Source organism: Candidatus Palauibacter sp. (assembly GCF_965222475.1).
In the GTDB taxonomy this organism is placed as follows: Bacteria; Gemmatimonadota; Gemmatimonadetes; order Palauibacterales; family Palauibacteraceae; genus Palauibacter.
This window is the reverse complement of sequence record NZ_CBDCUB010000007.1, coordinates 343,945-401,615: the sequence shown is the minus strand read 5'-3', so window position 1 is coordinate 401,615 and position 57,671 is coordinate 343,945. Positions and strand designations below refer to the sequence as shown.

The 57,671-nt window shown below is 68.6% G+C and carries 46 protein-coding genes and 4 pseudogenes (2 of these 50 only partly in view); 25 read left to right on the top strand and 25 right to left on the bottom strand.

Translation table 11 applies throughout. The features are described 5' to 3' along the window. Positions 1-2,796 carry the 5' portion of an Ig-like domain-containing protein gene (locus tag ACOQPP_RS13730; protein ID WP_420636742.1) on the bottom strand. The gene continues 2,337 nt to the left of window position 1, outside the view, so 2,796 of the gene's 5,133 nt are visible here — the first part of the coding sequence; its start codon is at positions 2,794-2,796; its stop codon lies off the left edge, out of view. 806 nt (positions 2,797-3,602) lie between these two features. On the opposite strand from ACOQPP_RS13730, the pseudogene ACOQPP_RS13725 reads away from it, so the two are divergent. After that, positions 3,603-4,613, top strand: a pseudogene (locus tag ACOQPP_RS13725) (reverse transcriptase domain-containing protein); the annotation flags it as partial. 157 nt (positions 4,614-4,770) lie between these two features. On the opposite strand, the gene ACOQPP_RS13720 reads toward ACOQPP_RS13725, so the two are convergent. Continuing rightward, positions 4,771-5,022 carry a transposase gene (locus ACOQPP_RS13720; protein WP_420636741.1) on the bottom strand — a complete coding sequence of 84 codons (252 nt, stop codon included), beginning with the start codon at positions 5,020-5,022 and terminating at the stop codon, positions 4,771-4,773. Positions 5,023-5,174: 152 nt separating this feature from the next. Between ACOQPP_RS13720 and ACOQPP_RS13715 the strand changes: the two genes are divergently transcribed. Beyond that, positions 5,175-6,530, top strand: a complete 1,356-nt coding sequence (locus ACOQPP_RS13715) for an ISNCY family transposase (protein WP_420636740.1) — start codon at positions 5,175-5,177, stop codon at positions 6,528-6,530. Between the two features lie 156 nt (positions 6,531-6,686). Here ACOQPP_RS13715 and ACOQPP_RS13710 read toward each other — a convergent pair whose 3' ends face one another. The 3 genes and pseudogenes from ACOQPP_RS13710 to ACOQPP_RS13700 all read right to left on the bottom strand — a co-directional run bounded on the left by ACOQPP_RS13710 (position 6,687) and on the right by ACOQPP_RS13700 (position 9,152). Beyond that, positions 6,687-7,127: an Ig-like domain-containing protein gene (locus ACOQPP_RS13710; RefSeq protein ID WP_419165949.1), complete on the bottom strand. Its 441-nt coding sequence runs from the start codon at positions 7,125-7,127 to the stop codon at positions 6,687-6,689. A 100-nt stretch (positions 7,128-7,227) separates the two neighbouring features. Beyond that, positions 7,228-7,596: pseudogene (locus ACOQPP_RS13705) on the bottom strand (Ig-like domain-containing protein); the annotation flags it as partial. 86 nt (positions 7,597-7,682) lie between these two features. Beyond that, positions 7,683-9,152, bottom strand: a complete 1,470-nt coding sequence (locus ACOQPP_RS13700; protein WP_420636739.1) for a dihydrolipoyl dehydrogenase family protein — start codon at positions 9,150-9,152, stop codon at positions 7,683-7,685. Positions 9,153-9,448: 296 nt separating this feature from the next. Here ACOQPP_RS13700 and ACOQPP_RS13695 point away from each other — a divergent pair, with 296 nt between their 5' ends. The 9 genes from ACOQPP_RS13695 (at position 9,449) to ACOQPP_RS13655 (ending at position 20,304) form a co-directional block, all read left to right on the top strand. Next, positions 9,449-10,594 (top strand): aminotransferase class I/II-fold pyridoxal phosphate-dependent enzyme, encoded by a 1,146-nt coding sequence (locus ACOQPP_RS13695; protein WP_419165952.1) that lies wholly within the window; start codon positions 9,449-9,451, stop codon positions 10,592-10,594. A gap of 67 nt (positions 10,595-10,661) precedes the next feature. Beyond that, on the top strand, positions 10,662-11,792 hold the full coding sequence (locus ACOQPP_RS13690; RefSeq protein WP_419165953.1) for an N-acetyltransferase: 1,131 nt from the start codon (positions 10,662-10,664) through the stop codon (positions 11,790-11,792). Between the two features lie 23 nt (positions 11,793-11,815). Next, complete coding sequence (locus ACOQPP_RS13685; RefSeq protein ID WP_419165954.1) at positions 11,816-12,781, top strand: NAD-dependent epimerase/dehydratase family protein; 966 nt, start codon at positions 11,816-11,818, stop codon at positions 12,779-12,781. After that, on the top strand, positions 12,778-13,689 hold the full coding sequence (locus ACOQPP_RS13680; protein ID WP_419165955.1) for a phosphatase PAP2 family protein: 912 nt from the start codon (positions 12,778-12,780) through the stop codon (positions 13,687-13,689). Before ACOQPP_RS13685 ends, ACOQPP_RS13680 begins: the two co-directional genes overlap by 4 nt. A 1-nt stretch (position 13,690) precedes the next feature. Next, entirely contained in the window at positions 13,691-14,248 is a 558-nt protein-coding gene (locus ACOQPP_RS13675; RefSeq protein ID WP_419165956.1) for an RNA polymerase sigma factor, read from the top strand. Between the two features lie 31 nt (positions 14,249-14,279). After that, a complete protein-coding gene (locus ACOQPP_RS13670; protein ID WP_419165957.1) occupies positions 14,280-14,975 on the top strand; it encodes a hypothetical protein in 696 nt (231 codons plus the stop codon). Beyond that, a complete protein-coding gene (locus ACOQPP_RS13665; protein WP_419165958.1) occupies positions 14,969-16,063 on the top strand; it encodes a PDZ domain-containing protein in 1,095 nt (364 codons plus the stop codon). Before ACOQPP_RS13670 ends, ACOQPP_RS13665 begins: the two co-directional genes overlap by 7 nt. A gap of 204 nt (positions 16,064-16,267) precedes the next feature. Further along, on the top strand, positions 16,268-17,521 hold the full coding sequence (gene icd, locus ACOQPP_RS13660) for an NADP-dependent isocitrate dehydrogenase (protein WP_419165959.1): 1,254 nt from the start codon (positions 16,268-16,270) through the stop codon (positions 17,519-17,521). A gap of 17 nt (positions 17,522-17,538) precedes the next feature. Beyond that, complete coding sequence (locus tag ACOQPP_RS13655; protein ID WP_420636738.1) at positions 17,539-20,304, top strand: M16 family metallopeptidase; 2,766 nt, start codon at positions 17,539-17,541, stop codon at positions 20,302-20,304. A gap of 36 nt (positions 20,305-20,340) precedes the next feature. On the opposite strand, the gene ACOQPP_RS13650 is transcribed toward ACOQPP_RS13655, so the two are convergent. The 5 genes from ACOQPP_RS13650 to ACOQPP_RS13630 all read right to left on the bottom strand — a co-directional run bounded on the left by ACOQPP_RS13650 (position 20,341) and on the right by ACOQPP_RS13630 (position 26,899). Continuing rightward, entirely contained in the window at positions 20,341-22,917 is a 2,577-nt protein-coding gene (locus tag ACOQPP_RS13650) for a DPP IV N-terminal domain-containing protein (RefSeq protein WP_419165961.1), read from the bottom strand. A gap of 188 nt (positions 22,918-23,105) precedes the next feature. Then, the gene (locus ACOQPP_RS13645; RefSeq protein WP_419165962.1) at positions 23,106-23,513 is read right to left on the bottom strand and encodes a hypothetical protein; all 408 of its coding nucleotides are present in this window, start codon (positions 23,511-23,513) and stop codon (positions 23,106-23,108) included. Positions 23,514-23,667: 154 nt separating this feature from the next. Continuing rightward, positions 23,668-25,158 carry an amidohydrolase gene (locus ACOQPP_RS13640; protein ID WP_420636737.1) on the bottom strand — a complete coding sequence of 497 codons (1,491 nt, stop codon included), beginning with the start codon at positions 25,156-25,158 and terminating at the stop codon, positions 23,668-23,670. 19 nt (positions 25,159-25,177) lie between these two features. Further along, a complete protein-coding gene (locus ACOQPP_RS13635) occupies positions 25,178-26,503 on the bottom strand; it encodes a hypothetical protein (protein ID WP_419165964.1) in 1,326 nt (441 codons plus the stop codon). A 21-nt stretch (positions 26,504-26,524) separates the two neighbouring features. Further along, positions 26,525-26,899, bottom strand: a complete 375-nt coding sequence (locus ACOQPP_RS13630; RefSeq protein ID WP_419165965.1) for a VOC family protein — start codon at positions 26,897-26,899, stop codon at positions 26,525-26,527. Positions 26,900-27,019: 120 nt separating this feature from the next. On the opposite strand from ACOQPP_RS13630, the gene ACOQPP_RS13625 reads away from it, so the two are divergent. Beyond that, complete coding sequence (locus ACOQPP_RS13625) at positions 27,020-28,159, top strand: diaminopropionate ammonia-lyase (protein ID WP_419165966.1); 1,140 nt, start codon at positions 27,020-27,022, stop codon at positions 28,157-28,159. A 120-nt stretch (positions 28,160-28,279) separates the two neighbouring features. Continuing rightward, positions 28,280-29,653, top strand: coding sequence for a dipeptidase (locus tag ACOQPP_RS13620; RefSeq protein WP_419165967.1), 1,374 nt, complete (start codon positions 28,280-28,282; stop codon positions 29,651-29,653). Between the two features lie 9 nt (positions 29,654-29,662). Here the strand turns inward: ACOQPP_RS13620 and ACOQPP_RS13615 are convergent, their stop codons facing one another. The 10 genes from ACOQPP_RS13615 to sufC all read right to left on the bottom strand — a co-directional run bounded on the left by ACOQPP_RS13615 (position 29,663) and on the right by sufC (position 37,568). Further along, positions 29,663-29,935, bottom strand: coding sequence for an OsmC family protein (locus ACOQPP_RS13615; RefSeq protein WP_419166165.1), 273 nt, complete (start codon positions 29,933-29,935; stop codon positions 29,663-29,665). Beyond that, positions 29,936-30,130 carry a hypothetical protein gene (locus ACOQPP_RS13610; RefSeq protein ID WP_419165968.1) on the bottom strand — a complete coding sequence of 65 codons (195 nt, stop codon included), beginning with the start codon at positions 30,128-30,130 and terminating at the stop codon, positions 29,936-29,938. Further along, entirely contained in the window at positions 30,127-30,732 is a 606-nt protein-coding gene (locus ACOQPP_RS13605; RefSeq protein WP_419165969.1) for an NUDIX hydrolase, read from the bottom strand. Before ACOQPP_RS13605 ends, ACOQPP_RS13610 begins: the two co-directional genes overlap by 4 nt. Further along, on the bottom strand, positions 30,732-31,706 hold the full coding sequence (gene rsgA, locus ACOQPP_RS13600; RefSeq protein ID WP_419165970.1) for a ribosome small subunit-dependent GTPase A: 975 nt from the start codon (positions 31,704-31,706) through the stop codon (positions 30,732-30,734). The genes ACOQPP_RS13605 and rsgA overlap by 1 nt, the downstream gene beginning before the upstream one ends. Positions 31,707-31,740: 34 nt before the next feature. Continuing rightward, positions 31,741-32,238 (bottom strand): Fe-S cluster assembly sulfur transfer protein SufU, encoded by a 498-nt coding sequence (gene sufU, locus ACOQPP_RS13595; protein WP_420636736.1) that lies wholly within the window; start codon positions 32,236-32,238, stop codon positions 31,741-31,743. Positions 32,239-32,243: 5 nt separating this feature from the next. Continuing rightward, positions 32,244-33,452 carry a SufS family cysteine desulfurase gene (locus tag ACOQPP_RS13590; protein ID WP_419166166.1) on the bottom strand — a complete coding sequence of 403 codons (1,209 nt, stop codon included), beginning with the start codon at positions 33,450-33,452 and terminating at the stop codon, positions 32,244-32,246. 160 nt (positions 33,453-33,612) lie between these two features. Continuing rightward, positions 33,613-33,924: a Rieske (2Fe-2S) protein gene (locus ACOQPP_RS13585; protein WP_419165972.1), complete on the bottom strand. Its 312-nt coding sequence runs from the start codon at positions 33,922-33,924 to the stop codon at positions 33,613-33,615. After that, positions 33,921-35,252, bottom strand: a complete 1,332-nt coding sequence (sufD, locus tag ACOQPP_RS13580) for a Fe-S cluster assembly protein SufD (protein WP_419165973.1) — start codon at positions 35,250-35,252, stop codon at positions 33,921-33,923. The genes ACOQPP_RS13585 and sufD overlap by 4 nt, the downstream gene beginning before the upstream one ends. A gap of 55 nt (positions 35,253-35,307) precedes the next feature. Further along, complete coding sequence (gene sufB / locus ACOQPP_RS13575; RefSeq protein ID WP_419165974.1) at positions 35,308-36,723, bottom strand: Fe-S cluster assembly protein SufB; 1,416 nt, start codon at positions 36,721-36,723, stop codon at positions 35,308-35,310. A gap of 71 nt (positions 36,724-36,794) precedes the next feature. Next, entirely contained in the window at positions 36,795-37,568 is a 774-nt protein-coding gene (gene sufC / locus ACOQPP_RS13570; RefSeq protein WP_419165975.1) for a Fe-S cluster assembly ATPase SufC, read from the bottom strand. 214 nt (positions 37,569-37,782) lie between these two features. On the opposite strand from sufC, the gene ACOQPP_RS13565 reads away from it, so the two are divergent. The 5 genes from ACOQPP_RS13565 to ACOQPP_RS13545 all read left to right on the top strand — a co-directional run bounded on the left by ACOQPP_RS13565 (position 37,783) and on the right by ACOQPP_RS13545 (position 42,597). Beyond that, the gene (locus ACOQPP_RS13565) at positions 37,783-38,817 is read left to right on the top strand and encodes a zinc-binding dehydrogenase (protein WP_419165976.1); all 1,035 of its coding nucleotides are present in this window, start codon (positions 37,783-37,785) and stop codon (positions 38,815-38,817) included. Between the two features lie 22 nt (positions 38,818-38,839). After that, positions 38,840-40,558: a glycerol-3-phosphate dehydrogenase gene (glpD, locus tag ACOQPP_RS13560; protein WP_419165977.1), complete on the top strand. Its 1,719-nt coding sequence runs from the start codon at positions 38,840-38,842 to the stop codon at positions 40,556-40,558. Then, a complete protein-coding gene (locus ACOQPP_RS13555; protein WP_419165978.1) occupies positions 40,555-41,058 on the top strand; it encodes a hypothetical protein in 504 nt (167 codons plus the stop codon). Before glpD ends, ACOQPP_RS13555 begins: the two co-directional genes overlap by 4 nt. Positions 41,059-41,141: 83 nt before the next feature. Continuing rightward, a complete protein-coding gene (locus ACOQPP_RS13550; protein ID WP_419165979.1) occupies positions 41,142-41,291 on the top strand; it encodes a hypothetical protein in 150 nt (49 codons plus the stop codon). Positions 41,292-41,379: 88 nt separating this feature from the next. Next, a complete protein-coding gene (locus ACOQPP_RS13545; protein ID WP_419165980.1) occupies positions 41,380-42,597 on the top strand; it encodes a DUF3179 domain-containing (seleno)protein in 1,218 nt (405 codons plus the stop codon). Between the two features lies 1 nt (position 42,598). Here ACOQPP_RS13545 and ACOQPP_RS13540 read toward each other — a convergent pair whose 3' ends face one another. The 4 genes from ACOQPP_RS13540 to ACOQPP_RS13525 all read right to left on the bottom strand — a co-directional run bounded on the left by ACOQPP_RS13540 (position 42,599) and on the right by ACOQPP_RS13525 (position 48,127). Next, positions 42,599-43,804, bottom strand: a complete 1,206-nt coding sequence (locus ACOQPP_RS13540) for a hypothetical protein (protein WP_419165981.1) — start codon at positions 43,802-43,804, stop codon at positions 42,599-42,601. Further along, positions 43,801-44,037, bottom strand: a complete 237-nt coding sequence (locus tag ACOQPP_RS13535; protein ID WP_419165982.1) for a hypothetical protein — start codon at positions 44,035-44,037, stop codon at positions 43,801-43,803. Before ACOQPP_RS13535 ends, ACOQPP_RS13540 begins: the two co-directional genes overlap by 4 nt. 161 nt (positions 44,038-44,198) lie before the next feature. Then, complete coding sequence (locus tag ACOQPP_RS13530; protein ID WP_419165983.1) at positions 44,199-46,916, bottom strand: DUF5916 domain-containing protein; 2,718 nt, start codon at positions 46,914-46,916, stop codon at positions 44,199-44,201. A gap of 218 nt (positions 46,917-47,134) precedes the next feature. Continuing rightward, complete coding sequence (locus ACOQPP_RS13525; protein WP_419165984.1) at positions 47,135-48,127, bottom strand: hypothetical protein; 993 nt, start codon at positions 48,125-48,127, stop codon at positions 47,135-47,137. A gap of 174 nt (positions 48,128-48,301) precedes the next feature. On the opposite strand from ACOQPP_RS13525, the gene ACOQPP_RS13520 reads away from it, so the two are divergent. Continuing rightward, the gene (locus tag ACOQPP_RS13520; RefSeq protein ID WP_419165985.1) at positions 48,302-48,610 is read left to right on the top strand and encodes a DUF4342 domain-containing protein; all 309 of its coding nucleotides are present in this window, start codon (positions 48,302-48,304) and stop codon (positions 48,608-48,610) included. Here ACOQPP_RS13520 and ACOQPP_RS13515 read toward each other — a convergent pair. Further along, positions 48,597-49,628 (bottom strand): 3-oxoacyl-ACP synthase III family protein, encoded by a 1,032-nt coding sequence (locus tag ACOQPP_RS13515; RefSeq protein ID WP_419165986.1) that lies wholly within the window; start codon positions 49,626-49,628, stop codon positions 48,597-48,599. The genes ACOQPP_RS13520 and ACOQPP_RS13515 overlap by 14 nt on opposite strands. A gap of 109 nt (positions 49,629-49,737) precedes the next feature. Between ACOQPP_RS13515 and ACOQPP_RS13510 the strand changes: the two genes are divergently transcribed. From ACOQPP_RS13510 to ACOQPP_RS13485, 6 genes and pseudogenes are all read left to right on the top strand, one after another. Continuing rightward, entirely contained in the window at positions 49,738-52,650 is a 2,913-nt protein-coding gene (locus ACOQPP_RS13510; protein WP_419165987.1) for a M16 family metallopeptidase, read from the top strand. A gap of 55 nt (positions 52,651-52,705) precedes the next feature. Continuing rightward, on the top strand, positions 52,706-54,334 hold the full coding sequence (locus ACOQPP_RS13505; protein WP_419166167.1) for a M28 family metallopeptidase: 1,629 nt from the start codon (positions 52,706-52,708) through the stop codon (positions 54,332-54,334). A gap of 35 nt (positions 54,335-54,369) precedes the next feature. Next, on the top strand, positions 54,370-54,834 hold the full coding sequence (locus ACOQPP_RS13500) for a hypothetical protein (RefSeq protein WP_419165988.1): 465 nt from the start codon (positions 54,370-54,372) through the stop codon (positions 54,832-54,834). 23 nt (positions 54,835-54,857) lie between these two features. Beyond that, positions 54,858-56,984 carry a TonB-dependent receptor gene (locus ACOQPP_RS13495; protein WP_419165989.1) on the top strand — a complete coding sequence of 709 codons (2,127 nt, stop codon included), beginning with the start codon at positions 54,858-54,860 and terminating at the stop codon, positions 56,982-56,984. Between the two features lie 18 nt (positions 56,985-57,002). Further along, positions 57,003-57,626 (top strand): annotated as a pseudogene (locus ACOQPP_RS13490) (PQQ-binding-like beta-propeller repeat protein); the annotation flags it as partial. A gap of 23 nt (positions 57,627-57,649) precedes the next feature. After that, positions 57,650-57,671: pseudogene (locus tag ACOQPP_RS13485) on the top strand (hypothetical protein); its annotated part runs 35 nt beyond the window's last position; the annotation flags it as partial.

Sequence of the window (57,671 nt, the reverse complement as noted above, 5' to 3'; positions counted from 1 at the left end):
CTGGTTGTGGTCGAGCCACAGAAAACTCAGACTGGCGAGGTTGCCGAGTTCCACCGGTATCGAACCGACCAGTTGGTTACGGCCGAGAATCAGGTAGGTCAGCGACGAGAGCCTGCCGAGTTCCGCCGGGATTTCCCCGGCGAGGTCGTTGTCGGCCAGGCCCAGGCCCCGCACCCCGCCCGCGGCATTTGCCTCCACCCCGTACCAAGTTCCCAGCGGTTCGTCCGTCAGCCAGTTGTGGCTTTGCTTCCAGTTCGGGCCATCGGTGGCGTGGTAGAGCGTCTCCAGAATCTCCCGATCCGTAAGGGAGCACTGCAGGCCGGAGCCATCGTGCGACGCAAGGGCCGTCAACCAGTCACGGAACCGTTCATCGTCCGGGACGCACAGGTCGGTGTCGGCGTAATGGAACTCGCGCAGCGGCAGTTTCTCGAGCGCAACGGGAAGCGGCCCCGTCAGGGCGTTGCCGCCGATCCGGAGTTCCGTGAGCCGGGTCAACCGCCCGATGGAGCCGGGGAGGGGTCCCGCGAGTCCGTTCCCGGCCAGGTCGAGGGCCACGGCGCGGCCCAGGGAGTCGGCACGCACGCCTTGCCAGGTCTCGAGCACGACGCCCTCGCCCCAGCCGCCGGAACGATGCCAGTTCTCGCCGCCGGTGGTCCGATACAGCCCGGTCAGCACCGCTACGTCCTTCCGGTTGCAGTACTCCTCGAATTCGGCGATTCGGATGTCCTCCACCCAGCGCGCGAAGGCTGTCGTACCGGGGACACAGATGGATGTCCGCAACGTGGCCACTTCCTTCAAGCGTTCGAGGCGCAGAAACGCCTGAGGGACAGGGCCCGTGATGTCGGTCCAGTAGACGACGAACCTCTCCAGGCGCGCGAGATTCGCGAACTCGCCCGGGATGCGGCCGCTTAGCGAGGTCCTGTAGACGTGGAGTTCCCTGAGATTGGAGAGCTTCCCGAGTTCCGGGGGGAGGGGGCCGGTCAACCGGTTTATCCCGAGGCCCAGAACCTCGAGGTGTTCCAGCGTGGCGAGTTCGGGCGGGATCGCGCCACGCAGGGCGTTGCGGATCAGGTTCAAGTCTCCGAGGTGCCGGAGCCGGCTCAGCTCCGGCGGTATCGGACCCACGACGTTGTTGGCCTCGAGATCCAGTTCCGAGACTCGCCCTTCCTCGTTGACACCCACGCCGTGCCACTCCGCGAGCGGCCGGTCGGTCAGCCAGTTCTCGTCATGGATCCAGCCCGGTCCGTTGGTGGCCTCGTACAAGGCGGTCAGGATCATGCGCTCCTCGTCGAATACCTCGACGGTAACTTCCGCCGAGGTCACACCCGCTGTCGCGGTGATCATCGCGGTGCCAACGCCGATGGCGCGTACGAGCCCCGCCGCGTCCACGGTTGCCACGGACGGATCGCCGCTCTCCCACGTCACCGACGCCCCGGTTACGACCTGCCCGCGCCGGTCCAGCACTTCGGCGACGAGCCGAGCGGTGTCACCGAGCGCCTCGAGCCGCAGGGAGTCGGGCGACACGTCGAGGGTGCCGACGACCTGATTCACGGTCACCGCGGCGGTGTCCGACGCGGCTCCCGCGCTGGCGGTGATGGAGACCGTGCCGTTGCCGGCCGCGGTGACGAGGCCCGCCGCGTCCACGGTCGCCACGGACGGATCGCCGCTCTCCCAGGCCACCGAGGCGCCGGTTATGACTCGCCCGCGCCGGTCCAGCACTGCGGCGACGAGCCGAGCGGTGTCACCGAGCGCCTCGAGCCGCAGGGAGTCGGGCGACACGTCGAGGGTGCCGACGACCTGATTCACGGTCACCGCGGCGGTGTCGGAGGCGGCTCCCGCGCCGGCGGTGATGGAGACCGTGCCGTTGCCGGCCGCGGTGACGAGGCCCGCCGCGTCCACGGTCGCCACGGACGGATCGCCGCTCTCCCAGGCCACCGAGGCGCCGGTTATGACTCGCCCGCGCCGGTCCAGCACTGCGGCGACGAGCCGAGCGGTGTCACCGAGCGCCTCGAGCCGCAGGGAGTCGGGCGACACGTCGAGGGTGCCGACGACCTGATTCACGGTCACCGCGGCGGTGTCGGAGGCGGCTTCCGCGCCGGCGGTGATGGAGACCGTGCCGTTGCCGGCCGCGGTGACGAGGCCCGCCGCGTCCACGGTTGCCACGGACGGATCGCCGCTCTCCCACGTCACCGACGCCCCGGTTACGACCTGCCCGCGCCGGTCCAGCACTTCGGCGACGAGTCGAGCGGTGTCACCGAGCGCCTCGAGCCGCAGGGAGTCGGGCGACACGTCGAGGGTGCCGACGACCTGATTCACGGTCACCGCGGCGGTGTCGGAGGCGGCTTCCGCGCCGGCGGTGATGGAGACCGTCCCGTTGCCGGTCGCGGTGACGAGGCCCGCCGCGTCCACGGTCGCCACGGACGGATCGCCGCTCTCCCACGTCACCGACGCCCCGGTTATGACTCGCCCGCGTTGGTCCAGCACTTCGGCGACGAGTCGAGCGGTGTCACCGAGCGCCTCGAGCCGCAGGGAGTCGGGCGACACGTCGAGGGTGCCGACGACCTGATTCACGGTCACCGCGGCGGTGTCGGAGGCGGCTTCCGCGCTGGCGGTGATGGAGACCGTGCCGTTGCCGGCCGCGGTGACGAGGCCCGTCGCGTCCACGGTCGCCACGGACGGATCGCCGCTCTCCCAGCTCACCGACGCCCCGGTTACGACCTGCCCGCGCCGGTCCAGCACTTCGGCGACGAGTCGAGCGGTGTCACCGAGCGCCTCGAACTGCAGCGTGGACGGCATGATCGCCAGCGACGCGGGACGGCTGGGCTCTGGAGGAGGCGGTGGTGGAAGTGGGGCGGTCGTGTCTTCTCCGCAGGACAGCACGGCGATCATCGAGGCGAGCACCGTCCCGGTGCAAGCGTGCCGAGCCCTCTGTCGCCTGGCTCGCGGGCTAGACGGTCCTTCTGTGCTGGAGAAAGATATTTTACCCCCTCGCCGAAGTTCACCTCCCTCTCTGCTATATCGCGACACAGGTAATATATCGCGGTCCGATCTATGATGTTGCGCTGCGCATTCCGACGAAGCCGACCACCGGTTCCGACAAGCCGATCGGTGATTCCGATTCATGCCGATCGCCTTGGAGGAGCGGAGGTCCATAGCCCGGATATCTCAGTGCGCCGTGGGAAGGCGCGCTTTCCTGGTGGGTGCGAATCCCACCCAGCATCTGTCGCTCCGGCTGGTAGCGGCCAGGGCGGTCCATGGAGGTAACGACATGGATTGAAGCACTCTGGAGAGAAGGGCCGCCTTGGGCGGCTCAGCGACCATGCGGGCCGGAACGCGAGTGAACGCCGAGCAGGCCTCGAGACGGGCGTCGCGGAAGCCGACCCTCCTGAGTTAAGGGGAAGGCCGCTGGCCAGCGGGAAGAGAGCGACGAGAGCACCGGCTGGTTTCCGCCGGGGTAGTGGCGTCGGCGTGCATGGAAGATGGAAGGCGCGGCAACGCGGGAAGCCCCGCCGGTGCCGTGCACGCGGCAACCGGAACCCCGCGAGGGACAGGCCGGGCCGGCGGGGTGGCGGATGGGCCCGTAGTACCGGGGACGCGGGGTAATGCCCGCCGAGGGAAGGGGCCCTGAGTCGGGAGCGGTACGGAAAGGGGGCAGGGACATGACCACTGGCGCGAGTCTAACAGGGTCGGCAAGCGTTCGGAAACTCCAGACCGTGCTACATGCGAAAGCGAAGGAAGAACCCGGACGGCGCTTTCACGCCCTTGTCGACGAGGTATGGCGGGAGGACTTCCTGCTGGCGGCATGGGGGATGGTCCGGCGCAACGGCGGAGCGGCCGGAGTGGATGGCGAGACGGTCGCGGATGTCGGGGCGCACGGAGTGGAGCGCTGGGTCGGGGAACTGTCGCGGGACCTGAGGGAGGGCACCTACGAGCCGAGTCCGGTGCGACGGGTGCTCATTCCGAAGAAGCAGCCGGGGAAGTTCCGTCCCCTGGGCATCCCATGCCTGAGGGACCGGGTTGCGCAGACGTCGGGGATGCTGGTGCTGTCGCCGATCTTCGAGGCGGACCTGGAGCCGGAGCAGTACGGATACCGGCCGGGACGAAGCGCCAAGGACGCGGTCAGGCGGATCCACCGCCTGCTGCGCGGGGGCCGCAACGAAGTGGTCGATGCGGACCTCTCGAACTACTTTGGCGAGATACCGCACGCCGAGTTGATGAAGAGCATCGCGCGGCGCGTTAGCGACGGACGGATGCTTGGACTCGTCAAGGCGTGGCTGGAGATGCCGGTGGTGGAGGAGGACGGTAAGGGCGGCAGCCGCCGCACGAACCGGGCGCGGAAGGAACGAAAGGGGACGCCGCAAGGCGCTCCGATCTCGCCGCTGTTGAGCAACATCTACATGCGGCGGTTCATCCTTGGCTGGAAGGCGCTGGGCCATGCCCGGCGCTTCGGTGCGGAGATCGTGAACTACGCGGACGACTTCCGTGTGCTCGGGAAGGCCCCGGCGGCGGAGATGCCGGCGGCGGTCAACCGGCTCATGGAACGACTGAAGCTACCGGTCAACGCGCGGAAGACCCGATGCCTCCGATGCCCCGAGGAGCCTCTCGAGTTCCTCGGATATCGCATCGGCTGGAACTATCGCCCGAAGGACGGAAGCCGGTACATCGGCACTCGGCCGAGCAAGGCGAGCGTTCAGAGCATCTGCCGCGGGATCAGCGAGCAAACGGGCCGGCGCTGCGTGGGCCGGTCCACGGAGGAGGTCGTGGAGCGCCTCAACCGGATGATGTGCCCACGACGGGGTCGTGGCGCAGCTGGTCGTGGTCGTTCAGATCCTCATGGCCCAGGGCGAGGCCGACGATGCGCTGGGCCACCAGCGTGGGAAGGGCATGTTCGGTGAAGCGCGGATCCCGGTGGTCTGTGAAGCAGGCGGCGACGCGCTCGAACAGGCAGGTGGATCGTCCGATCCGGCCGAGCAGGAGCGCCCCGGCGTTGGAGGTGATCGCGCCGCCGTTGAATGAAGCCACGACTCTGCGGCCCCGGCAGTGTCGTAGCGCAGTAGAAATGTCCTCCCTTAGCGCAGTAGAAATGTCCTCTTACGGTCCATGTTCGGTTTGGGGGCTTCGAACATGGTCCGGGAGAGGATCTGATGGAGTTGAGTCTGAGGGAGAGGGACCGCGTGTCGGTGCTTAGACAGGTGAGCGAAGGCGTGCTGGCGGGAGCGGCCGGGGCGGCGCGGCTCGGGGTGACGCCTCGTCACTTCCGGCGTCTGCTTCGGCGGTTCGAGGCGGAGGGTGACGCCGCGGCGGTGCACGGCCTCAGGGGGCGGCCATCGAACCGGTCGCTACCCGCGGCGGTGCGGGAGCTTGCGCTGTCGGTGGCGGCCGATCCGCTGTACGCGGACTTCGGCCCGACGCTGCTGGCCGAGCACCTCTGGCGGCGTTTCGGCGTCGTCGTGAGCGCGGACACGCTCAGACGGTGGATGCTGGAGGCCGGGCGGTGGGAGCGGCGCCGGCGGCGCGCGCGGCACCGCAGCCGGCGGCCCAGGCGGGCGGCGCTGGGCGAACTGGGGCAGTGGGACAGCTCCGCGCACCCGTGGCTGGAGGAGAGATCGCCGGGAAGCCAGACGCTGATCTCGATCCACGACGACGCGACGAGCCGTCTGCTCATGGCCCGCTTCGTGGCGCGCGACAACGGGGCGGAGAACCGGCGGGCGATCATCGAGTATCTGGGGCGCCACGGCCGGCCCGTGGCGGTCTACACCGACCACGCGGGGCACTTCGGGCAGTGGCTGTCGAAGCGGGAGGAGCGCACGGACACGATCATTTCGCGCGCGCTGGGCGAGCTGGGCGTCGAGGTGATTCTGGCCGGCTCTCCCCAGGCCAAGGGACGGGTCGAGCGGAGCTTCGGCACCGCGCAGGACCGGCTGGTCAAGGAGATGCGGCTGGAGGGGATCGCCACGCTGGAGGCGGCCAACCGCTTTCTGGAGGACTACTGGGTCCCGTTCTGGAACGAGCGCTTCACCGTCGAGCCCGCCGATACCCGCGACGCGCACCGTCCGCTCCCGGCCGGCGCGGACCTCGAGGCGCTCTTCGCCGAGACCGATACCCGCGTCGTGGCCCGCGACTTCACGATCCGGTTCCGGAAGCGGCGCTGGCAGATCCCGGAGCGGGAGGCCGGCGGCATCGTCCCGTCCGCCGAGGTCATCGTCGAGCGCCGCCTCGACGGCGAGGTCCGCTTCCGCTTCGGCGAGCGCTACCTGGAGGTCGAACCCGTATGCCAAGCCCCCGCCGCGTCCCCCAACGACGCGCCCGCCAAGCCGGCAAAGCCGCGGCCCGCACCTCCCAAGCCAGCTCCGGACCACCCCTGGCGCAAGCACTTCCAAGCCAGTGCCCAACAGGCCATCGCGCGCCGGAACCTCCGCCGCGAGAGAGAAGGGATATCCAACAAGAACGAACCGCCCCGCATCCCCGAAGCGACCGGAGCCGGGGCCAAAACCGGAACCCCCGGGGAGGACATTTCTATTGCGCCCTAACCCCGGACATTTCTATTGCGGTTTGACACTCTGCGGCCCCGGCAGCCTTGAAAGGCGAACGAGACGGGTTTACGCTGTGTCGGCACCGGTCCTCCTCTTGAGTAGACGTCATGTTCTTGGGCAAGAACAATTTAGCGACTACTTGGAGGCCGGTGCCTACTTCATCCTGTGAGAAATCCGGGTTAGCCCGTTGCGGATCAGGTTCAACTCTCTAAGGTGCGCGAGGCGGCTCAGTTCGGCCGGTAGCGGACCGACGAGGTTGTTGGCCTCGAGGTCCAGTTCCGAGACGCGTCCTTCCTCGTCAACGCCGACGCCGTACCAGTCCGCGAGCGGGAGGTCAGTCAACCAGTTCTCGTCGTGGATCCAGCCCGCTCCGTCCGTGACCTCGTACAGCAGAGTGAGGACGAGTCGATCCGCATCCGCGCCGGACAGCACCTCCACGCCCGCATCGCCCGAGGCCGCCCCGGACGTCGCGCGGATCGTCGCCATCCCGATGCCGACGCCGATGACGAGCCCCGTGGCGTCCACGGTCGCGATTCGATTCGTCGGTGCTACGCCAGGCCAGGCCAGGATCGGTGACCGGATGGCCGTTGGCATCCGAGGCCTCCACCGCCAGACTGAGTGAGTCGTCGAGCGCCAGCCGGACCGTGGACGGCGACACCTCGAGGGCGGCCACGACCTGAGCCACCGTCACCCTGGCGGCGCCCGAAGCCGTCGCCGCCGTGGCAGTGATGGAGACCGTGCCGTTAGCGACGGCCGTCGCAAGATCCGTGGCGTCCACCGTTGCCCCGGCCGGATCGCCGCTCTCCCACGTCACGGCAGCGCCGCTTACGACCTGACCGTTCCGGTCCCGCACCTCGGCGACGAGACGAGCCGTGTCCCCAAGCGCCTCGAACCGCAGGTCGGACGGGCTGATCGAGAGCGACGCGGGCCGAACCGGCTCCGGCGGTGGAGGCGGCGGAGGTGGGGCGGTGGTGTCCTCCCCGCACGACAGCGCAGCGAAGATCGAGATGAAGACCGCCACGATACGGGCACGGCGGCTTCCAACTCGACATCGAACGCGCATCTGCCTGCCCTGCAAAAGCTTATTCCCGTGAGTGCCGACGATCCCGGGCAACATGCCCGAAAGACGCTTGATCCACGAGCGAAGCCTCATGGCGGCAGCGTTCTCCCCACCTTCAGCGCGAGATCCACCGCGGACTTCCGCCAGCCCGTCAGCGTCGATCTGCGGTAGGCGTCGGCGGTACGCTTCACACCCTCACTCATCGTCGGGTAGGGATGGACCAGCGACGCGAGCGTCCCCAGCTTGACTCCCGCCTTCATCGCGAGCGCGATCTCCGCGATCATCGTTCCCGCGCCCGGTGCCAGGATGTGCCCGCCGAGAATCGAACCGCCCTTCCCGACGACGATCTTCACCCGCCCGACGGCGGCACGCTCGGCGATGGCGCGGTCCAGGTTCCCGATGTCGTAGACGTGCGCCGACACCGCGGATCCGTGGCGATCCCGCGCCTCGGCTTCGGTGAGGCCGACATGCGCGAGTTCGGGCTCGGTGTAGGTGCACCACGGGATCACGCCGTAGTCGATGTTCGCCCGTACCGGGAAGAGCGCGTTCTGGACGACCGTGCGCGCCTCGTGGTCGGCGACATGCGTGAACAGGAAGCCGCCGGTCACGTCGCCGGCGGCGAAGATGTGTCTCCGTGAAGTCCGCAGCTTCGGGTCGACCGTCACCCAACCCTTCGAGGTCGCCACGCCCGCCTCGTCCAGTCCCAGCCCCTCCGTGTTCGGCGTCCGCCCGGCAGCGACCAGGACCTCATCCACTTCCAACGTCTCGGGTGCGGCCGCCGCGCCGTTGTCCGCCGCGCCCCCGGCCGGGGCGATCGTGACGCGCCTGCGCTCTCCCACCCGGTCGACGCGCGTCACGATGCGCCCGGTCCGGATCCGGATCCCCTCGTCGAGAAGCCTGTTCGTCAGCAACTCCGCGAGCTCCGGCTCCTCGCGCACCATGAGCCGGTCGAGCAATTCGACGACCGTGACATCGACTCCCAGGCGCCGGAACGCCTGCGCGAGTTCGACCCCGATCGGCCCGCCGCCCACGACGGCCAGCGAACCGGGGATCGTGTCCCGGTCGAAGGCCTCCGCGTGCGTGAAATAGCCTGCCTCTTCGAGGCCGGGAATCGGGGGCACCGCGGCCCGCGAACCCGTCGCGATCACGAAACGGCGCGCGCGCAGACGGCGACCGTTCACCTCGACCTCGTGCGGCGATATGAAGCGCGCCGAACCTTCCACGACATCGACGCCCATGGCGCGAAAGCGCTCCGGGTCGTCGTGCGGCTCGATCCGGGCCCGAACGTCACGGACGCTGGCGAGCACGTCCGCGCCTTCGATCTCCGGCTGGACGGCCCGCAGGCCGTGCGCGGCGGCGTCACGGAAGTGATGCGCGACACGCGCCGAGCTGATGAGGGCCTTGGAAGGCACGCAGCCCGTCCACAGGCAGTCGCCGCCGAGGCGGTCGCGTTCGATCAGGGCGACACGCGCCCCCAACCCCGCGCTCCCGGCAGCCGTCACCAGACCCGCCGTGCCCCCTCCTATGGCCACGATGTCGAGAATGTCGTCCCGAGCCACGATCCCTCCCCGTTCGATGGGTCACCCGATCCGCACGCCGGCGACGCGCGGCGAGACTCGCCCGCGGCAGGTCGCCGTGAGCGGAACTACACCACCCCCCACCCCACGTTCACGCGCGACCGAAATCCGTCACCGGGCAAAGGCCCTCATTTTGCTTGCCCGGGGTCCCGATTCGCGATTAGCTTCGCGTTGTGTCGAATTCCACATTTCAAGCTGCGGTGTCACGGTCCGGGGGCTCGACCAGGGCCCATTCGGAGCCGCCTCCGATCCTTGCCAAGTGTCGTGAGTTAGCGACGGTGCACGGCCTGCGCGAGAAGGGTCTCTATCCGTACTTCATGCCCATCGAGGCCTCGCACGACACCTGGGTCGTGATCAAGGGCGCCCGCAAGATCATGGTGGGCTCCAACAACTACATGGGGCTTACCCACGATCCGCGCATCCTCGAGGCGGCGCGCGAGGCGCTCGAAAAGTTCGGAAGCGGCAACACCGGCAGCCGCTTCCTCAACGGGAACCTCGATCTTCACGAGCGCCTCGAAGCCGAACTGGCGGATTTCGTGGGGATGGAGGCGGCGCTCGTATTCTCCACCGGGTATCAGACCAATCTGGGCACGCTCGGTGCGCTGATCGGGCGCGCGGATACGGTCTTCATCGACAAGCTCGACCACGCCAGCCTCCAGGACGGCGCGCGCCTCGGGCTCGGCCGCACGCGACGGTTCAACCACAACGACTTCACCACGCTGAGCCGTATGCTCGAGGCCGAGAAACCCGCGCGCGGGAAGCTGATCGCGGTCGACGGCGTCTACAGCATGGAAGGCGACATCGCCGACCTGCCCGCCCTCGTCGAGCTGAGGCGTGAGTACGGCGCGGCGATCCTCGTGGATGACGCGCACGCCGTGGGCGTATTGGGCGAGACCGGCGCGGGCACCGCCGAACACTGGGGGCTCACGCACGAAGTGGACCTCATTCTCGGCACCTTCTCCAAGTCGTTCGCCTCCATCGGCGGATTCTGCGCAGGTACCGCGGAGGTCATCGATTACCTCCAGCACAACGCCCGCGCCCTCATCTTCAGCGCGAGCATGCCGCCCGCCTCGGCGGCCACCGTGCTGAAGGCGCTCGAGATCATCCGCAGCGAACCGGAGCGCCGGCAGCGACTGTGGGAGAACACCCGCAAGATGATGGAGGGGTTCAGGTCGATCGGGTTCGATATCGGTCCGACCGAGACCCCGATCGTGCCCATCCTCATCGGTCCGATGGAGAAGACCTTCCAGTTCTGGCGAGCCCTGTTCGAAGCGGGAGTCTTCACCAACCCGGTCGTTCCGCCGGCCGTGCCCGAGGGCAGTTGCCGCCTGCGAACGAGCTACATGGCCACGCACACCGACGACGAACTCGATTTCGTGCTCGAGCAGGTGGAGCGCGTCGGGAAGAAGCTCGGCGTCGTCTGAACCGGCCGCCATCGGATACAGGCCCGCCCGAAAGGCACCGACACCAACCGCAACCAAGTCGCGACCCATGACGAACCCAGCTTCCTCGCTCGTCGTCGTGCCGGTGGAGAGCCGCGCCGATCTCGGGCGCTTCATCGAGTTCCCGTGGTCCATCTACCGTGATGATCCCGACTGGGTCCCGCCGCTGAAGAGGGACGTGCGGGCCGCTTTCGACCCGGCGAAGCACCCTTTCCACCTTCACTCCGAGGTTCAGCCCTATCTGGCGCTCCGCGATGGCGGAGTGGTCGGGCGGATCTGCGCGATCCGGAACCGGAATCACGAGCGGTTACACGAAGAAGCGGTCGGCTTCTTCGGCTGGTTCGAGTCCATCGACGACCCGGAAGTGGCCGAAGCCCTGCTCGACGCCGTGAGGGCGTGGCTCCGCGAGCGCGGCCTCGAGGCGATGCGAGGCCCCACCAGCTTCTCGACGAACGAGATCTGCGGCCTTCTGATCGATGGTGATCCGGGCCCTCCCGTGATCCTGATGGCTCACAACCCGGCATATTACCCCGCCCTGCTCGAGGGCGCCGGTTTGCGCAAGGCCAAGGACCTGTACGCCTGGCACATGACCGAGGGCTCCTGGCCCAAGCACATGTTCCGCGCCGAGAAACTCGTCACCCGTCGCTACGGAACCCGCGTGCGATCGCTGAACATGTCGAAGTTCGAGGACGAACTCGCCCTCGTGCGGCGCCTCTACAACGCCGCGTGGGAGAAGAACTGGGGTTTCGTCCCCATGACGGATGCCGAGATGGACCACATGGCCGCCGAACTCAAGCCGGTTCTCAATCCCGACCTGGCGCTGTTTGCGGAGACCCCCGACGGAGAGATGATCGGATTCGCGCTAGCGATTCCGGACTTCAACCAGGTCCTGAAGAAGATGAACGGCAGGCTGACGCCGGTCGGACTCCTGAGGGCGCTCCTTCACAAGCGAAAGATCACCTCCATGCGCGTCCTGATCCTCGGATTGCTGGAGGAATGGCGCGGCAAGGGCATCGATGTCCTCCTTTACCTTTACCTTTTCCGAAACGGAACCGCCGCTGGCATGACGGAGGCCGAGCAGTCCTGGATCCTGGAGGACAACGACAAGATGAACGCCGCCATCGAACGGCTGGGAGGCCGGGTCTACCGCACGTACCGACTCTACGAAGCGCCTCTCTAGCTCCTTTACTTGATTCCTTTACCATGACATCTATCTTCCTGACGGGGGGCACGGGCTTTCTGGGCAGCCATATCGCCGACGCCCTCGTCGAGGCGCGTCACCGCGTCACGGCCAGCGTCCGCCGTACGAGCGATACGCGCCGAATCGACAGGGCCGGGATCGACAGAGTCGAACTGGATCTCGGAAAGAAGTCCGTCGCCGGACGCGAACCCGGGGCGGCGGACGCCCTCGCGGGGTACGATGCGGTCGTGCATTGCGGTGCGTTGACTCGAGCCCGGGACGAGTCGGAGTTCATGGCGGTGAATGCGGCGGGAACCCGGAGGTTGGCACGGGCCGCGGCCGACGTCGGCGTCCGCCGCTTCGTCTTCATCAGTAGCCTGGCGGCTCGCGGTCCGGACGGCGCGGACGGACCCGTCAGTCCGTACGGTCGTTCGAAGGCCTCGGCGGAGGCGGCGCTGGCCACCATCGGCGGCCCGATGGAGGTCGTGGTCCTGAGACCCGGGGGTGTCTACGGGCCGCGCGATTCCGATCTCCTGCCCCTGTTCCGCATGGCGGCTCGCGGCTTGACCGTGATTCCACGCAGTGCCGCCCCGCTCCAACCGGTCTTCGTGGCCGACGTCGTCTCGGCCGTTCTCGCCGCGCTGGAGGCGGCTCCGGCGCCGGAACCGCTCCACATCGCGGCAGCCTCATCCTGCTCGTGGGGCGAGGTGGCGAACGCGCTGATCGCCGGCGTCGAGCGCCCGGGCCGCGTCATCCGGGTGCCACCGGCCGTCTTCCTGACTGCCGGACTACTTTCGGAATGGGCCGCGCGTTTCACGGGAACGGCGCCCGCGATCGACCGGAGACGCGCCCGGGACCTCTCCATCCACGCCTGGACCTGCGACATCGAGCCGAGTCGAGCGTCGCTCGATCCGTGGCGTCCGCGCGTCAATATCGAGGAGGGACTGGCCCGCACCGCCGCCTGGTACCGCCGCGAGGGCCGGCTGTGACCCCCACGAGAGGCCTCCTCGCCCTCGACCGTCTTTCCATCGTCTATTTCGGGGCCTCCGGCCTCGTGGCCGTCGCTCTCGGCGGCCTTGCGGGTGCGGGGATCGCCGGCGCGCACGCGCTGATCGTCTTCGGGATCACCCGATTGGCAGCGTGGCACCCGCGAAGCGGCCTCGGAGGGGTTGCCCGCGCCGCCTACCCGGTCCTGCTCACGCCGCTGCTGTACGCGGAACTCGCCGTGCTGAACCGCTTCTTCACCGAGCGCTACTTCGACGCGACGGTGCAGCGCTGGGACGCAGCGATCTTCGGCGCGCAGCCGAGCATCGAGTTGAGCACGCTCCTCCCCTGGCTTCCGTTCTCCGAGGTCCTGCACCTGGGCTACTTCTTCTACTACGCGATCGTCCCCATCGCCCTGATCGGCGTATACCGGACGCGCGGATTCGACGCCCTGCACCGCGCCGCTTTCGCCGTGTCCGCCGCCTTCTTCGTCTCGTATCTCATCTTCATCTTCTTCCCGGTGACGGGCCCCAGATACGAGTTCGCCCTGATCGGCGGGGAAATCGGCGACGGCACGCTGTACCGGCTCGTTCACGGGATTCTCGAGACCGGCTCCTCGAAGGGGACGGCGTTTCCGAGTTCCCACATCGCGGCCTCGCTGGCCGCGGTCGTCGCCGCCGGTCGCGAGGACGCGCGCTGGTTCTGGCTCCTCATCGCCCCCGAGGTCGCGTTGACTCTCGGGACCGTGTACGGTCGCTTTCACTATGCGACGGACGCCCTGGGCGGAATCATCGTCGCATTGGCGGTCTGCGCGGCCGCCCGTCGGCTCGGCGCCGCGGCCGCGCGGGCAACCCGGGGCCGGGCCGAAGGCATCAATACAGGTGGTTCCGAGGACGACCCTCGCGAGGGATAGAGTGGAAGAACGCGATCTGATCGCCTCCGCCAAGGCCGGAGAGCGGTGGGCGATGGGGGAGTTGTACCAGCTGCACGCCCATCGCGTGTACACGGTCATCCGGCGCCTGGTGGGCGACGACCACCTGGCGGAGGACCTCTCGCAGGAGGCGTGGATTCGCGCGTTCGAGAAGCTCCACCTCTTCCGGGGCGACGCGGCCCTGGGCACGTGGCTCTACCGCCTGGCCACGAACGTGGCGCTCAATCGGCTGCGTCGGTCCGCGAGACGGCGCCCGGTGGAATCGGCCGCCGAGCTTCCGCGCGTGTCGCGGGCGCAGGACGACGTGATCGTCACCCGCCAGGTGTTGAGCCAGGCGCTCGACCAGCTCCCGCCGGGATACCGCAAGGTCCTCGTGTTGCACGATGTGGAGGGTTGGACGCACCGCGATATCGCGGAGTCTCTCGGCTGTTCGACGGGCACCTCGAAATCGCAGTTGCACAAGGCGCGCGCCCGGATGCGCCAGCTGATCGCGCCCGCGGAGTCGGGAAGCGGCGGGGCGCGGGACAAGGCGCGCCTCTGATGGAAACATTGATGACGAGAAATCGGACAGGATGAATATGATCGCCGGACACCTCGAGGCCGAACGCATTTCGGCGCTGCTCGACGAGCCCTGGGCGGACCGCGACGGCCAGGCTCATCTGGAAACGTGCGGGGACTGCCAAGCGGAGTTCGAGAGACTGAGCCGCATGCGCATGGCCCTGTCGGCGCTCCCCGAGGAGAGGCCGCCGAGGGGCGAGTGGGCATCGATCGAGGCCGCCCTGGATGCGCGCGAGTCCGGAATGGGCGGCCGCTGGGTCGGGCGCCGCTTCGCGGGTCGACTGCTCGTCCCGGGACCGCTCCAGGCGGCCGCCGGGCTCATGCTGTTCGCGGGCGGAGTCATCGCGGGCCTGCAGTTCACGCGAGGTGGGGCAGGGGAGACCACGGCCGATCTCCCGAGGGTCGTGTCGCCGGCCGATGATCGGACACTGCTCGAGGGGCTCAACCGCCTCGAGTCGCTGCGAACGCCGCTCCGGCAAGTGGGAGAGGGCGCGGTCTCCCCGGGCTCCGCGTCGGGGGACCGGGAGAGCGATCCGATCGAGATCGCACAGTCGCTCGTACGGCTGGACGGTTCGATTCGGGCGCTGCGTGATCAGCTCGAGACCGACCCCGGCGACTTCTTTGCGAGCGCGTATCTGTTGGAGCTCGTGGAGTTGCGCGACCGTCTGACCGATGAACTCGGCCGCGCGAGCGCGGTGCGCACATGGTGACCGAGGCCCGGCGGTTCGTCCTCGCCCTCGGCCTGTGTTCGGCGCTGGCCCCCGCGGCCGCCGCGGGACAGGAACCTGCGGCCGCCGAGACTCGTGGCTGGCTCGGGGTACGGGTCGAGGAACGCTACCACTGCGGCTGGGAAACCGCGGAGGATTGGAAGAACTGCGACCTTGAGACCCGCATTCGCGAGTTGCAGGAAGACGGGCCGGCGGCCCGGGCCGGCCTTCTCGTGGGAGACCGCGTTGTGGCGATCGACGGGCGCGAGATCACCGTCGGCAGCCTGCCCGGGGCGCTCATCGCGATCCGACCGGGTGCCGCCGTCAGGGTCGAGGTGGTGCGCGAGGGAGAGCGTCGCTCGGTTCACGTGATTCCCGCCGTCACGCCGCCGGATCCGGTTCGCGTTCGGATGATCGGACGACGCGCGGAGGCCGCGACGGTTGGTGCGCGCGAATCGCGCGTGTTCGTACTGAGGCTCCCGGGTTCCGTCGGGAGCGACGGCACCGGCTTCGCGCTAACGGTCCGCGATACCGAGGCCGAAGGCGTCGCCGTCGAGCCTTCGGCCGTGCGGGTGGTGGGCGGCCGGCTCGAGGTGCTTCTGGTGCGCGATCGTCCGATCCCCGAGTTCCAGGAACTACGGCGGGCGTTGCTCGGCAGTCTGGAGCGGGAGAGCGAGTCCGCATACAGAGATGTCTCGACGGCGCTCCAGCGCATCGGCCGGGTCCGGGCGCGCATCCCGTCCGTGGAGTTCCGCCGGGGCATGATGCGCCTCGCCGAGGTCGCGCTGGCGGAGCCCGGAATCGCCATCCGCTTTGACCGGACGTTCGCGGGAGCGGAGTTCGAATCGGTCCGGGATTTCTTGGGCCGACCCGGTCTCGATGGTCTCCTCGTGCTCCGGGTTGTCCCCGGCACGATGACGGCGCGTCTCGGGCTCAGGGCGGGTGATCTTCTCGTGCGCGCGGGCGACGAGCCGATCCGGGAGGTGGAAGATCTCATCGCTGCGATCGCCACGGCCGACGGCGAGGGCTCCACGGTGGAGTGGATCGGCGAGGGTCACGAGACCCGGCGCGCCGTCTGGCCCCGGCGCTGACGAATGGGGCTTCTGTCGACACAACGCCCCTGTTCCCTCGCGTCCGAGACCTAGGACCGCCCGCAGCGGACGTATACATCCCACTTGTCTGTATACGTAGTATACGCTTGTCAAGCCCGACGGCGCTTCGTAAAACTTCCTGCCCGCCGACACCGACCTTCGGTGCGCGGGTTGGCCACATCGCCCGTAACGATTCGAGTCTCCATGTCCGACACCACTCCCCCATACGAAGCCCTGTCCACACCTTCCGGCGGCGAACGGATCCGGATGGTCGGCGGCCGCCTCGAGGTTCCGGCCCGGCCCATCATCCCGTTCATCGAAGGCGACGGTATCGGCCCCGACATCCGGCACGCCGCGAGCGCGGTCCTCGAAGCGGCCGCCGCCAAAGCGTATGGCGGGGAGCGGAAGATCGTGTGGTTCGAGGTGCTGGCGGGGCAGAAGGCGTTCGACCGCACGGGCGACTGGCTGCCGGCGGACACCCTGCGCGCGATCCGCCACCACCTGGTCGCGATCAAGGGACCGCTCACGACACCCGTAGGCGGGGGGATCCGCTCCCTGAACGTGGCGCTGCGCCAGAAGCTCGACCTGTTCGCGTGCGTCCGCCCCGTTCGCTGGTTCGAGGGCGTCCCGTCGCCCGTACGTCAGCCGGATCTCGTCGACATGACGATCTTCCGTGAGAACACCGAAGACATCTACGCCGGCATCGAATGGGAGGCGGGGACGGAGGAGGCGCGCCGCCTGCTCGCCTTCCTGCGTGACGAGATGGGCGTCTCCACCATCCGTTTCCCGGAGAGCAGCTCCCTCGGGGTGAAGCCGATCTCGCGGGAGGGGACGCGCCGTCTCGTGCGCGCCGCGATCCGCTACGCGAAGGACCGGGGATCCGCCAGCGTCACCCTCGTCCACAAGGGGAACATCATGAAGTTCACCGAGGGCGGCTTCCGCGACTGGGGCTATGAACTCGCGAAGGAGGAGTTCGGGGCGCGCGAGTTCGGCGGCGGCCCCTGGTGCAGAACATCGGACGGGATCGTGGTCAAGGATGTGATCGCCGACGCGTTCCTCCAGCAGATCCTCACGCGGCCCGCGGAGTACGACGTCATCGCGACCATGAACCTCAACGGCGACTATATCTCCGACGCGCTGGCCGCCCAGGTCGGAGGCATCGGTATCGCCCCCGGAGCGAACATCAACTACGAGACCGGCCACGCGATCTTCGAGGCCACGCACGGAACCGCCCCGAAGTACGCGGGACAGGACAAGGTCAACCCGGGCTCGGTCATCCTGTCCGGAGAGATGATGCTGCGGCACCTCGGTTGGAACGAAGCCGCCGACTTCATCGTATCCTCCCTCGGTGCCACAATCGGCCAGAAGCGCGTGACCTATGACTTCGAGCGCCTCATGGAAGGAGCGACGCTGCTCCGGTGTAGCGAGTTCGGTCAGGCCATGATCGACAACATGTAGGCAACATGTAGAAGGAGATGGAGAGGATGAAGAGATTCACCGCACTCGCGGGTATGCTCTCGGCCCTCGCGGCCACAGGCACCGCCCACGCCCAGCTTCCCGCCGGAGTCACGGAAGTTGCGAGCGTCGAAGGCATCACCGAGTACCAACTCGACAACGGACTCCGTTTCCTGCTCTTCCCCGACCAGAGCAAGCAGCAGATCACCGTGAACATCACCTATCTCGTCGGTTCCCGGCACGAAGGGTACGGCGAGACGGGGATGGCCCACCTGCTCGAGCATCTCGTGTTCAAGGGGACCCCGAACCACCCGGATATCCCGCAGGAGCTGACCGAGCACGGCGCCTTCCCCAACGGGACGACGTGGTTCGATCGCACGAACTACTTCGAGACCGTTCCGGCCACGGATGAGAACGCCGACGAGAACCTCGAGTGGGCTCTGGATCTCGAAGCGGACCGCATGGTGAACTCGTTCATCGCGCAGGAAGATCTCGATTCGGAGATGACGGTTGTCCGCAACGAGTGGGAATCCGGGGAGAACAGCCCGCAGGGCGTGCTGCAGAAGCGGGTGCTGTCGGCGGCCTACGACTGGCACAACTACGGGAACTCGACCATCGGGGCCCGGGCCGACCTCGAGAACGTGCCCATCGGCCGGTTGCAGGCGTTCTACCGGAAGTACTACCAGCCGGACAACGCGGTCCTCGTCGTCGCCGGGCGGTTCGAGACCGACCGCGCGCTCGAGCTGATCGCGGCAAAGTTCGGCGCGATACCGCGGCCGGAGCGCACGGGGGCGAACCAGCTGTTTCCGACCTACACGGCCGAGCCCGCGCAGGACGGCGAGCGGACGGTGACGCTGCGGAGGGTCGGAGATGTCCAGCTCGCGATGGCTGCCTACCACATGCCCCCCGGCTCGCACGAGCACTTCGCGGCGGTCGACGTGATGACGCATCTGCTCGCCACCCGCCCCGCCGGCCGTCTCTACCAGGCTCTGGTGGAGTCGGGGCTCGCGGCGAACGCGTTCGCCTTCAACTACCAGCTCAGCGAACCCGGCATGCTGCTCGTGGCCGCCGAGGTCCGCCAGGAGGACTCGCTCGAGGAGGCGACCCAGACCCTGCTCGCCACGGTCCAGGCACTCGTCGACGAACCTCCCACGGAAGAGGAAGTGGAGCGGGCAAAGACCGATTACCTCTCGAGCATCGAACTCGCGTTCAACAACCCGCAGGGGATCGCGCTCCAGTTGAGCGAATGGGCGTCCATGGGTGACTGGCGCCTCTTCTTCCTGCACCGCGACCGGTTGGAGCGGGTGACGCCGGAAGCGGTGCACCAGGTCGCGCAGGCCTATCTCAAGCCTTCCAACCGGACCATCGGCTACTTCTACCCGGCGCCTGAGACCCCGGCGCGGGCCGAGATTCCGGCGCCGCCGGACGTCGGTGCGCTGGTCGCTTCGTACACCGGACGCGAAGCGGTGGCGGAGGGTGAGGCGTTCGATCCGACGATCGAGAACATCGAGGCCCGGACCGAGCGCTTCGAACTTCCGGTCGGGCTGAAGGTGGCGTTCCTGCCCAAGGAGAACCGCGGCGAAGCGGTCACTGTGCGTCTCACGCTTCGTCACGGGACGGAGAGCGCGCTCATGGGCCAGGCGACCGCCGCATCCTTCGCCGGCGGCATGTTGATGCGCGGCACCACGAGCCGCACGCGCCAGGAGATCTCCGACGAACTTGACCGGCTCAAGGCCCAGGGCGGCGTCGGGGGGAGCGCGCTCACCGCCAGCGCCTCCTTCACGACCGTTCGGGAGAACCTGCCGGCCGTCCTCCGGCTCGGCGCCGAGATCCTCCGGGAGCCCGCGTTCGACGCCGGGGAGTTCGAGCTTCTGCGCGAGGAGCGGCTGGCGGGACTCGAGTCACAGATGTCGGAGCCGATGGCGCTCGTGCCCCAGGCGCTCTCGCGGCACCTCGAGCAGTACCCGCCAGAACACCCCCGCTACTCGCCGACGTTCGACGAGCAGATCGAACGCTACGAAGGCGTGACCGTTGACGAGGCCCGTGCGTTCTGGGAAGGCTTCTACGGCGCTCAGGGCGGTACGATGGCGATCGTCGGCGACTTCGACCCCGGCGAGATCCGCCCGCTGCTCGAGGAATTGCTCGGCGGATGGGAAGCGGCGGAGCCGTACGCTCGCGTGGCCGGAGGATACCGGGACGTGGACCCGGTCAACATGGATATCGAGACGCCGGACAAGTCGAACGCCATGATGATGGCGACGGTTGCCGTCCGCATGCGCGACGACCATCCCGACTACCCGGCCTTGATTCTGGGGAACTACATCCTGGGCGGAGGCATGAACTCGCGGCTGTTCAGCCGCGTCCGCAGCGAGGAAGGGCTCTCCTATATGGTCGGTTCACAGTACGCGGCACCCCCCATCGATGATGATGCGGCGTTCCTCGCTTACGCCATGTTCGCCCCGGAGAACGCGGACAAGGTCGCCGCGTCGATCAGGGACGAACTCGAGCGTACCCTGGCCGACGGCTTCACGGACGAGGAACTGGAGATCGCTCGGCGTGGCTACCTCGACCAGCAGCAGAGCAGCCGCGCGAACGACGGTGCGATCGCGAACATGCTGACGAACAGCCTCTTCCTCGACCGTCCGCTTACGTTCACGGCCGGGCGGGAGGCGGCGATCGAGGCGCTGACCGCGGCCGATGTCGTGGCGGCGATGCGTCGGCACATCGACCCCGCGAAGCTGAGCATCTTCCGGGGCGGCGACTTCGCGAACAAGCTCGTCCCCTAGCAGGTAACCCGCCGACAGGGGCGGCGGGCGGCCGGTTCAGCGGCCGCCCGTCTGCTCCCGTTCCACGTTCAACTGCGTGATGTCCGGGCTCCAGCGCGTGTCGCCCAGCAGGTGCTTCACGAAGTACTCCGCGCGCAGCCAGAACCAGTAGTCGCTCATGTCCCCGTAGCCGTGCCGCTGGCCGGGGAAGACGAAGTAGTCGAAGCGCTTGTTGGCCCGGATCAGTGCCTCGGCCATGCGATGCGTCCCCGCATGGTGGACGTTGTTGTCGATGTCCCCGGTCGTGAGCAGCAGGTGCCCCTTCAGGTTCGCGGCCAGATCCGAGTTGCGCTCGATCTCGTACTCGAAGGTCACGTTTCCGCTGTCGTCGACCACTTCCCGCACGCCGTGGTGCTTCTCCGACCAGTTCTGGTTGTAGACGTCGTTGTTGTGGTTCCCCGAGGATGAGACCGCGACCCTGAAGAAATCCGGGTAGACCAGCATCGCCGCCGTGGACATGAACCCGCCCCCCGAGTGGCCGTAGATCCCCACCCGGTCGATGTCGATGAAATCGTGCCGGTCGGCGAGTTGTTCGATCGCGGCTTTCTTGTCCGCCAGCCCGTAGTCCCGGAGGTTCCCGTACCCGTAGTTGTGGTACCACTTCGATCGCGCCGGGTGGCCTCCGCGGTTCCCCACCGTGATCACCACCATCCCGAACTGGGCCAGCGCCGTCTCGTAGCGCGCCGTCGAGAACGACTTGGCGACGGACTCCGTCTGCGGCCCTGGGTACACGTAGGCCACGATCGGATACGTCTTCTCCGGGTCGAAGTCGAACGGCTTGTACATGACGCCGTAGAGATCCGTCACCCCGTCGTCCGCCTTCACCCTGTAGGGCTCGGGGAATCCATACCCCGCTTCCTCGAGCTTCGAGAAGTCCGCGATCTCGAGGTCCATGATCCTGCGTCCGTTGGCGGCATGGAGCGCCGACGCCGGCGTCTCGTCGACGCGCGAATAGTTGTTGACGAAGAAGCGGTTCGACTCCCCCATGTCGACCCGGTGATCGAAGTCGCCGGGGTTCAACCGGGTCAGCCCCGAGCCGTCCAGGTTCACCCGGTAGAGGTGCTGGTAGTAGGGGTCCTCGCCCACCTCGCGCGCGTTGGCCTGGAAGTAGACGACGCCGGCCGCCTCATCCAGCCCCACGACCTGGCGTACCGACCACGGGCCCTCGGTGAGGCGGTTGCGCAGCGATCCGTCCGGGCCGAACCGGTACAGGTGGGCCCAGCCGTCCCGCTCCGACCACCACAGCATGTCGCCGGACTCCAGGAGTTCGAGCCGCTGGAACTCCACGTAGGTGTTGAGCCGCTCCTCGAACAGCACGCGGGACTCGCCCGTCGCGGCTTCGGCGACCATGACGTCCACCCGGTGCTGGTCGCGGCTCTGCCGAACGAAGTGGAGTTCGTCCGAGTTCGGGGAGAGCCACAGCGTGCGGAACGGCTCCTCGCTGTCCGGATACCGGAACTGGCGCGCCGAAGTCTGGGACAGCCGGTGGTCCTTCCACTCCTCCGGCATCGCGACCTCGACCATGCGCCGCTCCTCGAGGTCGTAGATCAGAAGCTCGGGCTGGCTGACGGTCTCCTCGCCCGGCATGTCGTACTTGTAGGATTCGAGTTCGGGCCGCTTGTTGCCGACCATGTGGATGACCCACAGGTCGCCCACTTCCCGGCGGTCCCGCCGGATGAGCGAGAAACGGCGCGAGTCCTGCGACCACGAGATCGACGCCCGCTTGCGCTCATCGGCGTTCTCCTCGCGCTCGATGTCGGTGTCGCCCCGCTCGAAGGCGGCGTAGCTGTAGTGCTCCTCGCCGTCCGTGGTGAGTTGCGTCTCCTCGACCTCGATCCCCTCCTCGGCCTCATCCGCCTCGTCCCCGCTCTTGCCGCGCCGCGCCTCGAGGAACTGCTGGTAGTCGTCCCCGCTCATCATGTACAGATTGTGCTGGCGGGCGAAGATGACCGTCTGTCCGTCCGGCGATACGCTGGCCCAGGGGGCGTGGTTGTCGGGCGCCTCCCAATCCTCCATTTCGCGCAGGACGCGCGTGTCCACGTCGTACTCGAAGTGGAACACCTTCTTACGGGCCCGCTGGCGCTGCCGCTCTCCCTCGTCGTCCTCCTCGTCCAGCTCCTCCATCTCCTCCATCTCCGAGTCGGTCTCGTCCTCCTCTTCGTCCTGCGAGGACTCGACCTCGAACTGGAGGGTGTTGGCGTCGACGAACTTGATCGCGCGGATCGGGAGGTGCTGGCCGTCCCACGGGTCGCGCGTGATGCGGGTCAGCTCGGCCGCGATCCTGTCATTGTCGAAGATCGGCCGCTTCGTGCCGGCCACCGGGTCGACGATGTAATAGAAGGACCCGTCCGAGATCTCCCATTCGTACCAGAACGACTCCGAGCCCTCGATCCACTGCGGGTCGACCGAGGTGGAGTAGATGAGATCGTCGATCCTGTAGGGCGCGAATCGCGCCGCGAGACGGTAGTTCGCCGGAGCCTCGGCAGCTTCCTGCGCGCCGAGCGGGACCGCGATCAGGATCGCTGCCACGAGCGGGAAGCAGGAACGGAGGACGACACGCTGTGCGCGGTTCATGGCAAGACCCGGTGGTTGTCGTTGGAGAAGGACGAGAGCACGTCGGAGAACGTCGAAGAAGGTGGAGCGGGTCACATCAACCTGTCCAGCGGGCGCGGCCGGCGGGCGCGAAAACGCGCCCGCCACCGGGAGCCGGTCGTCGGGACCGGCCCCCGCCGCACCCGGAAGCTGCCGGATTCAGACGGTCGCTAGTCGCCCCGTCCGAGCATCATGGCGACGACGGCACCTGCCGCGCCCCACAGGACCGCCGAAACGACGACGTCGACGATGGCCCAGGTGAGGGTCGAGACGTTCATCGTACCCAGCATCATGAACCCGACGGCCACGGCGATAAGCGCGCCGAGCTGGGCGCCCGCCTTGGCACCGCCCGCCACGTCGGTGGCGCCCTTCCACCCCAGCACGGTCGCCAGCAGGCCGCCCGAGGCCAGCTGGCCGACTGCAATCCAGAGGAAGTCGGGAGCCTCCTTCATGGCCCCGGTGGCGCTACCCATGTTGGCTTCCATCAAGCCGCCGAGGATCAGGTCGTACAGCACGTAGCCGCCTACAAAGAGGACGACGGCACCGGCGACTGAAGCGACGAGGCACTTCGTGTTCATGGCGTTACCTCTCGCCTGAAGGTGGGGAGGCCTCCCCATACCCGTCCCATCCCACCTGTCGGTGGACACCCCACAAAACGAGGCCACCGACGATGAGCATAGGAAACGGCAAGAGCCAACGGCAAGAGCAGTTACGCGCCGGGGCCCCGACGGCCTACGGGATCGGGGGCTTTTGGTCCGCCGGAATGGGAGAGCGCCAGGGCCGCCCGCCGGTGGACTCCCGGTGCGCGGCCCTGGCGGCTTCGAGGAGGCCGGGATCGGTGAGCAGATCCATGCCCGTCATCGCGAGAACGCGCGCCGCCACGTCCGCCGCGGCCGCGGCCCACTCGGTCCCGTGCGAGGCGCTCGTGGCCCAGGAATGCCAGGGAACGCCCTTCGGAGCGGAGGTGACTTCGAGCTGCACGGTGGGCGTGATCCAGCTCACCTCCGCCACGTCCGTCGAGCCGCCCTGCGCCGGCGTCGGCCCGAGGGCGAGCGGCTGCACCTCGACGTCGAGACCCACCGGGTCGATGTCGAGGCCGGTCTGCATCTCGCGCCCCCAGGCCTGAAGGACATCCGGGAAGTTCGGGCCCCCGACCGCTTCCAGGTTGGCCTGCATCGCCTCCTGCAACGGCCGGTTGAGCAGCAGCGCGTGCACGCCCGTGATGAGCGACACCTCGTGCTCGGTCCGGGTCGCCTGCGCGGCGGCGGCGGCAATGTCGAGCAGCCACTCGTAGTACTCATTGACGTTCGTGCGCAGGGTGTCGCGCACGTAGTACCACGCCTTCGCGTATTCGGGGACGACGTTCGGCGCCTCGCCCGCGTTCGGCATCACGTAGTGGATGCGGGTCGAAGGCTGTACGTGCTCGCGCATCAGGTTCGCGCCGTAGTTCATCATCTCCACGGCGTCGAGGGCGCTGCGGCCGTTCCACGGGTCCGCCGCGGAGTGCGCCGCCTGGCCGTGGAACTCCACCGTGAAGTTGTTCATCGCCTGGGTCGAGGCGTTCGTGACCCGCGTCTCCGTCATCGGGTGCCACACGAGCGTCGCGTCCACGTCGTCGAAGACCCCTGCGTTGGCCATGTAGACCTTGCCGACGACCGTCTCCTCGGCCGGGGTCCCGAACAGCCGCACCTCGCCCGCGATGTCCTGGTCCGCCATGGCCCGCTTGATCGCGATCGCCGCGCCGGCGGAGCCCGCCCCGAACAGGTTGTGGCCGCAGCCCTGGCCGCTCGTGACCCCGTCCGCCCGGGCCGCGCGGTGGGGCACCGGCTCGTTCCCGACACCCGGCAGCGCGTCGTACTCGGCCGGCACGCCGAGCACCGGACCCCCGCTTCCATGGCGGTACGTCGCCGTGAAAGCGGTGGGCATGCCCGCGACCCCGGTTTCGACCTCGAACCCCTCGGCCTCCAGCAGGCCCGCGAGGTACTCCGCCGATCGATGCTCCAGGAGGGCGGTCTCCGAATACTCCCACAGCGTCATCGACATGTCCCGGATCTCGCCGGCCAGATCGTCGAGCGCTTCCAGGGCGGACATCTCCGCCGCCGACGCCCCCTCCATGAGCGAAGTCGGGGTCTGGGACACGAGCGGCGCGCGGGCGGTGACGAGCGCCGCCGCCACGATGGCGGTCACAGCGGCGGCGGCAGGCGGGACGAAGAACCTGTGCATGAAGTCAGCCTCGTAGTAGCTAGAACCGGTCCAGGCGGGGGTTGACGACGTTGGAATAGATCGACCCGAACGTGTAGGAGAAGCCCACCGACACGCCATACTCGAAACCGCTCTGGAGGATGCGCTGGCGCAGCAGGACCTCCTCCGTCGTCGCGTCACCGGCCGGCACGTTGAGCTGGTCGCGGATGCGCGAGTAGTTCGCGTTGAGGCGGAGCGACAGGCCGCGGAAGATCCGGAAATCGGCTCCCGCGAAGGCTGTGAAGCGGTTCTTCGACGGATCGTGGAGGAACTGGGAGAAGGTCAGAAAGCCGTACGACTCCCCCCAGGGCTGGCGGACGCTGAGGCGGACGCTGAACCGGTGGTGCGGGAGGGTCTCCTCGTCCTTGAGGAACACCGTCTGTTCGATGTAGTCGTTGTAACGGACCCCGATCGTATAGAGGAAATTGAACTGCCTGCGGGTCGACTCGGAGTAGGGGAAGATGTTGTACTCCAAGGCCGGCCCCACCCGGATCTGCAGGTCTTCGTTCTCGAAGCTGGAGTGTGCCAGCTCGTACGCCGCTCCCACCGACCAGTGGTCCGACAGACTCCACACGCTGAGCCCCTCGGCATCGTAGCTCTCGCGGATGCTCGTGACCGAGGTCGTGTCCGAGGTCTCGAAGAGCCTCTTGTTGTAGCTCGCGTCGATGGAGAACTCGAGCTTCAAAGCGTCCGTGACCCTGTCGGCCGAGAATCCTCCCGAGAGTTCGTACGATTCGGTGCGCTCGTCCACGTCGAGTTCGGCGTTCGCGCGCAGCCGGAAGGTCCAGAAGTTCCACGGGTCGTCCTCGGGCCTGGCGGCGATCTCGCCGTGCTCCGCTCCGTCGTAGTGGATATCGATGCTGGGAGCCTGGCCGGTGCGGGCGATGTAGCGCAGGAGTCCCAGTTCGAGCGTGTGCGCCACCTCGGTCAGTCGCTGCTCCACCGCGAGATTCGCGCGGGTCACGACTTCGAGCCGGTCCGTGATCTCGACGAACTCCTCCCGTCCGATGAAGTCGAGCGTGAAGCGCTGGCCGCCGCTGCCCGTGCCTTCGGAGGTCATCAGGACGTGGACCTGGGCGTCCTCGCGGTCGCGGGTGTAGTTCACGTACGGGATCTCGCGCCGGTAGAAATCGAAGTCGCACATGCCGCGACCGCCATCGCAGTCGAAGAAGACGCGAAGGGCGCCGTTACCGTTGGCGGGCGTCGGGTCCTGCCCTTCCAGAGGGACGGCAAGGAGACACGCCACGACGGCGAGGCCGCGCGCGACCGGCGGCGTTCCCGCGGGAACGCGAAACGCGCGCCGGGTCATGTTCAGAAGGGTTCTCACTCGAGGGTTCCTGACAGACGGCTAGAAGAACTGGTCGATGAGGATCGGGTTGCCGTCAGGATCCTCGAGGACGATGTGCGCGGGTCCGGAATCACCGGCCTCCGCCGTGCCGTGCGTGATCTCCACGCCGCGTTCGCGAAGGGTGCGCTCGATGTCGCGGACATCCGTGAAGGACTCCATCTGCTTGCCTTCGAGCGTGAGCCCCGGGTTGAAGGTGAGGATGTTTTTCTCGAACATCTCGTGGAAGAGGCCGACCACGGTCTCTCCATTCATCATGATCAGATAGTTTGCTTCGAAATCGCCGCCCGTCTGCTCGAAACCGAGCTTCTCGTAGAACGCCTTCGAGGCGGCGAGGTCCTTCACCGTGAGACTGATCGAAAACATGCCGAGATCCAACGGATCGCTCCGGGTTGAGGGCACTGTCGCGACGGTCGCCGGGAAACTGATGCCCGAGAGCCACCCGGCCAACCCGCTGCGCCGAGACCCCCCGGCCCTCCGGTTCCGCCTGGCCACACGATGAGCCGACTCCGCCTTTCGCTCCGCTCGCCCCAGCTGCGGCGCGGGGCCACGGAAGGGATCCTCGACCCGGCCGCGGCCGCGGCCGCTCGGGACGTGATCCGAGGCTGGCACGGGTACGAAGCGACGCCGTTGGTAACACTGCCGGGGCTCGCGGCGTTGCTGGGCGTCGAAGCCGTGTGGGTCAAGGATGAGTCGTCGCGCTTCGGCCTCGGCTCGTTCAAGTCGCTCGGCGGGGCGTTCGCCGTCCTGCGCGCCCTGCAGGACGAGATCGAACGCCGGAGCGGCGCGCGGCCGACGGCGGCGGAACTCCGGGCCGGACACCCGCACGCGGCGGAGATCACGGTCACGACCGCGTCGGCGGGCAACCACGGCCGGTCCGTCGCCTGGGGGAGCACCGAATTCGGGTGCCGGTGCGTCGTCTTCCTTCCGGAAGACGCGATTCCGGCGCGCGCGCGGGCCATCGAGTCGCACGGGGCGGAGGTCGTCCGCGTGCCGGGCGCATACGACGGGGCGGTCGCGCACACCGACCGGGCGGCCGCCCGCAACGGCTGGATCGTGGTTTCCGATACCGCCTACGAGGGCTACGAGGAAACGCCGCGCCGCGTCATGGCGGGCTACACGCTCCTCGCCGCGGAGATGCTGGAGGCGCTCGCTTCCGCAGGCGCGCCGCCGCTCACGCACCTCTTCGTGCAGGCGGGCGTCGGCGGTCTGGCGACGGGTGTGTGCGGCCACTTCGCGCATCGGTGCGGCGAGGCTCGGCCGCGCTTCGTGGCCGTCGAGCCGTGGCGGGCGGACTGTTTCGGGCGCAGCCTGCGCCTCGGCCGGGCGAGCGCGGCCGAACCGCCGTTCGACACCGCGATGGGCGGACTCGCCGCCGGCGTCGCGTCGACGATCGCATGGGATTTCCTCGCACCGCTGCTCGACGCGGCGCTCTCGCTCCCGGAAGACGGGTGGGTCGCCGGCGCCGAGGCGCTCGAGTCCGGGGGGCTGGGCGCCCGCATCGTCGCGGGCCCCTCCGGCGCCGCGGGCATCGGGGCGCTCCTTGCCCTGGCCGGCTTCCCCGGGCTGCGGAAGCTGCTCGGGCTCGACGCATCCGCCCGGGTCGGCGTCCTCGTCACCGAGACCCGGTTCGACTGACCGACCGGGCGCCGCCAGCTTTGCCGGGCCGCGAGGCGCTTGCCGCGCGCCGCCGCTGCCCTATAGTCGATCACGCCCGGGCCGCAACGCCCGCGAATCCCGCAACCCGACCGGAGCCCCATGTCCGACTTCTCCGCCTATATCGACCGAGAACTCCCCCGCTTCCACGAGGAACTCGAGACCTTTCTCCGGATCCCCAGCATCAGCACCGACCCGGAGCGCGCAGGCGACGTCCGGGCATGCGCGGAGTGGGTCGCCGAACACTTCGCGGCCGCGGGCGTCCCCGGCGCCGAGGTCATCGAGACCGGGGGGCACCCCATCGTCGTCGGCGAGCGGATCCACGCCCCCGACGCACCGACCGTGCTCGTCTACGGGCACTACGACGTGCAGCCCTCCGAGCCGGACGAACTGTGGTCGAGTCCCCCCTTCGAGCCCGCCGTGCGCGACGGCCGCCTCTACGCCCGCGGCGCCGTGGACGACAAGGGGCAGGTCCACATGCACATCAAGGCGCTCGAGGCCCGACTCGCGACCGGGGAGGACGTCCCCGTGAATCTCAAGCTCGTGATCGAGGGGGAAGAGGAGGTCGGGAGCCGCCACCTCGCGGACTTCCTCTCGGAGAACGCCGAACGACTGGCCTGCGACGCGGTCCTGATCAGCGACACCGGGATGTTCTCGCCCGATTTGCCGTGCATCACGACGGGCCTGCGCGGGATCGTCTACGCGGAGATCAACGTCTTCGGGCCCGCGTCGGACCTGCACTCGGGGACCTACGGCGGCGCCGTCGTGAACCCCGCCAACGCCCTGGCCGCGATCCTCGCCGGCCTCCGGGACGGCCGCGGCCGCGCGACCGTGCCGGGGTACTACGACGCCGTCCGGCCCATCGGCGAGCGTGAGCGGGCCGACCTCGATCGCCTGCCCATGGACGAGGAAACGCTGCGGGACAGCGTCGGAGCGACCGCGTTGGGCGGCGAGGCCGGCTTCTCGGCCCTGGAGCGGCTCTGGTACCGCCCGACGCTGGACGTGAACGGGATGCTGAGCGGCTTCACGGGCGAAGGTTCCAAGACCGTGCTGCCGTCGCGGGCGATGGCGAAGGTGTCGATGCGGCTCGTCCCGGATCAGGATCCGGCGCAGGTCATCGAGGCCTTCGAGGCGCGGGTGCGGGAACTGGCTCCCGAGGGTGTGACGGTGGAGATCAATCGCTCGCACGGCGGCGCGCCCTGGGTCGTCGACACGGAGCACCCGATCTTCGACGCCGCGTCGGCCGCGCTGGAGTCGGGTTTCGGAGCCCCACCCGCTTTCGTGCGCGAAGGGGGCTCGATCCCGATCGTCCAGGCGTTCGAGGAGACGTTCGAGGCGCCGGCGCTGCTCATCGGCTTCGCGCTCCCCGGCTGCAACATGCACGCGCCGGACGAATGGATCGATCTCGGCGTCTACCGCAACGGCATCGCGGCGCTCGCCGACCTGTACGGCCGCCTCGCCGACGGGCTCAACTGAGCCCGCCGCTCATTCGAGCGGCAGGAGGTCCAGCTCCGTCGTGATGTCGATGCACCCGGAGAGCGTCCGGTAGACCGGGCACTTCGGCGGATGGGCCTCGAACGCGCGCCGGATCGCGGCGGCGTGCGCTTCGTCCGCCCGCAATCGGTACCGGGCGTGAATCCTCCGGATGACGAGGACGCCATCCTCCGTCTCGACCTCGCCCTCGACCTCCGCCACCAGTCTTCCCTCGTCGGCCCTGACGCCACGCGCTTCCAGCGCGCCCCCGAAGGTTCCGGTCAGTCAGCCGCCCGTGGCGGCGATCACGTAGTCGAGCGTCGTCGCGATATCGCGGTCGGAGGTGACGCCGTAGTGCTCCGCGATTGCGGAGTGGACGCCGAACTCAACCGGTGCTTCCGTGGCCGGGATGTGCGCCGTGCGGTAGGGACCCTTCTCCCGGACGATCTTCACGTGGGAACGGTAGAGGACATCGCTCATCGGCTGGCTTTCTCCGTGACAAGGTCGAGGAAGTTCATGACGACCCGATGGGTGAGTCCCCATATCGTGTCGCCCTCGAACAAGATGGAGGGGAAGATGCGCTCGCGGCCACCATCGGCGAAGCGGACCTCCGAGCGCAGGGCGGGATCGCGCAGCGCGCCGAGCGGTGCCCAAACGTGATACTGCACCTCGTCGTTTGTCGCGACCCGGGTTTCACCGTCGTGCCACGCGACGAAGGGCGAGATGAGGATCGACGGGATCCGGCGGGTCACGGGGTGCAGATCGTCGAGGCGCCCCAGGTAGGCGCGGCAGGGGAGATGGAGCCCCACCTCCTCGCGCGTCTCGCGGCGCGCCGTCGCCAGGATGTCCGCATCGGCGGCGTCGCGGTGCCCGCCGGGGAGCGCCATGTGGCCGGACCAGGGGTCACCGGGGACCTCGGCGCGCCGGACGAAGAGCACCTCGAGATCCGGGGCGCCGGGTCGGACGACGAGGGTCACGGCGGCGTGGTGGTCCGCCGCCCCCTCCGGTACGAGCGCGGGGCTCGTGGCGGCCAGACGGCGCGCGATGCGGCCCGCGCTCCACGGCTCGTGCGTCTCGCTCATCAGGCCCTCTCGGCTTCGTCCAGGAGCCGCAGGTAGCTCTCCCGCCGCCGCCCCGCGATGGTCCCGCGCTCCACGGCGGCGATGACCGCGCAGTCCGGCTCCACACGGTGGCGGCAGTCGGCGAAACGGCAGCCCTCGCCGGCCGCGGCGATCTCCACGAAGCCGCGCTGCAACTGCGCGGGGTCGAGGTCCCACAGCGCCAGGTACTGCAGGCCCGGCGTATCGGCCACGTAGCCCCCCGGCGGATAGCGATAGAGCGCCGATGCGACCGTGGTGTGCCGCCCGCGTCCGCGCCGCTCGCTGATCTGGCCCACCCGCAGGTCGAGCCCTGGGACGAGCGCGTTCAGGAGGCTCGATTTGCCGACGCCGGACTGGCCGCTCAGCACCGTGACGCGACCCTCGAGCCGCGCGGCGAGCGCCTCCAGCCCCGCGGCCGATTCCGCGCTGGTCCACATCGTCTCGACACCGAGCGCGGCGTACTGCCGGAGGCCGCTCCCGGCTGCGGCTCCCCCGCCGGAACCCCGGGCGGGGACGCGCCCGCCGACCGGCGCGAGATCCGACTTGTTCACCACGAGAAAGGCCTCGATCTCGCTCAGCGCCGCCAACGCGAGCAGCCGGTCGACCATGAGGAAATCGGGGTCGGGTGCGGTGACGGAGACGACGACGGCGACCTGGTCGACGTTCGCCACGATCACCTGCTCGCGCCGCTTCGAGACGCCGTGGCGGGCGAGCGCGCTACGCCGCGGTGCGAGCCGCACGATCCGCATCTCGTCCCCGACCTGCTCGAGTTCGACGAGGTCCCCAACGGATACGATCCGCGAATCCGTCCGCTTGACGCGTCCGCGCAGCGATGCCTGAATGACCGAATTGGCGTCGACGACGTGATAGACGCCGCCGGCGATCCGCAGCACACGTCCGAAGGACGGGCGGGATCCCTCGGCGGGCGAGGGGGCGGAGACGCCGCCCGGGTTCACGCCGGACCGCGGGTTCCGGTGCGGCGCGTCGGGATCACCCGGAGTCGCTGCCGGAGTTTGTCCCGTCCGCCAGCTCCTCCAGGCAGTTCCAGCCCAGCAGGGCGCACTTGATGCGGACCGGGAACTTCGAGACGCCCGCCAGCGTGCGCAGATCGCCCAGATCGTCGTCCGCCAGCATGGCGTGCTCCCCGTGCAGGAGCCGAGTGAACCTGGCGGAAAGCCCGTGCGCCTCCTCCAGCGACTTTCCGGACACGCGCGCGGTCAGCATCGAAACCGCCGCCTGGCTGATCGAGCAGCCGCGCCCGAGAAAACGGGCCTCCGCGATCCTCCCCTCCTCCACGCGGAGCATGAGTTCGATCACGTCTCCGCACAGAGGGTTGTTCATCGTGATCGCGTGCGTGGCGTCGTCCAGCCGCCCCTTGTTCCGGGGCTTCCGGTAGTGATCGAGGATCACTTCCTGGTACAGCTGGTTGAGCGAGGAAGGGATCTCTCGGTCGACCCTGCCGGGCGCCTGCGGAGGGGGATCGGTCATGGGCGTCAGGATATGCCGTGAAAGACTTCGGCGGCCATCGCGAGCCCGTCGCACAGGGCGTCGATCTCGTCCGCCGAGTTGTAGAGATAGAAGCTCGCCCGCGCGGTGCCGCTGATCCCGTAGTGGTCCATGAGCGGCTGGTTGCAGTGATGTCCGGCCCGGATCGCGATGCCCCGCTGGTCGAGGATCGTGGAGAGGTCGTGCGGATGCACGTCTCCGTAGGTGAAGGAGAACACGGATGTCCGGCCTCGCCGGGGCCCGTACAGCCGGAGCCCTTCGATGGCGCCGAGTCTCTCCAGCGCGTATCGCGTCAGGGCGTCCTCGTGAGACGCGAGCGCTTCCCGCCCGAGGTCCGCGAGGAAGCGGGCGGCCTCGCCCAAGCCCACGACGCCCGAGATGTTCGGCGTCCCGGCCTCGAATTTGGCCGGCGGCTTCGCCCACGAAGATCCCTCCAGCGTTACCTCCGAGATCATCTCGCCGCCCCCCTGATACGGAGGCATCGCCTCGAGCAGTTCACGCCTCGCCCAAAGCGCTCCGACGCCCGTGGGTCCGCACATCTTGTGGCCGCTGAAGGCGTAGAAGTCACACCCGAGCCGGGTCACGTCGGTCAGGAGATGGGGGGCCGCCTGCGCGCCGTCGACGAGGGCGAGCGCGCCCGCCGCGTGGGCCCGAGCCACGATCTCCCGCACGGGATTGATCGTCCCGAGGCCGTTGGAGACGTGGGTGAACGCGACGAGACGGGGCCGCCGCGCCAGGAGCCGGTCGAGGTCGTCGAGGTCGAGCCTGCCTTCGGTCGTTACGTCGACGAAGTGGAGTCCGCACCCCGTACGGGCGGCGAGCAGCTGCCAGGGGACGAGGTTCGAGTGGTGCTCCATCTTCGTGAGCACGATGTCATCGTCCGGGCCGATGAAGGCGCCGCCCCAACTCGAGGCCACGAGATTCACGGCCTCCGTCGTGCCGCGGGTGAAGACGATCCCGGATGGGTCCGGGGCGCCCACATGCGCCGCCACGGCGAGGCGTGCGTCCTCGTACGCCTCGGTCGCCTCGGCGCTCAGCTGGTGTACGCCGCGGTGCACGTTGGCGTGCTGCATGCGCAGATAGCGCTCCACCCGGTCCTGCACGCGGAGCGGCTGCTGCGAACTCGCCGCGCTGTCGAGATAGACGAGCGGCTGGCCGTTGACTTCCCTCGACAGGATGGGGAATTGGGCCCGCATCGCCGCGACGTCCCACGCACGCGTCGGATCCGCCTCCGTCGGGTCGCCGCCGGCCGCCGCCGGATCGCGGTCGGGAGCCGACGGGGGACTGTCCGGAGCGAGCACGCCCGCCGGGTGGTTCGTGTCCATCATCGAGCCCCGATCGTGTCGACCGTTCCGTTCAGCCGACGTCGACCTGGACTTCGTCGCCGTCGAGCCGCACGTCGAAACGCCGAACCGGCATGACCGCGGGCAGCGCGCGCACCGCCCCCGTCGCGATGTCGAAACGCGCTCCGTGCAGCGTACACGTGATCTCGCCGGCGGCGACCTCCCCTGCGGAGAGCGGGAACTCCTCGTGCGAGCAGCAATCCTCGAGCGCGTGGATTTCGCCCCCGCTGTTGATGAGGACGATCGCCAGGTCCTCGACCATCACGCCCCTCGTATCGTTCTCCGGAACTTCGTCCAGTCTGGCTACGGTGACGAACCGGCTCATAGTCCGATCTTCTCCTCGATCGCTTCGCGAACGCGCGCCCGGACACCCTCCATCGGAAGCCGCGCCAGCACCTCGTCGAAAAACCCGAACACCAGCAGGCGCTCGGCCTGCCGTCTCGTGAGTCCCCGGCTCATGAGGTAGAACAGCTGCCCGGCCTCCACCTGCCCGATCGTGGCGCCGTGCGAGCAGCGCACATCGTCCGCCTCGATCTCGAGGTTGGGGAGCGCCGACGCGTGGGATCGCTCGCTGAGCAGGAGGTTGCGGTTGGTCTGATAGGCGTCGGTGAGCTGGGCGCCCTTGTCGACCCGGATGAGCCCCCGGAACACGCTCGACCCCGCGTCGGTCAGCGCGCCCTTGAACAGGAGATCGCTGTGCGCGTGGGGCGCGGCGTGGTGCTGGAGCGTGTGGTGGTCGAAGTGCTGGTCCGAGTCGCCGAACCAGAGCGCCAGCATCTCACTGTCGCTCCCCGGGCCGGCCAGTCGGCTCGTCACGTCCGCCCTCGAGAGGTCGCCCCCCAGCGCGACGTTGAATGTCATGACGCGCGAGTCGCGTCCGGCGAGCACGTGCTGGGTCGAAAACCGCTTCACGCCCCGGCCGAAACGCTGCAGAGCGACGTAGTCGACCGCGGCCCCGCCCTCGCTGGAGATCGTAGCCCCGTGAAGCGAGACCGTCTCCCCCTCCAGGTCGCCGGAGAAGAATTCGTCGATCACCGCCGCCCTGGCGCCCGACTCCCCGTACACCAGCGAATGCGCCGAGGACAGCGCCCCCGCCCGCTCGACAACGTGGAAGGCGTGCACCGGCGCGGGCATCTCCACACCGCGCGGCACCCAGAGGAGGTACCCGCCGCCGAGCAGCGCGAGGTGCAGGGCCCAGAGCTTCTCCTCGGCTGGTCCGGGCTCCGCGTCGAAGAGCGCCCGCCGCAGCAACTCGGGATGTTCGGCCGCGGCCTGCCGGATCGTGGAGAGTACGACGCCGGCGCGGACCGCCTCGGGCTCGAGTTCGAGGTGCGCGACCCGCCCGTCCCGCAGGACGACGACACCCGCGCGGTCCCCCGAACGCCCGAGCACTTCGAGCACGTCCGCCGGCAGCGCCTCCGCCCCGGCGGTCGCCCCGGCGACCGGCGTGAGCGCGTCGAACCCGACCTTCGAGAGGTCGGTGTAGCGCCACTCCTCCGACTTGCGGGTCGGCCACGGCAGGGCGACGAACCGCTCCCACGCCGCCGCGCGCGCCCTCGTCATCGCGAGCGGCTCGGAGACGCCGCCGCGGAACGTTTCAAAGTCCGCCGTGGCCAGCGTCGCCTCCGCCGGCCCGGCCGTCATTGTGCTCATATCGTCAGAGATTCCTCGTGATTCCCGGAACGGCGCGGGGTCCTCGCCGCGAGCGCTAGCCGACCGACCCTTCCATCTCCAGTTCGATCAGCCGGTTCAGTTCGATCGCGTACTCGAGCGGCAGTTCCCTGGCCACCGGCTCGATGAACCCGCGCACGATCATCGCCATGGCCTCGGCCTGGTCCAGTCCGCGACTCATCAGGTAGAACAACTGCTCGTCGCCGACCTTCGAGACGGTCGCCTCGTGGCCGATGGAAGCCGTGTTCTCGTCGATTTCGATGTAGGGATACGTGTCCGTGCGCGACTTCTCGTCCAGCAGCAGGGCGTCGCACTCGACGTTGGACTTCGCGCCCACGGCGCCATCGTACACCTTGCACAGACCGCGGTACGACGAACGTCCGAGCCCCTTCGAGATCGACTTCGACGTGATCTGCGACGTCGTGTGGGGGGCCGCGTGGACCACCTTCCCGCCCGTGTCCTGGTGCTGTCCGTCCCCCGCGTAGGCGATCGACAGGATCTCGCCGTGCGCCCGCTCCCCGATCAGAAAACACGACGGGTACTTCATCGTGAGCTTCGAGCCCAGGTTGCCGTCGAGCCACTCCATCTTCGCGTCCTCGTGCACGAGCGCCCGCTGCGTGACGAGGTTGTACATGTTGTTCGACCAGTTCTGGATCGTCGTGTAGCGGAACCGCGCCCCCTTCTTGACCACGATCTCGATCACGCCCGAGTGGAACGAGTCGGTGGAGTAGACCGGCGCCGTGCAGCCCTCGATGTAATGCGCCTCGGCGCCCTCATCGCAGATGATGAGGGTGCGCTCGAACTGGCCCATCTTCTCGGCGTTGACGCGGAAGTAGGCCTGGAGCGGGATCTCGACCTTCACCCCTTTCGGGATGTAGACGAACGACCCGCCCGACCACACGGCCGAGTTCAGCGCCGCGAACTTGTTGTCGCGCGTGGGGACGATGGTCGAGAAATACTGCTTGAACAGTTCGGGATGCTTCGCGAGCCCGTCCTCGATCGACTCGAAGATCACGCCCTGCTCCTCCCACTGTTCCTTGAGCGAATGATAGACCATCTCGGACTCGTACTGGGCTCCGACCCCGGCGAGCGCCTTCCGCTCCGCCTCGGGAATCCCGAGCTTCTCGAACGTGTCCTTGATCTCCTGCGGCACGTCGTCCCACGACCGCTCCATCTGATCCTGCGGCTTCAGATAGAAGTAGATCTCGTCGAGCGTGTCCTCGAGTCTGGAGAGATCGCCACCCCACGTCGGCATGGGCTTGGACCGGTACACCTCGAGCGCCTTGAGGCGGAACTCGAGCATCCATTCCGGCTCGTCCTTGTGATGGGAGATCTGCCGGACGATGTCGCTGGAGAGCCCGGGGACCGCCTTGAATACGGGTTTGTCCTCGGTGACGAAACCGTACTTGTATTCGTCGAGTCCGAGCCCGCTGATCGTCTCGTTCTGGGGCATGGTTCTTCCGCCTTCCGGTACTGCTGATTCATCGCCGCGGAGCAGAGTCCGCGGAATTTCGCCGCTGGCTGTTAGACGGCTGCCGCCGCCCGGTAGAGCCAGTCATAACCCTCGGCCTCCAGCTTGTCGGCCAGCGAGGCACCGCCGCTCTCGGCGATGCGCCCCGCCATCATCACGTGGACGCGGTGGGGCTGGATGTAGTTCAGGATCCGCTTGTAGTGCGTGATGAGGAGCACTCCGAGCGCTTCATCCGCCGCGGAAAGCCGGTTCACGCCGTTCGCCACGATCTTGAGCGCATCGATGTCGAGACCGCTGTCCGTCTCGTCCAGCACCGCCAGCGCGGGCTGAAGAACCGCCATCTGGAGGATTTCGTTCCGCTTCTTCTCGCCGCCCGAGAACCCATCGTTCACGTACCGGGTGGCGAAGCCCGGATCCATCCTCAGCATCTCGAGCTTCTCGGTGAGCGTGCGCTGGAAGCCGAACACGTCCATCTCCTCGCCCTCGGCCAGGCGCGAGTTCATCGCCGTGCGCATGAAGTTGGCGATAGAGACGCCCGGAACCTCGGCGGGATACTGGAAGGCGAGGAAGATTCCCTCCCGGCTCCGCTCGTCGGGCTCCAGTTCGAGGACGTCTTCGCCCCTGAACAGAATCTCGCCGCCCGTCACCTCGTAAGCCGGGTGTCCGGCGATGACCTTGGCCAGCGTGCTCTTTCCCGAGCCGTTGGGTCCCATCAGCGCATGCACCTGGCCGCGCTCGACATCGAGATCCACGCCTCGGAGGATCTCCGTATCCTCTCCCTCCACCCTCGCTCGCAGTCCGCGAATCGACAGCAGCGGTTCTGACATTCTGAATCCTCTTCAGTTGCAAAAGGCCGGTCACCCAGGGGCGCCGGCCTGGAAACACAAACGGATGAGTGAATAACGATTATCGACGCGACAAGGTACGCTGCTTCGGACGCGTTATCAAGCCTGATTGAGACTCGTTCTCAACTCCGGACGAGCCTGCGACCGGGCGTCACCCATGGCTGCACACGCCACCGCGGCGCGGTACGTTGCGCCCATGAAAGCGGCATACTTCGAACGACATGGAGGACCGGACGTCGTTCGGGTCGGCGAGCTGCCCGACCCGACACCCGGTCCGGCTGAAGTGCTGATCGGAGTCCGGGCGGCGGGCCTGAATCACCTCGATCTGTGGGTGCGGCGAGGGCTCCCGGGACTCCGCCTGCAGATGCCCCACATCGGCGGCTCGGACATGGCCGGCGAGATCGTGGCGGTGGGCCATGAGGTCACGGGGTGGGCCGCCGGAGATCGGGTGGCCGTGAACCCGGGATGCTGGTGTGCCCGCGACGACTGCGAATGGTGCGTCCGGGGAGATCATCCCCTCTGCCCCGCCTACCGCGTCCTGGGCGAGCACTTGCCCGGCGGCTTCGCCGAATGCGTGGCGGTACCGGAGCGCAACCTCGTGCGTTTGCCGGACGGATTCCCGTTCGCCACCGCGGCCGTGGCGCCGCTCGTCTACCAGACGGCGTGGCGCGGGCTCCTGTCGCGAGGAGGGCTGGCAGCGGGAGAAACGGTCCTCATCACCGGCGCATCGGGCGGGGTCTCCACCGCCGCCATCCAGATCGCGAAGCACCACGGTGCGCGCGTGTTCGCGGTCACGAGCGGACCCGGGAACGTGCGTCGCGTGGAGGCGCTGGGGGCGGATCTCGTGATCGACCGCCTGGAGGAGGACTTTTCGCGCCGCGTCTGGGCGGAGACCGGGAAGCGCGGCGTGGATCTCGTTCTCGACAGCGTGGGCGAGGCGACGTGGGAGGGTTGTGTCCGCGCTCTCTCGCGGGGCGGACGGATGGTCGTCTACGGCGCCACGACCGGGCCGCGCGGCGTGCTGCACATCACCCGCCTCTTCTGGACCCAGACCTCGGTCCTCGGCACGACGATGGCTACGCGGTCGGAGTTCGACGCGGCGATGGCGCTGGTGCTCGACGGCACGCTGGAGCCCATCATCGACGACGTGTGGCCGCTGGACCGGGCGCGCGAGGCGCATGAGCAACTCGAGGCCGGCGGAGTCTTCGGCAAGCTCGTCCTCACGCCGTGAGCCCGCCGGGAGACCGGCCCCGGTGACGGCTCGACCGCGCGAGGAGCACCTTCGGAGCCTCGCGGAGACCGCCTTCGATCTCCTCGTCGTGGGCGGCGGGATTTCCGGCGTCGCCGTGGCGCGCGACGCGGCGCGGCGCGGCTTCCGGACCGCGCTCGTCGAAGCCGTGGACTTCGCGTGGGGGACGAGCAGCCGTTCGTCCCGCCTCGTGCACGGCGGCCTGCGCTACCTGGAACACCTCGAGTTCGATCTCGTGTTCGAGGCGAGCCGGGAGCGGCGGACCCTCCTCCGAATCGCACGCCACCTCGTTCGGCCACTGGAGTTCCACTTCCCGATCTTCCGGGAAGGCCGGATCGGCAAGCGCAAGCTCGACGCGGGCATGTGGCTATACGACGCGCTGTCGTTGTTCCGGAACATCGAGCGGCACCAGATGCTCGACGCCGGGGCCATGCTCGAACGCGAGCCGGCCCTGCGCGCCGGCGGGTTGTTGGGCGGGGCGCGCTACTTCGACGCGCAGGTCGACGACGCGAGACTCGTCATCGCGACGATGCAGGCCGCCCTCGAAGCGGGCGCGACGGTGGCCAACCGGGCCAAGATCGTGCGCATCGATGCCTCGGACTGGCCGGGTCACCGGGCGACGGTGCGGGATGTTGAGAGGGGCAGGGAACTGGAGGTCGACGCGCTGGCGATCGTGAACGCCACCGGCGCCTGGGCGGAGCAGCTTCTCGGCCGGATCGACGCGGCGCCCGGCGGCGCCCGGGACGGGAGGGGTCCGGGTGCCGGAGTCCGAATCCGCCCCTCCCGCGGGACCCACATCCACGTACCGCGCGAGCGGGTCGGCCACGCGGGTGCGCTCATCTTCGAGGCGCCGCAGGACGGCCGCGTGATGTTCGTCCTCCCCTGGCGCGAGGATCTCACCATCATCGGAACCACGGACGAGTTCTTCGACGGCGAACCCCACGAAGTCGCGGCCACGCCCGAAGACATCGCGTATCTGCTCGAGGCCACGAACCACCTGCTGCCGGCGTCGAAGCTCGGACCGGACGACGTCATCAGCGCGTGGGCGGGCCTGCGGCCGCTCGTCGCGCCTCCCGGCGATGCCGCCGACGAGGGCGACGTCTCCCGGGAGTTCGAGATCCACGAGGGACCGCGCGGCGTGTTCACGCTGAGTGGAGGAAAGCTGACGTCGCACCGGCGCATGGCCGAGGAGACGGTGGATCGCGTGCAGGCCTTCCTCGCGCCGGCGGGCGTGAAGGCGGTCCGGAAGGCGGATACGGACCGGGTTCCGCTTCCCGGCGCCGAGTTCCGTGACCCGGAGGCCCTGCGCGACGGGATCCTCGCCCGCGCCGACGGGCACGGGCTTCAGACCGACACGGTGGACCGGCTGATGCGGGCGTACGGGACCCGCGCCCACCGGGTCCTCGACCTGGTGCAGCGCGACGAACGGCTGAGCGAGCGCGTCCTCGCGGAGAAGCCGCACATCCTGGCCGAAGCGGTGTACTCGGTACGGAACGAGATGGCCGCGCACGTCGAGGACATCCTGTATCGCCGGACACGGATCGGTCTCGAAACGCGGCAGGGGACGTCGACCGCCGCCGCTCGCGTGGCGGCCGTGATGGCGCCGGAACTCGGCTGGACTCGCGAACGGAGAGCGGAGGAAGTGGAGCGGGCCATCGCCTTCAGGTCGACCGATGACGGCGCGATTCGCGCTCTCGCGACGCGCGCGCCCGCGGGGCCGTGAGCGCGCGAGAGGCGGTGCTGCTCCTGCTGGGCCTCGCGGCGAGCGGGCTCACCGCGTGCGGACCGCGTGGCGACGGCCCCGAGGCCGCGCGTCCGGGAAGGGATGGGGATCCGATACCCGGGGATTCCGTGCCCCCCACCGGCGGCCCGTCCACTCCCCCCGCGGCGGAAGTCGAAGCCCCCGGCGGGTTGCTGCCCGGCGAGGGGCCGCCCCGCATCCATCAACTCCTCCTCGTCAATTCGCTTGACGTTTCCGCCTTCGTATTCGTCGCCGCCGGAGCCGGAAGCGTCCCGCTCGATTCGGTCCCACCCGGCGATTCCGTCCGCGTGGACATCCGCGTGCGCGCGGATATCGTCCGATTCGAGGCGCGGGATTCGGGCGGAATCCTCCTCGAAGACGGAGACATCGCCCTCGAGCGTGGAAGCCTCAACCGCTGGCTGATCGCGCCGGGCTCGCCGGGCGGTGTCACTGCCGCACGGCGGGATTCGTTATTTTGGTAGGAGACGCTATATTTCGAGCTACAATCCGTGCTCGGCTTCGGCGTGCCGTGTGGTGAGGGGGAGAAAGCAGGGAGGGAAACGCCATGAAGACGGTGAGAATCGTACTGGCGCTCGTCGCGAGTATCGCGATGATCGTGATCGGCCAGCGCCATCAGGCGGGCCGAAAGGGCTTGCGGACAGAGAAGGCCGAGATCCAGGGATTCGATCGCGAGAACGAGACCCTGTTCATCTAGCGGCCTCGCCGGCTCTTCCGGGGCGGAAAGCCCGGCGGACGCGACCTGCGTCGGAGGGCATTGCGGGACGATCCTTCGGGAGGCCCCGATGAGAACCGGGAAGATCGATACCGGCACCCGCCCCGGGCGCCGCGCCGCCTCCGCCATTCTCGTGCTGTTCGCGGCGGCGTTCCCCGCCTGTTCGGGCGACAACATGGGGCCGGACCTGTCGCTCGCGACCTGTTCACTGCCGCTGGAGAGCCTTACCGACGGCGGCAGCGACCGCTCGAGCATCCCCGCCCTCGACAACCCCGAAGTCGCCCGGAGGCTGATCGCGCCCGAGGTGGGTTACGTCGGCCGCGGCGACCAGGTGATCGCGCTTCACTTCAACGGCCAGCCGCTGGCGATTCCCCTCAAGCTCCTCTGGTATCACGAGGTCCTTAACTTCAGCGTGCCGGGCGAACGGCTCACGGTCACCTACTCGCCGTTCACCGGATCGGTCGGCGTCTTCGACCCCGAACCCAGCGGGGCATCCGATTTCCGGGTCTCGAGCTACGTCCTCGACAACAACCTCGTGATGGAGGATGGGTCGGGTACGTTCTATCCCCAGCTCGCCCCATCGGCGACCTGCGGGCCGCGGGACGGGACTCGCCTCACACGCGTGCCGTATGAGCTGATGACGTATGGGACGTGGCTCCTGATCTACCTGGACACGTGGATCGTTTCCCGCAACACCGGTCACGACTTCCTGTACACGCTCTACCCGTACGGAAACTACCGGACCCCGAGCAACGCCTGGCTCCCCTATCCGACCGCGGCTCCGATCGACCGACGCCGGCTGCCGAAGGAAACCGTGATCGGCGTACCGGCCGGCAGTGGCGGCATCGCGTTTCCGGTCGCCGACCTGCGGGCAGCCGCCGTCAACGACCAACCCGGGTCGGCGGGTACCTCGGTGTGGGCGGCCAGCGGCATGGCCGGCGGAGAACCGGTCGTCGCGTTCTGGAACACGCAGGCACGGAGCGCGCGCGTATACCGGGCCCGCGCCGGAGGGCGCACGCTCAACTTCGAAGTCGTGGGGGGGCGGCGGCAGGATGTGGAGACGGGAAGCGTCTGGAACTTCAATGGACGGGCCGTCTCAGGCTCCCTCGAGGGCGAGAGGCTCGAGCCGCACCCCGAAGCCTATCATGCCTTCTGGTTCGCATGGGCCGCGTTCCAGCCGGACACCGATGTGTGGCGCGCGGCGCCGAGTCTCGACGCGGCGGCCGGGGCCGTCGTCGTTTCGCCCCCCCGTTCTCTCGGTCCGGACCTGGTCCGCCAGCCGCGGTGAGCTAACCGCCGATGGCGGGCGCCGCGTACTTCTCCAGCCAGGCGAACTCGAACTCGTCGCTCCGGGTCAGATAGACACTGTCCTCCCCGAAGGCGACGAGGCTCCGGTCCTCCGGCAGTTCCACCTCGGCGATCCTCTGACCCCGGGCGTCGAAGAGATCGAACAGCGCCGGCGCTCCCGCCGCCACATGACGCCGCACCCAGGCGCGGCCGCGGGAATCCGTGCGAACGCCGTTCGGGGCGAAGGCCGGTTTTGCTCGGGGCCACTCGAAGTCGCGGGGACTCGCATCCCCCGCCCCCGCGGGGGCCCGGCTCATGGACATGCGAGGCGCGCCGCCATCGGACTCCACTTCGACGCGCAAGCCGCCCCCGAGGGAGGCGAGCCACTCATCCTGATCGGCCCCTCGAATCCGCACCGGCTCGTGGGGCACCGCGCCGCCGGTCGTCGTCGTTCCGTCCGGGGCGTTCCATTCCAGGCGGTACTCGGCGGCGCGGGCGATCGCGACGCGGCCATCCCAGGCGACGCTCCACGCGTCCTCCGCGGAGAACGGCACCCGCCGGATGTTGACGTTCCTGTTGTTCGCGTCCCCGGACTCCCGGCGCTCCTGCGCGCCCAGCCCGATCCGACCGACCTCCTCCGTCTCGCCGCTCGCCGGGTCGAAACGCATGATGGCCGCGGAGTCGGACTCGGACATCATGCCGCCGAGGCGTTCCTCGTAGTAGATGCGCCCGTCCCGATCCGTCGCCTCGGCGATCATCATCGTCATCCCCGCCCCGAGGCCGCCCCGCGCGATCGGCCACGTCTCCCCGAAGCCGAGATCGGCCTCGATGCGCGTGAGGCGCGCGTTGCCGAGGTCGATGAGCAGCGTGCCGCCGCCAGGCAGGGGGAAGAGTCCGTCGGGCAGGCGATACTCCTCCGGCCCCTGTCCGACGTTCGTCAGCGTGTCCGCGCCCGCCCCGGGTCGCCACACGACCAGGGCCTCGCCGAAGCCGTCCGCGATCAGGACACGGCCATCCGGGAGTTCCCTCACGCCGCGCATGGAGCCGAGGCCATCCTCGTAGGCGGCGACCGGCTCCCCGAGGGACGCTCGCGGCACTTCCTGCAGCCCGGCGACCGGGGTCGTGCCCGCCCACGCGGCCATCGTCGCGAGAGCCCCAACCGATAACGTCAACATGGTCCGGCGCATGAAATGCCTCTTCGATCTCACCAGTTCTCTTCAGGTTCGTCCCACGTCTGGGCCCAGAACTCGTCTTCCTCGGCCTTCGCCAACTCGAGGTCGACAGGCTCGACATCCTCGGCGTCCACCCGGCCGAGCGTTTCGATGCGGCGCACGACCTCGTCGGTGACCCCGGCGCGGGTCTGCTCCCGCAGCCGCCTCCGGACCTCCCATCCCGCTACCGCCACGAGGACCGCCAGGGCCAGGAAGAGATATCCCGTCATGGCGCCGGGCGGACCCCATAGTCGCTCGATTCGCGCACTGCAACTCCCTCCCGTCGCCGATGGATGTCGCGGGCCGCATCGTGTGGCCACAGACCGGAACGGACAAGATGCGCCTGTCGCCTGCCGCGGGGCACGCGCGGGATCGGCGCCGAGCTAGCGGGTCAGAGGCCCAGCCAGTGCTCGAACTTGATGAGGAAGACATCCGTGGAGGGAATCCGGGCGATGTCCGCCACATCGCGCCGGAAAGCGAACGACCCGTCGTTGAGGAACGACTGCTGATCGTGGCTCCAGACGAGGAAGAGCGTCGATCCGGGCCGGTACTGCCAGCGAAGGACGAGATTGGAGCGGAGGGATTTCAGGTTGAAGTCCGGATCGCCGAACGAATAGTCCGATGTCCCATCGCGATCAGCGTCGATCTGGTAGAGCCCGAAGCCATTCCCCTCCACGCGCCGGATCTGACTCTCCTCGTAGACGCGGAAACGGTCGCTGAACCTCGGGGCGCGCGGTTCATCGACCTCCATCCAGCGGTCGAAGCTCCCGGCGCTGACGAAGGGCTGGGCATACAACTGCAGTGAGAGGTTCGGCGTGAAGGTGTAGTTCAGCCGCGTCGTGAGGGAGACCGTCTGCTGGCTCAGCCGCGCGAACACGTAGTGCGTGCCCGCGGCCGAGCGGGGCTGGGCTACGTACTGCCAGTCGGAGTCGTTGCGGCTGAAGTGAGGACCGAGGTTGAGTTGAAAGCGACTCGAGGGCTGGATCGTCACCTGGGGGGAAACCCCCCGGCGGAACGTCCCCGTCCGGTACTCCCCGCCCAGGTTGACCACCGCGCCCAGCTGCACGGGCTTGCGAGAGTCCGTGAACGTCCCGGCCCAGGTATTCCACTGGGCGGGTTGAAGGAGGGCCGGACCTCCCCGGAGCGCCGTCGTCGCGAGCCCCGACCCCTCGTGATTGTACCCGAAGAAGCCGCGCCAGAAGTTCTTGAGCTGGAAGTTCCCGTTCACGTTCCCGCCCGTGAACTGCCGTTCGCCTCCGAAGGTCCAGCCCGACCACACGGCGGAGTTCACCCCCCAGCTCCGGAACGGCCCCTGCGGACGAAACTGCTCGTAGTTCACCCAGGCCGCCCCGACCCGATAGTCGGTGTTCTGCTGGAATCCGAGATCGTTGATCTCGAAGCCGGGTGACCGGTTCTCCGAGAACAGCCCGTAGCGCCAGTTTCCGCCTCCGACCCTGGAGAAGCTGAGCATGGCCACGGTTCCCGCGAGACTCGTGCGGGACGGGTCGAGGCCGACGTGATCGGCGTCCGGCCGCTGGAAATAGTGGACCGACGACCGCTGGATCCGCTCGATCGCCTCCGCGCTCCCCATCACCGCGCTTGCGATCAGGTGTCCGTTGACCTCGTAGTTCCCGCCACCGAACCGGTGCCGGAAGTCCACCCCGCCCGTGTAGGCCGCGTCGACGAGGAAGGCCACGGGCCCGCCGGCGTCGACCCGCCGGTTCGTGGCGGTGGCGATGAGTCCGATCGCGCTCTCCCCGTCACGGAAGTCGCGGATGACCCGCCCGACCGCGTAGTTCGTCACCGGTTCCACGAGTTGCTCGCCCAGCGTCCCCGTCCTCGTGCTGAACCGCCCGCGCTCGCTCGATGTCAGCGCGTTGAGGAAGCCGATCGACCAGCCGTCCGCCGTCTTCCCGGAGAGCTTGGCCGCGCCGAGGATTTTCGTGGCGTCCGGCACATCACGGTATTCGGACGGACTCGTCACCGAACCCTGGGGAGGACGTCCGATCCGACGGCTGTAGAGGAGCGACTCGTTGTTCTCGCCGTCCGGGGCGCCGACCGCGAACTCGAAGATGTCCGCCCCCTCCTGGAAGAAGGGCCGCTTCTCGGGAAAGAAGGTCTCGAAGGCCGTGAGGTTCACGACCGAGGGATCGGCTTCGACCTGCCCGAAGTCGGGATTGAGCGTCAGGTTGAGCGTCAGGTTGTCCGTGATCCCGTACTTCAGGTCCCCGCCCACGGTCCGGTGCAGGGCCGTGGCGGCGTAGAAGGGATCGTCCTCCGTACCGGGCGCCCGGGTCGCCGAGGAGAGGACGTAGGGCCGCAGCTCCACATTGCGTCTCGGCTCAATGCCTTCGAGGTCCCGCAGCGTGCCGAACGCGGACACGATCCGCGAACCATCCTCCGGCAACGGCGACCACACGCTCGACTCCTCCAGGCGGGCGATCTCCCGCCAGAAGTTGATTCCCCACGTGCTCGCGCCGCCGGCCTCTCCGGATCTGGCGAACCTGAGCTGCGAGAGTGGAATCCGTAGCTCCGCCGTCCAGCCGGACTCGTCGGTCCGGGTGGCGCTCTCCCACACCGCATCCCATTCCGGGTCTTCGGCGGTGTCGGAGAAGAGAAGCCAGTCACTCTGGACCCCCGCGACGCTGACCGAGAAACGGAAGGCCGTGCGGTGATCGAAATAGCTGTCGAAGGCGACGTGGAAGGCGTCCGTCGTCACCTCCTCGTCGCGGCGGGCGAGGCGGCGGATGATCCCGGCCGGGTCGCGGTCGAACATGCGGGCGCCGATATACACCGCGTCGTCGGTGTAGAGCACGCGGACTTCGGTCCGCTCGCTGGCCGGCCGGCCCGGGTCGGGCCTGAACTGGACGAAGTCGCGGGCGATCGGCGCCTCGTTCCAGGCGTCGTCGTCGAGCCGCCCGTCGATGTGCGGCAGCGTCGGTGCCCGCACGGCGTGGAGCGCCGGCGCCGCGGCGGCGCGCGCATGGGTCTCGACGCCGTTCGCCGCATCCTGGGCCGCCAGCGGCCCCGCCAGGCCCGCGCACAGCACGAGAGCCGGCCACCGCCGAGGCAGTCCGGCGCCATCTATCGAAAACAGGGAGAGTCTCACGGTTGTTCCCCCGAAAAATACAAGCCTCGCCGGGCGCATGTCACGCTGCGGTCGAGGTGGTGCCCCCACCCGCCAAGTTCGGGGGATGGGACGCGCCGGGCCATCGAAACGTTGTAATCCCGCACGCGACTTGCCGCAGAAACGGGGGGCCGTCGGGAGGAGACGAGTGGGCGGTGGAAGAAGTTTCGGGGGACCTCAGGCCACGCGGACCCGGCCCGTCACGCGCCGCCGGCCTCGAGCCGGGCGATCTCGGCCTCGGCCCCGATGTAGCCGAAGCCGGCCCACCCGGAACCCTGGAGGATGCGGCGGTACATCTCCTCCGCCTTAACCTCGCGGCCGTTGTAGAGGTGCCAGGTCGCCACCCCGTACGCGATCGCCACACCCGACGGGTCCTCGCTGGCCGGATCCCAGAGGTCGTCCGCCGTGAGTTCTCCCTTGTACATGAGGAGGAGCCGGTGATAGCTCGTGTTCTCGATCACATCGAGATCCGCCGTCACCGGCTCGAGCACCGCCGCGGCTTCCGCGTCCCGCCCCAGGCGGCGGAGGGCCATGAACCACCAGTGCGAGATCGCCACGAGCTGGTCGGGGTTCGTCGTGACGGCGTTGTACGCCTCGTACGAAGCCAGCGCCGCCTCGAAATCGCCCTTCAGGTAGAGGGCCAGCGCGAGGTGGTAGTGGATGTTCGACTGCAGCGTGCTCGTCGGGATCCCGCGCTCGTTGGGCTGACCGTCCGGCTCGACCTCGTCCGGCTCGCCCCGAACCAGACCGGCGGCGTGCGAGAGGTCCTCGATCGCGCGGTCGAACTCCCGCACGCTGATCCAGCGGTGCCCGCGGTGGCGGTACATGCGCGCGTCGTCCGGGTGCTTCTCGACCCCCTCCGAGAAGATCTCGATCGCCTCGCGATAGGAGCCCATGTACGCCACGCGCCGGCCCAGCCGGATGATCGCGTCGGCGTCGTCCGGATCCGCCTCGTAGTCCGCCCGCGCCTCCCGGACGTCGCGCGCCTGCCGGGCGGCGATCTCCGGGGGGGCCGGGTTCGGATGGAGCAGTTCGCCCAGAAGCGAGAACGCCTCCGCGCCCTCGGGGAGCGCTCCCGATGGTTCGGCGTCCTCCGTCCCCCCGCCACACCCGGCCGCACCGAGGATGAGGGCGAGAGTGCCGAGCGCGACCGCTCCGCGCCACGCATGACTCCAGTTTCGATTATGTTCCATGTTGTTCCTCCCGAAGGACATCCCTCGATGTCGCGACCTCCGGGACCGGTTCCGGGGTACGACGGGATAGTCGAACTCTGACAGAACATTGAACGGCGATCGTCGCTCGACCATGGTCGGCCCCGAATCCGCCGCCTGCGCCGGCCCGCGCCGGCCAGCCGGAGGAGACATCTCATGAGCGAACAATACGAAGTCCGCGGCACGAACCTCGTCAGGAAGATCAAGGAGATCCTCCGCGAGGGAAACGTCCGCCGTCTGACGATCCGGAACGAAGACGGCAAGGAGTTGATCGAGGTCCCTCTGGCGCTCGGCGTCGTGGGGACGCTGCTGCTTCCCGCCTGGGCGGCGATCGGCGCCATCGCGGCGCTGGTCACGAACTGCACCATCGTCGTCGAGCGGCAGACGGACGACGAGGACCACGAGCACGGCGGAGACGGCGGGGACGACACCGGCGAAGACCGGGGTTCCGCTACCAGCGGATAAGCGCGCTCCCCCACGTAAAGCCGGATCCGAACGCGGTCAGGCAGAGGAGGTCGCCGCGCCCCAACCGTCCCTCCTCCACGCACTCGTGGAGCGCGATCGGGATGCTCGCCGCGGTCGTGTTCCCGTAGCGCTGGATGTTGTTGTAGATGCGATCATCGGGGAGGCGAAGCGCCCGCTGAACCATCTGGCAGATCCGCAGGTTGGCCTGGTGTGCGATCACCATGTCGACCTCATCGATCGACAGCCCCTCCGCGTCCAGCGCCTCGCGCACCGCCTCCGGCATCCGGGCCACCGCCTGTCGGAAGACCTCCCTCCCGTCCATCGAGGGGCAGGTGAGACCCGCGTCGATGTGTTCGTGCGAGATGAGCGGATCGTACTTCGAGGCCGGCGCCTCCACCCACAGCTTCTCCGCGAACCGCCCGTCGGCGTGGATGTGTACCGACAGGACGCCCCGCTCCCGGGCCGACCCGTTGCGGTCTCCGCGCCCCCCCTCCGCTGGAGCGACCGGACCGAGAATCGCCGCCCCCGCCCCGTCGCCGAACAGGACGGCCGTGTCGCGCCCGAAATCGTTCCGGTGCAGGCCGGTGGAATGGACCTCGGTGCCCACGAGGAGGATGCGCCGGTACCGCCCCGTTCGTATCCAGGCGTCCGCGACCGATAACGCGTATAGAAACCCCGTGCACTGGTTGCGCACGTCGAGGCAGGGGATGTCGCGGATCCCGAGCTTGCGCTGCAGGAAGACGCCGGTGCCGGGGAAGAAATGATCCGGCGACACCGTGGCCACGATCAGGCAGTCGAGGTCCCCCGCCTTCATTCCGGCCCGCTCCAGCGCCATGGTCGCGGCCGCCGCGCCCATATCGGAGCCCGCTTCGCCTTCCTCCACCCAGCGCCGCTCCACGATCCCGGACCGCTGGCGGATCCACTCATCCGACGTGTCCATCATGGACGCGAGTTCGTCGTTGGTGACCACGCGGTCCGGAACGCGGAACCCGGTCGAGAGAAACTGTGTCCTGCGCATCGGGATGCCTCCGTCGTCCTCCGTGGTCCGCGGGTGGCGTGGGCGTGTCCGATCCCTTTGATTCGAGGGGCGGCCTCCCCGACCCTGACCCGAAGTAAGGGATCTTCCAATGTCCGTTCCCCACCCGATCCGGCGCCACCTCGCGCCGCTGGTCCCCGCCCTGGCGGTCGCGCTCTCCGCCTGCGCGGCCGGCGGCGGCGGATTCACGATCGACTACGAGAAGTACGAACTTCCCAACGGGCTGGACGTGGTCCTGCACGTCGACCGCTCCGACCCGGTGGTCGCGGTGGCGATGACGTTCCACGTCGGGTCGTCGCGCGAGGTCCCCGGCAAGACCGGCTTCGCGCACCTGTTCGAGCACCTCTTCTTCCTCGACTCCGAGAACCTCGGCCCGGGCGGCCTCGACCGCCTCATGACCCGGGTGGGCAGTTCGACGAACGGGTCGACGAGCCGCGACCGCACGAACTACTTCGAGGTGGTGCCGAGCGACGCCCTCGAGAAGACGCTGTGGGCGGAGGCCGACAAGCTCGGCTTCTTCATCAATACGGTGACCGAAGACGTCGTCGCGAAGGAGAAGCAGGTCGTCAAGAACGAGAAGCGCCAGGGCGTGGACAACCGCCCGTACGGCCACGCGAGCTTCGTCATCGACCAGGCGGTGTATCCGGTAGGGCACCCGTACCGCTGGCAGGTCATCGGCTCGCTCGATGACCTGGACGGCGCCACGCTCGCCGACACGAAGGACTTCCACGAGAAGTGGTACGGACCGAACAACGCGACGCTCGTCGTGGCCGGCGACATCGACATCGCGCAGGCACGGGAGTGGATCGAGCGGTACTTCGGCGAGATCCCGTCCCGGCCGATGCCCGACCGCCCGACGCCGCCCGAGGTGTCGCTGGACGCCTCGACGCGCCTCTTCCACGAGGACAATTTCGCCCAGTTGCCCCAGCTCACCCTCTCGTGGCCGACGGTCCCGATGTATCACCCGGACTCGTACCCGCTGACCCTCCTCGGCACCCTCCTCACGGACGGAAAGACGGCGCCCTTCTACGAGGTGATCGTCGAGGAGGAGAAGCTCGCGCCCTCGGCGGGCATGTTCGCCTTCCACCAGGAACTGGCGGGCCAGATGCGGCTCACGATCCGGGCCTTCCGGGACACCGACCTCGACGAGGTGCAAGGGGCCGTCGAGCGGGCCTTCGCCCGGTTCGAGGAGCAGGGGATCTCCACCGCCGACCTGGAGCGGGTCAAGGCCGGATACGAGACCTCCTTCTACCGCGGCCTGTCGAGCGTTCTGGGCAAGGCCTTTCAGCTCGCGCGGTACAACATCTTCGCGGGCGATCCCGGCTATGTGGCGGACGACATCGAGCGGATCCTCGACGTGACGGAAGCGGACATCCTCCGCGTCTACGAGACCCATGTGGCGGGTCGTCCTTCGGTGGCGACCAGCTTCATCCCCCGCGGCCAGCCGGAACTCGCGCTCGAGGGCTCGCTGCTCGCCACGGTGGTGGAAGAGCCCATCGTGTCAGGTGCCGAGGCGCCCGTCGCCATCGACGACCGCGGCGACATCCCGCGCACGCCCTCGCGTATCGACCGTGCGGTCGAGCCGGAGTTCGGCCCGCCGCCCAGCCTGTCGGCCCCGGCCGTGTGGACCGCGACGCTGGCGAACGGCGTTCCCGTCAAGGGCATCGAGGACCGGGAGACGCCGCTCGTGCAATTCGAGCTTCGGCTCGACGGCGGCCTCCTGCTCGAGGCCCCCGACCGCATCGGGGCGGCGAACCTGCTCGCCGAGATCATGACCGAGGGCACCGCGAACCGGACGCCGGAGGAACTGGAGCAGGCGATCGACGCGCTGGGCGCCTCGATCTCGGTCACCTCGGGCCGGGAGACCTTCACGATCCGGGGCTCGACCCTGAGCCGGAACTTCCCCGAGACCATGGCCCTGGTCGAGGAAATCCTGCTCGAACCCCGCTTCGATGCCGAGGCGTTCGAACTCGCGCGGGACCGGGTCCGGAACCAGCTCCGCCAGGCGTCGTCGTCGCCGACCGCGATCGCGGTCGACGTGATGACGCGGCTCCTCTATGGCGACCACATCCTGGGCAGCAACGCCCGCGGCACGGTCGACGGGGTCGGTGCCCTCGGCCTCGACGAGCTGCGGGCCTACTACGAGCGCGTCCTGACGCCGGTCCGGGCCGCGGTGCACGTCGCCGGCGCGGCGACTCCGGACCAAGTGACCACGGCGCTGGAGGGGATCGGCACGCGCTGGAGCGGCGCCGCCCCGGAGCTTCCCTCCGCGCCCGCGGTCCAGGCTGCGGCGCCCGGCCTTTACTTCGTCGATGTGCCGAACGCCAGCCAGTCCGTCCTGCGGGTGGGGTATCTCGCGCTGGCCGAGACCGATCCCGACTTCTGGCCCGCTCAGGTGACGAACTTCCGACTGGGCGGCGGGGGCTTCGCCTCGGACCTCACACAGATCCTGCGCGAGGGGAAGGGCTACACTTACGGTGTCGGCTCAGGATTCCGGGGCACGGCGCTCCCGGGCCCGTTCCTCATCTCGTCTTCCGTGCGCTCGAATGTGACCTACGAGTCGCTGGAGATCATCCGCGATCTGCTGGACGGCTACGGCCCCGGGTTCGACGAGGAGGATCTCGCGGCCACGCAGAGCTTCCTCCTCAAGACCAACGCCCGCGCGTTCGAGACGCTGGGGAACAAGCTCGGGATCCTGGCGGACATGAGCGCCTACGGTTTCCCGGCGGACTATCTCCTTCGCCGGGAGACCGTCGTCCGGGAGATGACGGTCGAACGCATCCGGAAGTTGGCCGCGGAGTACTTCGACCGCGGGCGGTTCATCTGGCTCGTGGTGGGCGACGCGAGAACGCAGCTGGAGCGCCTCTCGGCGCTGGGGCTCGGCGACCCGGTCCTCATCGACCGTTCGGCCGGCCCCGTCGCCGCGTCGGGCGGGGGAGCCGGGCGTCTCTCCCCACCGGGGCGTCTCTCCCCCGATGGTCGCGGTGGCGAAGATGAGCGATGACCGCCGAACGGCGAGACAGCTTCGCCGCGTCGCCGCGCTGTGCGGGGGACTGCTGATGGCGCCCTGGGGGTGTGCTCCGGACCCGGAAGTGCCGGCCGGCGCGCTGCGGGGGATCGATGACGCCGGGCTGAGGGAGCACATCGCGGTCCTCGCCTCGGACGAGTTCGAGGGACGCGCGCCGGTCTCCCGGGGAGAGGAACTCACGATCGCCTACCTGGCCGAGGCGTTCGGGGCCGCCGGGCTCGACCCCGGCAACGACGGGGAGTGGCTGCAGCCGGTCCCCCTCGTGTCGCTCACGGCCGATCCCGGGATGCGGCTCGCGATCTCGGGCGACGACCGCGAGGAGACGCTCGCGTACGGGACCGAGATGATGGCCTGGACGAAGCGCGTCATCGACCGCAGCGGCCTCGCGGACTCCGAACTGGTCTTCGTCGGGTACGGCATCGTCGCCCCGGAGTACGGATGGGACGACTACGCCGGGGTGGACGTGGCCGGGAAGACCGTCGTCATGCTCGTGAACGATCCGGGCTACGCGACCGGCGACCCCGCCCTCTTCAACGGCCGCGCGATGACGTACTACGGCCGCTGGACGTACAAGTTCGAGGAGGCCGGGCGGCAGGGCGCGGCGGGGGCCCTCATCATCCATGAGACGGATGCGGCGGGATACCCGTGGGAGGTTGTGGCCAGCAGTTGGTCCGGCCCCCAGTTCGGTCTCGTTGCGGAGGACGCCAACCTCTCCCGTCCGGCGGTCGAGGGCTGGCTGACGCTCGATGCCGCCGCCGCGCTGTTCGAGCGGGCGGGTCTCGACCTCGCGACGCTGGGTGTGCGGGCGGCCCGCGAGGACTTCGAGGCGATGTCTCTGGGACTCGCGGCCAGCCTCGAGATCCGCAACACGATCGAGCGCTCGATGTCGCACAACGTCGTCGGCCGCCTCGCCGGCTCCGAACATCCCGAGGAAGCCGTCGTCTACATGGCCCACTGGGACCATCTGGGGAGGGACGAGACGCTCGAAGGCGACGAGATCTACAACGGCGCGCTCGACAACGCGACCGGCGTGGCGGGCCTCATCGAGATCGCCGCGGCCTTCGGCGGCCTCGAGCGGCCGCCGGCCCGCACCGTCCTGTTCCTCGCCGTAACCGCCGAGGAACAGGGCCTCCTCGGCTCGGATCACTACGGCGAATACCCCGTCCATCCCCTCGATCGAACCGTGACCGCGATCAACATGGATGGCCTCAACACGGTGGGGCCGATGAACGACATCACGGTCGTCGGTCTCGGCAACTCCGATCTGGACGGCTACCTTGAAGCGGTCGTCTCGGCGGCGGGCCGCGTGATCCGCCCGGATCCGGAGCCGGAAAAGGGCTTTTTCTACCGCTCCGATCACTTCAACTTTGCGAAGCGGGGCGTGCCGGCCCTGTACACCGACTCCGGGATCGACCACGTGGAGCGCGGCGAGTCGTACGGCCGGCGGATGCGCGAGGCATACACGGCCGAGCGGTATCACAAGCCGACGGACGAGTACGACCCGTCCTGGGATCTGGACGGCGCCGTGGACGACCTGAGGCTGTTGTTCGAGGTGGGCTACAGGCTGGCACAAGGCGCCGAGTGGCCCAACTGGCGCGAGGGGAACGAGTTTCGCGCCGCGCGGGACCGAATGATGGACAGAGCGGGCGGGGGCGACTGACCCCGGCCCGGCATCAACGCACAGGGAGAACTCCTATGAAGAAGCGCCTGTTCATGTTGTTTGTGCCGGTCGTCGTCGCCACGCTTGTCGCGGGCTGCGGCGGAGGCGACGATCCGATGGAGCCGGAGCCGCCCGCCGTCGAGCCACCGCCCAATCTGACCGGGTCGTATGCGCTGGTGTCCCTCTCGTCTGTGCTCTCGGGTGGACTCACGCTGACGCCTCCTCTCGTATCAGGGACGTTCTCGTTGACCCAGACGTCCGTTAGCGGCGATGAGGCGACTGGCAACCTGAGTCTCACCCTGATGTATCCGGATGGGGCCGGCGGTACTTCGACCATTATGGATGAGGGAACCTTCGTGATTCGCACTGATGGATCGTGGGAGCAGACCGGCAACCTGCAGCAGGGTCGTGGCACCTATTCGCTGGCGGGTAACGTCCTCACTGTCATGGTAACGGAGCCCCCGGCCGCCGTCTCGACTACAGTTTGGCAGCGGCAATAGCGGCCGGCTTTCGCCGTTGTGTTGTGACCGGCGCGGCGCTCGCCGTCTTTCTGGCGAGCGCCCCGCTGGGCGCCCAGGTCCGGGACGCGGTGCGCGGCACCGTCCTGGATGCCGAGACCGATCTGCCGATCGTCGGGGCCACCGTGTTCATCCGCAATACGCCGTTGCGGGCCACGACCCGGGCCGATGGAAGCTTCACCATCGTGTCGCCGTCCCGGGGCACCTTTTCGCTGATCGTCATCGCTCCGGGCTTCCGCAGCGAGGAACGCCGGCTGCAGGGCGGTGCAGCCGCCGATCTTCGGATCCTGCTCGAGCACCGGATGTTCCATGTGCCCGAACTGACCGTCACGGCGAGCCGCACCGTCGCCCAGCCCGGCGAGGCTCCCGTGAGCGTCGCCGTCATGAGCGGTCAGGAACTCCTCAGCCGCGACATCGTGACCCTCGACGAGGCGCTCCCCTTCGCCCAGGGCGTGATCTTCAACTCCGGCCAGATGGACATCCGCGGCGCCACAGGACTTGCGCGGGGCGTCGGAAGCCGGGTGCTCATGCTGCTGGACGGCCACCGCGTGTTGTCCGGCGTGGGCGCCTCGATCGATTTCAGCGGTCTCCCGGTGCTGGACGTGGACCAGATCGAGATCGTGAAGGGCCCGCATTCCACGCTGTGGGGCACGAACGCGCTGGGTGGCGTCGTGAACGTGATCACGAAACGCCCCCCCGCGGAACCCGAGACGATCGTGCGCGGATATTACGGGCTCTTCGACACTCCGTCCTCGCACTCGTTCACGGATGAGAGTCTGAGCCGGGAGGGGATCGCCCTCCAGCACTCCCGCCGTCTCGGCGACGTGGGCACGACCCTTTACCTCGCGCGCGAGGGGTCCGACGGATTCCGGCAGAACGGGGAACTCAGCCGCTCACGAATGCGGCTCAAGACCGTCTTCCCCGCGGACTCCCCCAATCCGTGGGAAGTCTTCGTCAACTGGACTCGGAGGGACGAAGAGGAGTTCTTCACCTGGCTTTCGGCGGATCGTCCGCTCGAAGTCGACCCGACGGAACTCGGCGACTGGATACGGACGGACGACGTCGTGTTCGGGGTGACGGCGAATCCGATCGTAACGCCGACCTTCCGCCTGCAGCTGCGGCCGCACATCTACCACGCGCGGTCCCAGAATCACTTCCACGACAATGAGGACTTCCACCGCTCGACGCGGGTCGGCACCGATGTGCAATGGTCCCTCTTCCCCAATCGGTCGCACGCCCTGACCATCGGGGGGGAAGGCGCGTGGACCGGCGTGACCTCGAATTTCCTCGACCCCGCGCCCGACGTCACGGACCTCGCGGTGTTCGCGCAGGATGAGATCACGTTCTCCGACCGGGTTCGCGGCTCCGCCGGACTGAGGCTCGACTACCACGAAGCCTCCGCGGCCATGGAGGATCTGGTGCTCAACCCGAAGCTCGGTGTCGTCTTCGAGGCGAGCGAGCGAGTGAGTCTCAGGACATCCTTCAGCCGCGGCTACCGGGCGCCGAGCGTGTCCGAGCAGTTCACGTCCACCACCCAGTTCGGGTTCCGGGTCGTCCCCAATCTCGAGCTGCGGGGAGAGTCCGCCTGGGCCGGCGAGGTGGGCGCGACGGTCAGCCTGAGCGACCGCGTGTGGGTGGATGCCGGCTTCTTCCGGAGCGACTACACGGATCTCATCGAGCCGTCTCCGGCGCCGGACCAATTCTTCACCTTCCAGTTCCGCAACGTCGCCGACGCCATGGTGCGGGGCGTCGACGCGGGACTGCGCGTCGGGGTGATCCCGAGCCGTCTCGACGTCAGCACCAGCTATACGTTCCTCGATACGGAGGATCACGGGACCGGCCGTGCGCTGCCCTACCGCTCGCGCCACAACTTCACGGCGACGGTCTCGGGCTGGCGCCAACTCGTCGCGATCGACTTCCGCTATCGGACCCGCGTGGAGCAGGTCCTCGCCTTCCCGCTGGACGACCGGGGATCGATCACCCTCGTCGACGTACGCATGCACACCCGGCTTCTGGGAACGGACATACAGGCGAAGATCGAGAACCTGTTTCAGGCGAAGTACGTGGACGTGCAGGAGCGGAGCCCGGGACCGACCCGAAGCTTCCGGCTCACCGTAACCCCCCGCTTCTGACGGACTGCTCCGATCCCCGTGGAGGGCCGCGCTCCAGTCTCCCACCCGCTCGCCGCCGCGGTCCTCGCGGCCCTGGCCGTGACGGGCTGCGAGCCGAGGCCCGACGGCTCCGCGGCCGGGGGCGTCGATCGGGACCGCTTGCTCGCGACCGACACGGTGGCGGCGGAATGGCTGACCTCCGGCCGCGACTTCGGCGAGACGCGCTATTCCCCGCTCGGGCGCATCCACGTCATGAACGCGGCCGCGGTCGGGCTCGCGTGGGAGTACGAGTGGCGTTCGCACGTCGGCAGCGTGCACTGGGGGCTCGAGGCGACCCCTGTCGTCGCGGACGGCGTAATGTACGCACCCGGGCCGTGGGGGAGCGTCGCCGCCCTCGACATGACGACGGGGGAAACGGTCTGGCGATACGACCCCGTCGTCGATCCGAGCTACAGCAGGAAGGGCTGCTGCGGTCCCATCAACCGGGGCCTCGAGGTGTGGGAGGGCCGCATCTTCGTCGGCACCTTTGACGGGTACCTGGTGGCGCTCGACGCGGCGACGGGCGAGGAAATCTGGCGCGTCGACACCTTCCTCGACCGCTCGCTCTCCTACACGAGCACCGGTTCCCCGCAGATCGCCGGCGACGTCGTCGTCCTCGGCAACGCGGGCGGGGACTTCGGCGTGAGGGGTACATTACCGCCTACGACC

What these genes read in the sequence shown, in the direction of transcription:
- ACOQPP_RS13710 (WP_419165949.1), bottom strand. Translation starts at nt 7,127, where the DNA reads ATGCCAACGGCCATCCGGTCACCGATCCTGGCCTGGCCTGGCGTAGCA.
- ACOQPP_RS13690 (WP_419165953.1), top strand. Translation starts at nt 10,662, where the DNA reads ATGACGAACCCAGCTTCCTCGCTCGTCGTCGTGCCGGTGGAGAGCCGC.
- ACOQPP_RS13685 (WP_419165954.1), top strand. Translation starts at nt 11,816, where the DNA reads ATGACATCTATCTTCCTGACGGGGGGCACGGGCTTTCTGGGCAGCCAT.
- ACOQPP_RS13670 (WP_419165957.1), top strand. Translation starts at nt 14,280, where the DNA reads ATGAATATGATCGCCGGACACCTCGAGGCCGAACGCATTTCGGCGCTG.
- ACOQPP_RS13665 (WP_419165958.1), top strand. Translation starts at nt 14,969, where the DNA reads ATGGTGACCGAGGCCCGGCGGTTCGTCCTCGCCCTCGGCCTGTGTTCG.
- icd (WP_419165959.1), top strand. Translation starts at nt 16,268, where the DNA reads ATGTCCGACACCACTCCCCCATACGAAGCCCTGTCCACACCTTCCGGC.
- ACOQPP_RS13655 (WP_420636738.1), top strand. Translation starts at nt 17,539, where the DNA reads ATGGAGAGGATGAAGAGATTCACCGCACTCGCGGGTATGCTCTCGGCC.
- ACOQPP_RS13650 (WP_419165961.1), bottom strand. Translation starts at nt 22,917, where the DNA reads ATGAACCGCGCACAGCGTGTCGTCCTCCGTTCCTGCTTCCCGCTCGTG.
- ACOQPP_RS13645 (WP_419165962.1), bottom strand. Translation starts at nt 23,513, where the DNA reads ATGAACACGAAGTGCCTCGTCGCTTCAGTCGCCGGTGCCGTCGTCCTC.
- ACOQPP_RS13640 (WP_420636737.1), bottom strand. Translation starts at nt 25,158, where the DNA reads ATGCACAGGTTCTTCGTCCCGCCTGCCGCCGCCGCTGTGACCGCCATC.
- ACOQPP_RS13625 (WP_419165966.1), top strand. Translation starts at nt 27,020, where the DNA reads ATGAGCCGACTCCGCCTTTCGCTCCGCTCGCCCCAGCTGCGGCGCGGG.
- ACOQPP_RS13620 (WP_419165967.1), top strand. Translation starts at nt 28,280, where the DNA reads ATGTCCGACTTCTCCGCCTATATCGACCGAGAACTCCCCCGCTTCCAC.
- ACOQPP_RS13610 (WP_419165968.1), bottom strand. Translation starts at nt 30,130, where the DNA reads ATGAGCGATGTCCTCTACCGTTCCCACGTGAAGATCGTCCGGGAGAAG.
- ACOQPP_RS13605 (WP_419165969.1), bottom strand. Translation starts at nt 30,732, where the DNA reads ATGAGCGAGACGCACGAGCCGTGGAGCGCGGGCCGCATCGCGCGCCGT.
- sufU (WP_420636736.1), bottom strand. Translation starts at nt 32,238, where the DNA reads ATGACCGATCCCCCTCCGCAGGCGCCCGGCAGGGTCGACCGAGAGATC.
- ACOQPP_RS13590 (WP_419166166.1), bottom strand. Translation starts at nt 33,452, where the DNA reads ATGCGGGCCCAATTCCCCATCCTGTCGAGGGAAGTCAACGGCCAGCCG.
- ACOQPP_RS13585 (WP_419165972.1), bottom strand. Translation starts at nt 33,924, where the DNA reads ATGAGCCGGTTCGTCACCGTAGCCAGACTGGACGAAGTTCCGGAGAAC.
- sufD (WP_419165973.1), bottom strand. Translation starts at nt 35,252, where the DNA reads ATGAGCACAATGACGGCCGGGCCGGCGGAGGCGACGCTGGCCACGGCG.
- sufB (WP_419165974.1), bottom strand. Translation starts at nt 36,723, where the DNA reads ATGCCCCAGAACGAGACGATCAGCGGGCTCGGACTCGACGAATACAAG.
- sufC (WP_419165975.1), bottom strand. Translation starts at nt 37,568, where the DNA reads ATGTCAGAACCGCTGCTGTCGATTCGCGGACTGCGAGCGAGGGTGGAG.
- ACOQPP_RS13565 (WP_419165976.1), top strand. Translation starts at nt 37,783, where the DNA reads ATGAAAGCGGCATACTTCGAACGACATGGAGGACCGGACGTCGTTCGG.
- ACOQPP_RS13550 (WP_419165979.1), top strand. Translation starts at nt 41,142, where the DNA reads ATGAAGACGGTGAGAATCGTACTGGCGCTCGTCGCGAGTATCGCGATG.
- ACOQPP_RS13545 (WP_419165980.1), top strand. Translation starts at nt 41,380, where the DNA reads ATGAGAACCGGGAAGATCGATACCGGCACCCGCCCCGGGCGCCGCGCC.
- ACOQPP_RS13535 (WP_419165982.1), bottom strand. Translation starts at nt 44,037, where the DNA reads ATGACGGGATATCTCTTCCTGGCCCTGGCGGTCCTCGTGGCGGTAGCG.
- ACOQPP_RS13525 (WP_419165984.1), bottom strand. Translation starts at nt 48,127, where the DNA reads ATGGAACATAATCGAAACTGGAGTCATGCGTGGCGCGGAGCGGTCGCG.
- ACOQPP_RS13520 (WP_419165985.1), top strand. Translation starts at nt 48,302, where the DNA reads ATGAGCGAACAATACGAAGTCCGCGGCACGAACCTCGTCAGGAAGATC.
- ACOQPP_RS13515 (WP_419165986.1), bottom strand. Translation starts at nt 49,628, where the DNA reads ATGCGCAGGACACAGTTTCTCTCGACCGGGTTCCGCGTTCCGGACCGC.
- ACOQPP_RS13510 (WP_419165987.1), top strand. Translation starts at nt 49,738, where the DNA reads ATGTCCGTTCCCCACCCGATCCGGCGCCACCTCGCGCCGCTGGTCCCC.
- ACOQPP_RS13505 (WP_419166167.1), top strand. Translation starts at nt 52,706, where the DNA reads ATGGCGCCCTGGGGGTGTGCTCCGGACCCGGAAGTGCCGGCCGGCGCG.
- ACOQPP_RS13500 (WP_419165988.1), top strand. Translation starts at nt 54,370, where the DNA reads ATGAAGAAGCGCCTGTTCATGTTGTTTGTGCCGGTCGTCGTCGCCACG.